Genomic DNA, 47,011 nt, shown 5'->3' on the forward strand with positions numbered 1-47,011 from the left:
CGACCGGCCGCCGCAGCGAACGCGAATGCCGAGGCGCAGGCGCCGGCCGATGCCGCCGCCGCGACGGGAGCTCATCGGGCCCACCTGCGGTTGGTGTCGTTGATCGCCAACTCGGCCTGGGTGAGCCTGACGACGAGGGGGATGCCGGGGCGCCCGCCGACCTTGACCATGAACTTTCCCAGTCCGGGCGGCTGCGCCTTGGTGGTGCCGGCCAGATCCCACGAGGGCGGGGTCGACCAGTCGACGATCATCTGCTGCTCGGCCTCGGTCATGCCCACCACTTCGGTGAGTTGGGGCATCTCGGCGGCCGGGAGCCCTCCGCAGATGACCATGCCGGACCGCTCGACGAACCCCTTGGCCTTCATGCGGTCCTCTTCCGAAGGCAGCGCCAACAGGTCCGACATGGTGTGGGTGACCATGGCCATGCCGACACCGCGCTGCCGGTTGAGGCGCGTGAGCGCGTCCACGCGGTCGACGAGGCCGCGTCCCACCCGCAGGACGCGCCACAGCTCGTCGAGGATCACGAAGTAGTGACGCTGGGGCTCCAGTCCGGCGTCGGCGAGCGCCTGGGCGACCGACACCGCACCGAACCCGTAGCTCCAGCACGCCAACAGGGCCGCGGCTTGGAGGTAGGCCTCCGAGTCGTCGATGCTGCTGACGTCGAAGCACACCGGACGGTCGTGGCGCATGGGCTCGGTGGTGGGCCGGGAGAACATGTCCCCCAGCCGGCCGTTGCCGAGCAGCCCGATCAGGGAGGCCTCCAACTCTTCGGTGATGGTGTGATACCGGTCGATGTCACCTCGGTCGAGGGCCGTCGCCCGCACTACGTCGGGCGCCTCCTGGACGACCTTGAGCAGGTCGCCGAGCACCGGGACGCCGTCGTGCTTCTGGTCCAGGACGTGCAGGGCGACGTGCAGGATGCTTTCCTCGCGGTCGGTGGGCGGGCCCCCTCGCAGCACGGTGATCAGCGACGCGACGGCGTTCAACCGCCGTCCGTGCGAGTCGGCCACGAGCGCCCGCCGGGCGTCGCCGGTCAGCCGTGCCGCCGCGGCCTTGGCCTCGCCCGGGTCGAGGATGTTGAGGAACCCGCGCCCGCGGCCCAGCGTGATGACCTGGCCGCCGAGCGATTGGATGAGGTCCACGTAGTCCGGTTTCAGGTCGCCGAAGACCAGCGGCTGGACGCCGTAGCCGGCAAGTCCCAGTGCCTGCCTGCGGACGATCGTCGACTTCCCGAGCCCCGGCCTGCCGAGCACGAACTCGCTCGGGTTGAGGATGAGTTGGGCGCGCTGGAACCAACTGATCGGATCACAGCACAGCGTCGCGTTGCCGTTCAGCGTGCGCCCGACGGGGACGCCGATGACCGGAGTCCCCGAGCCCGCGCCGAACGGCCACAGGCCGCAGACCTGGACCGTCGTGCCCCGCCATTCGGGACCGGCCTCGACATGCGCCGGCCGACCGCCGCCCCAGCCGCCGTATCCGCGCGACGGGACAGAGCCGGCCCCCCGGGCCTGCCTGCGGTCTCCGCCGGCGGCACGTGCGCTCTTCTCCCCTTTCGGGCGGCGGTTTCCGGATCCCCACATGGCTGTGCCTCCAACTGCCGGGTTTTCTTACATCGCGTCGCGGACGGCCTGCGGGACTTTCAGGTGCAGCGGCATCACGAGTCCGAGCGGGAGCGCCGCGAGGAACGCGCTCGCCTGCGCGAAGCGAACTCGCCGCAACTGGAGGCGGGATGCCGCCGCGAGGTTGTCGACCGCCGAGGCGGCGAGGTTGAGGTCCTCCGCGTCCGCGACGGTGGCGGTGACGTACAGCGAGAATCGGACAAGTCCCGCGCCGGTGGCCTCCTCCTGCGCCGCGCGGTCCGCCGCCTGGACCGCGATCGAGTCGCGGGCCTGGGCGATCTTCGCCTGCTTGGCCTTGAAGAGGGCGTCCTTGCGGTCGCGTTCCACCAGGCGCGCGGAGGCTCCCACGTCGTGCGGCCGATACACGAGCGTGACGCGTTTGCGCAGGATGTCCGGGTGGGGCATGACCAGACGGTTCAGGACACTGGAGAAGACCTCACCGCGCGGCGCCTCCGACATCGCCCACGTCATGGACCAGGCGCTGTCGTGACGGTACGCGTCCGGTGTCTCCATCGTGCCGACGGGCCCCACCTCGTCCCAGAGCACCCCGTCGTCGGGCACTCCCTCGGCGAGCCCGGCCGCGGCCGGGTCGTACGCGACCCGCATCATCACTCCGAGTTCGCGCGCCGTCATGGGCAGGGCGGGCCCGGCTCCCGTCATCTGGAGGTCGGCCGCGAGGCCGGGCAGGCGGGTGCCGAGCATCTGCGCGACCGCTGCCAGGCTCCGGCGGGCGCCGGTGTTGCGGGCGGCACCCGAGTAGGTGAGCGCCACCCGGCTCGTCAAGGTGGCGGAGCCCAGCGGGTAGTCGCGCACGATCTCGGCCAGGACCTCGCGGGCGAGCTGCGGCGCTTCGGCGTGGACGTTGCCGGACACCTCGCGTACCAGGCGCTCGCCGGTGTCGGGGGCGGCCTCGATCGTGACCGACGCGGCCACCAGGCCCGGCTCGTGGCCCAGTTGGGCGAGCCAGTCGCCCCAATACGCGACCCAGGTGTCCACTTGTTCGGCGTCGACGAGGGAGGCTCCGTCCGCGTGGCAGTCGAGGACGACGGTGTGGTGCCAGGGACCGGGCGCGGTCAGGATCGCGAACGGGCGCCCGTGCCCGTCGACGGCCTCGCTCACCTCCAAGGGCGCGGCGAGACCGGGAAGTCGACTGGTGGAGGCGGGAGTTCGCCCGAAGGGCCCGGACCGGTAGAGGTGCCGTCCCTGCATGACCCCCAACATCCACGAGCCCGTCGCGGTGAGCCACTGCAGGCCGTTGCGTCCGTGTTGGTCGCGGATGAGCAGCGGAGCCAGCATCAGCGCGACCAGCACGGTGAGGCCCAGCGCCAGCACGATCGAGACGAAGAGCGCCCCGATCACCAGCAGGGCTCCACCGAACAACAGCAGGGTGCCGGCCAGGCCGATGCCGAAGATGCCGGGCGACGTCGGCTTCCGCCAGTTGCCGTACGTGCGCACGTCAGGTCTGGTCACGCGGCACCCTCCGGGACGGGACTCTCATCACCGCTTCACCAGGCGTGCCCCGCCGGCGAGTACGCCGCCGACCATCGTCGTGGAGGCGGCCTGGCCGCCCGTCGCGGGCGCCACGACCGGGAAGATCATCTTGACCAGGGCGGGGAGCAGGAGTGACATCAGGAGCAGGATGACGGCGCCGCGGAACTGTGCCTCCGGTCCGCTGGCGGAGGCGCTGTTCGACCCGAAGAGCCGGGCGGAGGCGACGAAGACGGTCACCGACGCCGGTTTCACCAGGATGAACGCGCCGAGGTAGGTGAGGTGGTGGGACATCCACGACTTCCCGACCTCGGTGTTCGTCGCGGCGGCGGCGAGGGGCAGTGTGCCGGCGAGGATGGTCACGACGGGGATGCGCACGATCATGTAGACCCACTGCACGAGACCGCCGGCCAGCAGGCACAGGCTCAGCAGCACGAGCAGGACGAAGTTCAGGTTGTCCAGGTCGCCGGTGAACGATTCGATCGCCGCGGTGGCCGCCTCTTGGCCCGCGGCCCGGCTCAGCGGCTCCTCCGACGACGGATTGAGCCCGCGTACGAGAATCCACGTCGAATACCAACTGGACATCGCCACCAGGGCATTGATGACCAGGACGGACAACCCCGAGACCAGGACCAGGATGACGATGCTGCGAACGACGTCCTGGGCATGCTGGACCTGGCGGGTGAGGGAGATGCGAATCGAGGCGATGACGATCGAGAGCGCCACCAGACCGAGCGTGATCACGTTGGTGTGCCGCACAAGGAAGTTGACGTTCTGCTCGACGTTGATCCCGGTGTCCTTGCCGCTGTCGATCAGTGGCTCGGGCGCCAGGATCCACCAGAGGCTGACCTGTCCCACGGCCTCTCTCAACCGTGCCGCGGTCCATTGGATCGGCGCCTCCAGGAACTCCTCGTCCTTGAATTCCGTGTTGGCGACGGGCTGGCCGGGATCGTAGTCGCAGGGGGCTCCGCCGGTCGTGTCGCACTCCTGCGATCCGGGGGTCTGCTGCTCGTACTTGAAGTGGGTGATGACCGCCGCGTTCTGGCTCTCACAGTTCCGCAGCAACTGGCTGCTCGCGCCCAGGGTTCCGGTCGGGCACGGCGGATCGTCCCGGGGGTCCAGGCACACGAGCTTGTCGGATATCGCCTTGAGGAATTCGCAGGGGCGGCTGACGCTGGGATCGTTGTTGCCGTCCTGCCAGAACGAATCAGGACCATAACGCGTAGTGTTGGGCGGCTTCTTGGCCTTGATCGTCGAGGCCCAGTCCTTGCATTCACCTTTACGCAGCGTCAGGTCGTCGCAATTGCCCGACCACGCCGTCTGCGCGGCCTGGAGACGCCAGTACTCCTCGGGTGCCTGTCCCTCGCAGCAGGCCTGGCCCCAGTCGTTGTACAGCAGCTTGCCGCCGTTGTCCCGGAGTCGCACCTGGCCGTTGGTCGGCGGGTTCGTCGTCGGGCAATACCAGAACCACACCCAACCGCTGGCCATTTGCGGCACGTACACGCAGCCGTCGGTGAAATTCACGATGGCTTCCGGTGGCGGGTCCATCGGGAGCGCCGGGGCCTTCGAGGCGCCCGAGGCCGCGGCCCCGCCGAGCCCGAGCAGAAGGCCGACCGCCACGGCGACCAAGGCGGGCTTGCGCGCCGATCTCAGGTGCTTGGTGAGGCGCGTCCACCAGGTCCGCAACGCGTTCATTCCTTCCCCCAGGGCACGAAGCCGTCGAGTGACGTCGGCCTTTGCGGCAGTGCGCCGACGGTGCCGTCGGGCTGTACCTGCAGGAGCCAGTCGTCCCCGTCCCAGACAACGGTGTAGACGGCGGACTGCATACGGGCACCCCCCTCGGAGGCGAAGACAAGGGCCAGCACGGCCTGTTCGGGGCTGTAGGCGAGGAATTTGAATCCGGCCGGCTGCATGAGCCCGGTCACGTCCCGCACGAGCCCGGGCGCGGTGGTTCCCACCAGGCTTGTCATGCGGGTGACGAACTCGTCGGTCGAGGGGCCGGGTACGAGCTGGTACCGGGCGACCGACCGCCAGTCGGGGGCGAACAGGGCGCGGGACGAGATCTGCATCGCCGCGAGCAGCGCACCGGTCGGTGTGCGCGCGAAGCACCGGGACACGCTGCCCGTTCCTCCCACCGGTCCCGACAACGCGGACGACGGCATCGCGAGTCCGCGGTAGCTCTCCCAATCGATCTCTGAGGGCTCCTGCTCCGGCATGCCGGCGAAACCGCCGGTCAGGGGCGGGCAAGGGCCCGTCGGCTGGGTGGGCACCGGGGTGCCGCCGCCGGACGACGTGTTGCCCGTGCCGCCCGTGCCTGTGCCGCCCGTGCCCGGGGCGCCGCCGGGCGGGGGAACCGTCGTCGGTCCCGCCGTCTGCGCCGCGGCACCGTCGCGGCCTCCGCCGCCCGCGATGTCCACGACGACGACCACGACGCACAGAATGAGGCCGCATATCACGGCGGCGGATATCGCCGTCGTCGGACGCATCCTGGATCCGAAATCCGACGACCCGAATTCCCGCGAGCCGGACCCGCTTTCCGGCGACCGCTTCTTCGACCTCCTGAACAGCGGAACCACCCCGAAATTTCCGAATCGCACCTAACGCACGACGATGCCGATGATTCCCGAGGCCGAGACGGCGACAATACACGCGATCAGCGGGGACAGCAGCCCGGGCGCGAGAACTTCTCCACCCTCCTTGTAGGCGATCGCGACCCGCACGGCACAGAAGAGAACACCGGCGGCGGCCAGACTGAAGACCACCCACGTGATGAAGCCGAAAATCCGCGAAACTCCGGTGCTGAGCCCGGAGGGGATGGGGACTTCCTCTTTCGCCGGCACCACGTTGCTGTTCGGCGACGGATTCTGCGGAAGAATCTGTACAATCGCATCGAACGCATGGTTGACAGTCTCAAGTATCACGCGAACCCCATTTTCCGCCGCCACGCCTGCACCCATGGTGGACCACGTGCGCGGGGCTCGGCTTGGATAAATGCGACAGGTCCAAGAGATCGACGTCGACCGCCCCACCTTTGCCCTGGACTCTGCCACCGTATTACCCTCGGGAAACACAAAATCCTTGACGCGGCAAGCGCTTTCGGCCGATGGTTCATAGGAGTTCTTCGTCGGCCAAGATCGAACGGAACTGCGATGTCGCGTTTTTCCTCCGGCCCGACCGCCGTCGCCGCGCCCCCTCCCGGGAAACCGAAGGGCGTGGGCATTCCGGGCAGGCTCTCCTCCCGGCTCGGCAGCCACGGGGTGTCCCGGATACCCGGGATCGCTCCGGGCCTGCGACTGCACGAAGCGCCGGACGCGTACGGCCGGCCGTTCGCCTTCGTGTCGACCACCGCGGGCGGTCTGCACGCGGTCCTCATCGAGTACGCGGGCGAAGGTGCCCCGCAGCCGGGCGAATCCGTGGGCGCCTGGGTCGCCCGCTGGGAGAACGTCATCGCCGAGTTGCGCGCGTCCCCGGTCCTCGGCATCAGCGTGACGACCGAGCTGACAAGGCCCCGGGTGCTGCGGTTCGCACTGACCTACACCGAGGCGGGGCAACCCGCGTCCACCGGTCGCCGCAGGCGCGTGGGCGTGCCCGACATGGCGGTCCGGATCGGTTCCCAACTGCCGCGGATCTGCACGCTTTTGGAGGCGAACGCGGGCGGGCGGGCGGCTCCGCTCTCGGCCGCCTCGGTGACCTACGGCGTCCGGGCGACCTTCGACCCGTCGGTCGCCGAGCTCGTCGGCGACAGTGGTCCGCGCCCCGCGCTGCGCTGGCGCGACGTGGCGCCGACAACGGTGCGCGAAGCCTGGGACCATGTCGTCCACGATCGTGCGACATCGGTGACATGGGCCATGTCAGGGCTGCCGGGCGACGAACCGGCCGCCGCCCTCCTGGGCCCCGCACCGGAGTTGGCGAACGCCCGCCTCCAGGTCTTCTTCCGTCGGGCCACGCGCCCCACCGCACACCAGGATGGACTGGCAACCGCCTTGACGGCCACATCGACCGCGCCCGCGGACGAGGCCGTGGCGGCGCTGGACGCGCTGCCGGACCGCCTCTCCCAGCAGACGCGTTGGGGGTTGCGCCGGGTATACGGCGGACAGGCCGCGGCCTTCGCCGCGACCGCGGGACTGGGAATCGCCGTCCCGGGGCAGTTGAAGCCCCCGCAGGTGGTGGCGGCACGATGACAAGCGCCGATCGGGCAGGCGCGGCGAAGGCGGAATCACTGTGAGCGCGACAACGCGGCGCCGGGGGCCGTACCCGCACGTCGAAACCCTCATGGTGATGGGTTTCCTGCTGGTCGCCTTCCTGATGGCCTGCATCCTTTGGGTCGGCGCCTGGTTCGCCACGCGGGACTCGGGCGTCAAGCCGTCTTCACCGGTCGCCATGGTGGCGGACCTGATCAACGGGTCGTACCCGTGGCCGGGCGGCACGGCGACCGCGGTCTCGGTCGGGCTGGGCGTGTTCGTCCTGCTGTCGGCGTACGGCATGGGGCGCTCGGTGTCGCGCTATTCCCGCAAGCGCGTCAAAGTCGACCGCGCGCTCCCCTACCTCGCGTCGCTGACCGACTTGGCTCCTGCGACGAAGCAAGGCGTGGCCGAAACAGCGGCGCGGCTCGGACTCGAAGGGCTCTCCCCTCCCGGCGTGCTGATCGGACGCACCGTCAGAAGCGGTCATTCGCTGTGGGGTTCGTGGGAAGACATGCACATGGACATCTGGGGCCCACGCACCGGCAAAACTGCGTGCCGGGCGATTCCCAACATCGTGGCGGCCCCCGGCGCGGTCGTCGTCACGTCCAACAAACGCGATGTCGTGGACGCGACCCGGGGGGTGCGTGCAGCAGTCGGCGACGTCTGGATCTTCGACCCCCAGAAGCAGGCCGGGGCCGAGCCGACCTGGTACTGGGATCCGCTGGAGTACGTCGGCAACAGCATCGTCCTCGCGATCAAAATGGCCACGCGCATCTGCTCGGTCAACCGGCCCGCGCACGCACGCAGCGACGCGTATTTCGAGCCGGCCGCCGAGGACCTGATCGCCAACCTGCTGCTGGCCGCGTCGATCGACGGCCGACCGATCACCGACATCTATCGCTGGATCACGCGCCCGGACGACACCACTCCCGAGCAGATCCTGCGCGCCAACGGCCACGACATGTCCGCCGACGCGGTCGACGCGCTGATCACCGCACCCGACCGGCAACGCGCCGGCGTGTACGGAACCGCCGCGCAGATCGTCTCTTTCCTCATCGCACCGGGTATCACTGAATGGATCACACCGGGGCGCAATCCGAACCGGCCGCAGTTCCACTACAAGCAGTTCATCTCCGAGGGGAAGGACACGCTGTACCTCCTCTCCGAGGAGACGAACAGGATGGCCGCTCCGCTGGTGCTGGCGTTCACCGCGGCGCTGGCCGAGGAGGCCGAGAACCAGGGCCGCGACGGCCCCGGCGGGCGGCTGCCCGTCCCGATGCTGTTCGTCCTGGACGAGGCCGCGAACGTATGCCCGTGGAAGGCGCTCCCCGACAAGTACACGCACTTCGGTTCGCGCGGCATCGTCATGATGACGATCCTCCAGTCGTGGGCCCAAGGCGTGGCCACATGGGGCGACGTGGGCATGGCGAAGATGTGGGGTTCGGCAAACGTGCGCGTCTACGGCGGCGGCGTGCTGGACACCAAGTTTCTGGCCGACCTGTCTGCGGCTTCCGGCATCTTCGAGCCGCACACGATGAGTTATTCGCGCAAGAACACGGACTTCTGGGAACGCAACCTGAGCCGCGGGTCCCGGTCGGAACCGGTGCTGGACGTGCCGGATCTCGCCTCGCTGCCGCGCGGGCGCGCCTTCGTGCAGATCAGCGGTTCTCCTCCGGTGCTGGTCCGCACCATGCCGTGGTGGGAGGGCCCGTACGCCGACCGGATCCGGGCATCACTGGCGCAATACGAGCCGGCGCGCCCGGTGCTGTCGAAGCAGACGCACAGGAGCGCGGCATGAGCGTCCGAGCCCGAAATGCGGAGGAAACAGCGGACGCCCCCGGGGAGTTGGCGTTCTCATCACTTGACGAGTTCGTACGGGAGTACCTGTCGCAGGTGGTTCACAGGCGATTGAACCGGGCGGTGCAACTCTGGTGCCCCGAGTGGTGGCGCCACCCCGAAGCCGTGGCGCGCCTTTCGGTGTTGTGGCGGGCCTTCGAATTCCTGCGTCAGGACCCGGCGTTGGGTCTCTCCACGTGGTGGCTGCACCATGCCGATCCGCACCTGCGCGCGCTGATGCACCCGCAGTACGGGCCGTTCGTCGCATGCGACCCCCGCGACGGGCACGGCGACATGCAGCCTCGCGGGCTGCCGGCGACGCGGGCACCCGAGGAGTTCATGGCGCACCCGGCCTTCGCCCTACAGCCGGAGGACCTGGAGGCGGTCGCCGACGGCTTGTCCGCCGCCGCCCGACCGGACCCGACCGAGTACGCGGCATACGGCGCCGTGGACCTCGACGGCGAAGACGACCACGACGCCGGCGGCAAACGCAAGACGAAAGAAAAGGACCCCGGTCGCGACCAGGGGAAGTGACCCGCGCGACCGGTGGAGGGAAGCAGACGATGAAAGCCGACGGACCGCGGAACCCGTGGTTGCCCTCGGCACCGCGCGAAGCAGCGCCTGTGCGGGCGCCCGAGGCACCGAACCCCCCGAGGACGACGGCGGTCCGCCCTCAGGTCGGACTCGCGGCTGACTCCCCTGCCAAGGGCCTCGCGTTCCGCGCCGTCCCGGTGGGGGTTCCGAACCCTCCGTGGTGGTGGGTGGGCTGCCATGGCGGGGCGGCCGTGTCCACACTGGCGGAACTGGTGCCGGGCGGTCGCGACGCGAACAGAGCGTGGCCGATCCCCGCGGACGGGAACCCGAGCCGGGTCGTGCTGGTGGCGCGTACGAACGCCCAGGGGCTCGCGATGGCGCAGCTCGCCGCGCGGCAGTGGGCCGCGGGGCGGGTGCCGGGCGTGACACTCCTCGGGCTCGTCGCGGTCGCGGACGCCCCCGGGCGGCTGCCGCGGCCACTCGCGGAAACGCTGCGGCTCGTTGCCGGAGGCGTGCCCAAGGCGTGGTTCGTGCCGTGGATCGATGCCCTGAGATTCGACCATCCGCTGCCGGAGAAGCTCCCGAAAGGACTGACCAGGCTTGAGGAGGAACTGACACCACTGCGCGTGGAGTTGGGGCAGCATGCCGGTCGTTGACCGACGGTCGGGCGGGTCGGCGGGTTCGGCCGACACGCCACAGACGGTCGGGGCGATCAGTCGGGCGGGTCGGCTGGGTCGGGCGCCCGCGACTGAGGCCTGGGCCCCGGCCCGTCATCCCTCCGCCTGCAAAACGTTCGGGGGCGGTTCGTTCCGGCGTCCGTCGGCGGGAACCGCCCCGGAACTCCTCTCAGGCAGCAGCGCCGGGAACGCCGACCGGCGTTGGCGCCAATACGGGTTGACGACCCGTCAGGTCACTGCCTTGCAGCCGCTGTGCGAACACGGCCGGTGTGCTGCCGAGCAGGTCCGCGAAGTCGCGGGCGAAGTGCGAATCGTCGAAGTAGCCCAGTGCGGAGGCCAGTTCGCTCGATCTTCGCGGCGGGTCGTACTGCAACCGGTACGCGCCGCGAAGGACGCGGTAGCGGCGCAGCAGCCACTTGGGACTGACCCCCATATGGCGGTTGAATGCGCGCTGGATCGTACGCGCGGACAAATGGAAGTGGTCGACCAGCTCGACGACACGCGTCAGCCCTTCGTCGCGGATGGCGTCGACCATCGCGCCGACGCGGGCCACTTCGGGGTCCGCCGGCAGCGGCGGCGCGGTCGGCAGGCATTGTTCGAAGGCGACGGCGAAGCCGGCCAGACTGTCCCGAGCGGCCGCGGCGTGCAGGTCGGCCCCCACCCGGTGGGCGGACAGACCCCATGCGGTCTCGGAGAGCGGGAGGCACCGGTCGTTGTGGTCCGCGGCGGTCCCGCCGAGCAAGCGTGCGACCACGCCCGGACGCAGGGCCGCGGCGTATATGACCCCGGTGCCCGGGCGGGGTGAAGAGGTACGGCGGTGGCGTGTGATGCCTTGGCAGGTCAGGCTCTTGCCGTTCAGCACGACCAAGGGGTCCGGATCGAGCAGCGACACCGCGGAGGCGTGTCGTTCGAACCCGGGGTGGACGGTCCAGCGCAAGGACCAGAATCGGGCCACCACATCGGCGAACTCCCCGCTGGGAGTGAGGTGTTCGGTGGTGATCGTGATGCCGGACGTACCAATCACTCCGATGCCGGGCACCGCAGTCCATCGCACGCCGCCGGAGGCCGAGAGATGCATTTCGTCTCCGTTCGGTTGGGCATTGGGGGGAAATCGGCGTCACGCCGAGACGGCCGGCGCGGACACCTGGTGTCCTCGGCTCCGGGGCCCGCGTCGCCCGCTGCTGCGACGCGCCTGATCGATCCGGTCGGGCAGCCTTCACCGCCCCGACCGTCCGCGGCCCTGGGGAGCCGAATGACACCGCTACGACGTGGGAGTGCGAATCGGTTCCTTCTCCGACGAGCCTTTTCTGCTGGGGGCCGGCTCGTATCCGTCGAACGCACCGCGCGCTCCTGCCGCGCTGTCCACTCTGCGCGGGCAGGCGACGAAAAACCTGACCCGGGTGGCGTACATCTATCCACTTGGCGCGGTGAGCGGCCAAGGAGGCCGCCGTCTGCGAGGGCACCACCACGACGCATTATGGATAGTGACGCGTGTATTGCGCGTCCCGCTGTCCACAATGCGTCGGGCTCCGCCCCCTTCCGGGCCCCACGCGGGGCCAGACGTCACGTGCGGGTGACAGCGGATATCCAGGGCCGCGTCCGCCGCCTGCCCGAGTTGGTTAACCGCCGTGGCCTTACCGGCCCTTCGCGCGCGGTCGATAGTCGTGACCAGTCGATGCGCAGCGAGGGGAATCCGCATGACCGCTTCGGGTGTGACGGAAGGGTGCCGGTGGGCCGACGGACCGGTCGGGGAGCGGACGGCCGACGCCACGTGCGCTCCCGAACCGCTGTCCGGGCCACGGGTCGTCGCGAACCCGCGCATCGATGAAGCCGTTTCCGCGTTGCGACGAAAGGGATGAACGTGCGCGCCCACTTCAAAACGGCAGTACGAACGTCCCGTTCGCCGCTTCCGCTCACGCTCCGCCGGGAACTCGCGGACATTGTCGGCGGCAGCAACTTCCTCACGGGCGACGCGACCGCAGGCTACGTCGTCGACTGGACCGGCCGCTTCCACGGCTGGACGCCGGCGGTTGTCAGGCCCGGGACCACGGCCCAGGTCTCCGCGGTGTTGGCCGCCTGCAACGCCGCCGGGGTTCCGGTCGTACCGCAGGGCGGCAACACCGGTTTGGTGGGCGGCGGGATCCCGCTGAACGGGGAAGTCGTCCTGAGCCTGACCGGGCTCGACCGCCTGGACCCGGTCGACACCGATGCCATGCAGGTGACCGCGCAGGCAGGAGTGTCGTTGCAGCGGGTCGCCGACGCCCATCCGGGGTTCGATCTCCCGGTCAGGATCGCGAGTCGGCACAGCGCCACGGTCGGCGGCGCGATCGCCACCAACGCCGGTGGGCTGAGGGTGCTCCGGCACGGTCCGATGCGGGCGCAGATCCGTGGCCTTGAGGCCGTGCTCGCGGACGGACGAGTGCTCTCCCATATGGCCGGCCTTGTCAAGGACAACACCGGGTACGACTATCCGGGCCTGCTGGCCGGCTCGGAGGGCACCTTGGCGGTCATCACGCAGGCGCGGATCCGACTGACTCCCCGCTCGGAGAACTCCGTCGTGGCGCTCATCGGCGTCTCGGATCTGGCGGGATTGCACGGTTTGGCCGTCCGGTCCGTCCGCGAGGTGACCGGGCTGGAATCCGCCGAGTTCTTCACCACGGCGGGGCTGGACATCCTGCTGGCGCACACACCGCTTGCCCGTCCCTTCCGGGAACCCGCGAAAACCTATCTCCTCCTTGAGGCAAGCGGCCCCCATGCCATGGAGCAGCTCGGTGAACTGGCGGCGGACCGCCCCACCGCGGTCGCCGAGACCGCGTCGGATCGGGCCCGTCTTTGGCAGTACCGCGAGCGGCACCCCGAGGCCGCGGGCTTCCTCGGCACTCCGCTCAAGTTCGATGTCTCGGTGCCGTCCGGGCAGTGGGTCCACTTCGCCTCGACCGTGACGGGTGTCGTGCACTCCGTGGACCCCTACGCACAGGTCATCACATACGGCCACATCGTCGACGGCAACATCCACGTGAATGTGGTGCCGGCGGCGGACGCGGACGGTCGCCACCAGGACGTCGTCTTCAACCACGTCGCATCGCTGGGCGGCTCGATCTCCGCGGAGCACGGCATCGGGGCCCTGAAAGCGAGATGGATCTCCCTGGCACGCACCGACGCCGAGCGCTCGCTGTTCGCCGGCATCCGTGCCGCGTTCGACCCCCGGGGGATCCTGAACCCGAACGTGCTGCCGCGTTGACCGGATTGTCGAAGCCACGCGGTGGGCGGTGACTGCCCCTCTGCCCGCCCGACCCACTTCACCGGTCCTGCTCCGGGTCCGCGGAGTGGAACCGGCGTACCTGGGTGCAGCTGAGGGAAACGCCCGCACCGAACGGGTGTTCCACGTTCATATCCTTGGACGGTGACTGTCGACGGCCAAAGCCTGCTGCCGCGCAGCAGTGGGAAGTTCGTGGGGCGTGCAGCGGAACTCGACGAGCTCGCTGAGGTGTTGCGCGGGTCCCAGCGCTTGGTGACGTTGGTCGGGGCGGGCGGCATCGGCAAGACGCGGCTCGCTGTGTGCGCGGCGGAGCGGTGGCGCGCTGCCGGCGAAGCCGACGCGTTCGGGCCGGTGTTCGTTCCGCTGGCGGCGGTCGCGGATGCGCAGTTGGTCGAGTCGGCGATCTTGGACGCGGCGTCGCTCGGGCGGCGGTTGGACCCGTGGCCGCTGCGCGCGGTGATCAGTCATATAGACGACCGCGAGGGGTTACTGGTGCTCGACAACTGCGAGCATCTTGTGGAGGCGGCCGGTGCGGTGGTCGAGTCGCTCCTGGTGGGTTGCCCCGGTCTGCGCCTGCTCGTCACCAGCCGTGAACCGCTCGGCGTGACGGGGGAGATGGTCTGGCAGGTGCCTCCGCTGCCGACGTCCCTCGGAAAGGGCGACGAGGCGGGTCCCGCGTTGTCGGACGCGGCGCGGTTGTTCCTCGATCGTGCGGTCGGGCCGCAGGCGGCCGAGGACTTGTCCGACGAGATGCGGACGGCGGTGGACCGCATCGTGCGCAAACTGGACGGCATTCCCCTGGCCATGGAGCTGGCAGCGGCCCGCGCGCGGACGTTGTCGCCGACTCGGATCTGCGCCGATCTGGACCGCTGGGCGTTGACCACCGACGACGCGAACCGGCACGAGCGCCACCGCACCATGCGCAGGTGCCTCGACTGGAGCCACGCCATGCTGACCCCGGCCGAGGCGACGTTGTTCCGTCGGCTGTCGGTCTTCTCGGGCGGGTGGAGTCTGCACGCGGCGGAGCAGGTGTGCGGTGACGCGTCGCTGCCGGCGGCAGCCGTCCCCGAGCAGCTTCTCGCGTTGATCGACAAGTCACTTGTCCAGGTCTCCCATGAGGGCGACGAGGCCCGGTATCGGATGCTGTGGCCTGTCTGGCAGTACGCCGCGGAGAAGTTGGCCGACCTTCCCACCGAGCAGCGCAGCGTGGTGCACCGGCACCGCAAGTGGTGCGTCGCGCTCGCGGAGCGCGCCGATTTCGAACAGTGGCCGCTGAACAGGGCAAAGCGAGCCCGGCTCGACCGTGAGCTGTCCAACTTCCGTACCGGATTGGAGAACTCGAGCGCGGACGGGGCACTCGACGCGCTGCGCCTGACCTCGGCGCTCTGCCTCCACTGGCGTATCACGGGTCGGTACGCGGAAGGGGCGCAGGCCCTCGCACAGGCGCTGGCGGCGGCACCGCCGAAACCCCACTGGGCCACCGCCCGGGCCTTGGCCGGGCACGCGTGGATGCTTTACTGGCAGGGGGATTCGCAGCGTGCGGTACGTGACGCGGAGGCCGCCGACGCGATGGCGCGGCGCGTCGGCGACGGACGCGCGCAAGCGCAGGCGCTGAGCCTGCTGGGCGCCGCGGCAATGCTGATGGACCCGCCCAGGGCACAGCCGGTCCTGCGGCGCGCCGCGGCGCTCGCCAAGGAGGCCGGCGACCCCTGTTCCCTGGGCGACGCGAGCAGTTCGCTCAGCACGAGCTTCTTCTGGCAGGACGATTACCCTGCGGCTGTCGAATGCGCGGACGCGGCCGAAGCCGTGGCCACGGAGGTCGGCCTGCACAACGTGCTGTTCTGGAACCGCTGGATGCACGCGCACCGGGCTTGGGTGGCCGGCGATCTCCCCTCGGCACGGCGCAGCATCGCCGAAGGGCAGCGACTGCTGTGCGAATTCGATCCGATGCTGTCCCATTCGGCCTGCGAAGTGCAGGCGCTGATCGACGTCATGGCGGGTGACGCCGCACCGGCGCGGGCGTCGCTGCTGGCGGAGATGGAGCGTTCCCGGCACGTGGCCGTCCGGTGGGGCACGGGCTTCATGACCGTGGCGCTGGCGTTGGCCGAACTGGCGTTGGGCGATTTGGCGTCCGCCCGTGCGCACGCGGGACGGCTGTACGACCGCGAACACGGCGAGGCGGGCTATCTGGCGTGGCGGGCGCAGCACGTGCTGATGCTGGCCGCGCTCTCGGAGGGCGATACGGAGGCCGCCCGACGGCATGCCGGACTGATCCGGGAGGTCGCCGAGCGCCTGGGCAACCGCCGCGCGAAAACGGTGGCGCAGGCCGGAACGGCCCATGCCGCGCTGCTCGACGGGGACCTGGACGTCGCCGAGGTCTGTGCGCACGACGCCCTCGCGGCAGCCGGCCGCAACCAGTGGTGGCTCGAAGGGCTGACGGCCCTGGAACTGCTGGCCGTTGTCGCGGCCCGGCGCGGCCGTCACGACCGGGCCGTCCATCTGTTCGCGGGCGTGGCTGCGGCCCGCGAGGAACGCGGCCTGGTCCGGGTGCCCACCGATGACGCGTGGTGGTCGCGCGAGATGTCGGCGGCCTGCGACCGGGTTGCCGATCCGGAGTTGCGGTTGGCCGCGGGACGGGCGATGCCCCTTCCGGAACTGGCGGATTTCGCGGCACGCGGGCGAGGGCCCAGGGGCCGCCCCGGACACGGCCCGCGGAGCCTGACCCCCATGCAGTTGAACGTCGCCAAGCTCGCCGCCGCCGGATTGTCGAACGCGGACATCGCGCTCAGACTGTTCATCGCTCCCGGCACGGTCAAGAGTCACCTGGCGACCGTCTTCACCAAGCTCGACATCCACTCCAGGACGCAGTTGGCCGCGTTGGACCTGCCCGCGCCGCGGCCGGGCGGCAACGCGTCCGAATAGCCTCGCGCACCGGGCCGGTCGGCCGACACGACGACTCGTTGTCGCCGGGCGCGTCGGCGACATTGTCGGCGTGAGCTCAACCTGCCGCATTTTTCACTGACTTCGCGCGCGGCGGGCGGAGACAATCATCGGATGGACTCCCCCGCTGCCGGGTCTGGTGCCGCCGAACACGCGTCGCCCCCCGATGATGTGTCCGCGCTGCCGTTGTTCCAGGAGTGCTTCCGTACGCTGGCGGACTCCATCGAGCGGGTTCTCAAAGGCAAACGGTCCGCGGTCGAGTTGGCGTTGACCGCGTTGTTCGCCGAGGGCCATCTGCTGCTGGAGGACGTCCCGGGGACCGGTAAGACGACGTTGGCCCGGGCGCTCGCGGCGTCGCTCGGCGCGGACTGCCGGCGTGTGCAGTTCACGCCGGACCTGCTGCCGTCCGACATCACCGGTGTTTCGGTCTTCCGGCAGAACTCGGGGACCTTCGAGTTCCTTCCCGGGCCGGTCTTCGCGCACATCGTGGTCGCCGACGAGATCAACCGGGCGTCCCCGAAGACCCAATCCGCGCTTTTGGAGGTGATGGAGGAGCGCCGGGTCACCGTCGACGGTGTCGCGCAGCCGGTGCCGCACCCGTTCATGGTGATCGCGACGCAGAACCCGGTCGACATGGCGGGCACGTATCCGCTTCCGGAGGCCCAGCTCGACCGGTTTCTGATGCGTTTGTCGCTCGGCTATCCCGACCACGCGTCCGAGGTCACCGTTGCGGGCGGCGGGCCGGACATCGCGGTCGCCGAGCAGCTTCCGGTGATCGCGACCGCCCGGCACATCGACGAGTTCGCGCGTTTCGTGCGGACCCGGGTGCACGCCGCCGAACCGGTCGTCGACTACGCGGTGCGCATCGCCGCCGCGACCCGCACCTCGCCTCTGGTCCGTCTGGGCGCGGGCCCGCGCGGCAGTGTCGCGCTGGTGCGCGCGGCGCGCGTACGGGCCGCTGCCGCAGGGCGCACGTATGCGGTTCCGGACGACGTGAAGGCGCTCGCCCCGGCGGTGCTCACGCACCGACTGCTGCTCACCCCGGACGCGGAACTCGCGGAAACGACAGCCTCCGACATCGTCGCCTCCGTCCTCGCCGACGTCCCGGCACCGCGCCCGGTCCGCCAGACCACGCCCGCCCGCGTGTGACTCGTCGCCCTCCGACAACCGGACCTCAGGGTCCGGTTGCCATGGGCGGATGCCATCCGGACCCTGGAGTCCGTTTGCTGTCCGCACGGAGGAACGATGGGCGAGACCGCGATCCGAGCGGACGCCGCGCGCATCAGCCGCCGTCCGGACCTCCCGCCTCCGTGAGCCGCCCATCGGCGAGCCGCAGCCGACGGTTCACCCCGATCTCCGTCAGGAACCGTTCGTCGTGGCTGACCACGACGAACGCCCCTTGGTACGCGCTCAGTGCGCTCTCCAGTTGACCGACGCTGACCAGGTCGAGGTTGTTGGTCGGCTCGTCCAACAGCAGAAGCTGCGGCGCTGGTTCGGTGCACAGGACGCAGGCGAGCGTGGCGCGGAGGCGTTCGCCGCCGGACAGCACGCCGACCGGGAGGTGGACGCGCGTTCCCCGGAACAGGAATCGGGCCAGCAGGTTCATCCGCTCCGCGTCCGTCAGCGCCGGCGCGAACGCGGCCATGTTCTCCGCCACCGTGCGGTCGAGGTCCAGCAGGTCCAACCGCTGCGAGAGGTACGCGACCGGCCCGTCCGCGCGACGCAACTCCCCCGACTCGGGCGTCATTTCGCCGTGGATCAGACGCAACAGCGTGGACTTCCCCGCGCCGTTGGAACCGGTCAGCGCGATGCGCTCCGGGCCGCGGATCGTCAGGCCGACGCCTTCCGGCGCGAACAACGGCCTTTCCCCCAACCGGACTTGCAGATTCTCACCGTGGAACACCGTGCGCCCGGCAGGGACGTTGGTCCCCGGCAGGTTCAGCACGATCCGCTGCTCGTCGCGCAACGCGCGGCCCGCCTCGTCGAGCCGGGCCTGGGACTCGCCGACCCGGGCGGCGTGCGTCTGACGCGAACGGCCGGCCGATTCCTGGGCGCCGCGCTTCATGTTCCCGGCGAAGATCTTCGGCAGGCCCGCGCTCTTGAGGTTGCGGGCGGCATTCCCCGCCCGGCGCTCGGCCCTTTCCCGGGCCTGCTGCATCTCCCGTTTCTCCCGCTTGAGTTCCTGTTCGGCATTGCGCACGTTCTTCTCGGCGGTCTCCTTCTCCGCCCTGAGTGCCTCCTCGTACGCCTCGAAGTTACCGCCGTAAAAGCGCAGTTCGCCGCGTTCGAGCTCGGCGATGCGGTCCATGCGGCCGAGCAGCGCCCGGTCGTGGCTGATCACCAGCAGGCAGCCGTTCCACTCCTCCAGGACGGTGTAGAGGCGCCGGCGCGCGTCCAGGTCGAGGTTGTTCGTCGGTTCGTCGAGGAGCAGGACGTCCGGCCGTTTCAGCAACTGGGCGGTCAGGCCGAGGGAGACGATCTGGCCGCCGCTGAGGGTGTGCAGTCTGCGGCCGAAGTCGAGGTCGGTGAGACCGAGCCGGTCGAGGTGGCCGCGGGTGCGCTCCTCGATGTCCCAGTCGTCGCCGATCGTGGTGAAGTGCTCCTCGGCGACGTCTCCGGCCTCGACGGCGTCGATGGCCTCGATCACCCGGTCGATCCCGAGAATCTCCGCTACGGACAGGTCACCGGTCAGCGGAAGGCTCTGCGGGAGGTAGCCGAGCGTCCCGCGTACGGACACGTTGCCGCCGCGGGGCCGCAGCTCCCCGGCCATCAGCTTGAACAGCGTGCTCTTTCCGGCGCCGTTCGGCGCGACGAGTCCGGTACGGCCGCCGCCCACGGTGAAGGACAGGTCCTCGAAAACGGCGGTGTCGTCGGGCCAGGCGAAAGACAGGTTGGTGCAGATGATGAACGCGTCGGACATGCGAGAGACCTCGGGTGTCACGCGGGCGCGGCAAGAAGCGGCTGCTCCGCTGGAAACGTGGATCAGTGGACGACAAAACGGCCACGGCGGCGGCGCTGCCGATCACACGGCACTCGCGCCGGCCGGTGGCCGGGCACTTCCGGTATCACCCGGAGATGTCGTCGTCACCCGCCACGTTGGTCTCCTCGAAATCGATGGTCGCGAAAAAGCTCGAACCATTGTACCCGGCCGGCGGCAACGGCCGGATCGCCCTCGCCCCCGGGAGAGGACGAAGGCGAGGGCGAGGGCGATCGCACCGAACTCGTCGGACCGCCGGCATCAGACCGCCAGCAACTGCCGCACGCCTTCGTCCTGTAGTCGGCTGCCCTCGCCCTCGTAGACGACCGTTCCGGCGTCCAGCACGGTGAAACGGTCGGCGAGCCGCATCGCGAAGTCCAGATACTGCTCGACGAGGAGGACCGCGAGCCCCCGCTCCCTGTTCAGCAGTTCGATGACGTCCTCGATCTCGGTGACGATCGACGGCTGGATGCCCTCGGTCGGTTCGTCGAGGATCAGCATCCGGGGGCGCGTCACCAGGGCACGGGCGATGGCCAGTTGCTGCTGTTGGCCGCCGGACAGGAAGCCCGCGCGGCGACGCAGCAGGGGGCGCAGGCGCGGGAAGACGTCGAGCGCCTCGTCGATCGCCGAGCGGTCCTTGCCGCCGCAGGCCTCCCAGGTCACCCGGAGGTTCTCGGCGACCGTCAGTTGCCCGAACGTCTCGTGGCCCTGCGGCACGTATCCCATGCCGAGCCGCACGCGCTCGTGGGTGGGCAGTCTGGTGATGTCGCGCCCGTCCAGGGACACGCTGCCGGCACGCGGGGGCAGCACCCCCATCACGGCGTTGAGCAGCGTCGTCTTCCCGACTCCGTTGCGGCCCATGACGCACGTCAGCGACCCGGCGGCCACCGCGAGGTCGACGCCGAAGAGCACCTGCGCACGGCCGTACGCCACCTCCAGGCCCGTGACCTCCAGCATCAGGCGGCTCCTTCCGGGTTCGGACCGGCGCCCACCGCCGCCGGCTCGGCCGCCCGCGTGTCGCGCGAACGGCCGAGGTAGACCTCGCGGACCTGCGGGTCGGCCTGGACGTGGGCCATGTCGCCCTCGGTGAGCACACGGCCTTCGTGCAGGACGGTGACGGTGGAGGCGTACGTCCGTACGAACTCCATGTCGTGTTCGATCACCAGCACTGTCCGGTCTCGCGCGACGTCGGCCAGCAGTTCGCCGGTGCGCTCGCGTTCGGCACGGGACATGCCGGCCACCGGTTCGTCGAGCAGCAGCAGGCGCGGCTCCTGGGCCAGCAGCATCGCGATCTCCAGCCATTGGCGCTGGCCGTGCGACAGCACACCGGCCCGCTGTCCGGCGAGGTCGAGCAGGCCGGCCCGGTCGAGGACCGACGCGACTTTGTCGCTGCGCCCCTTGCGGCGGCGCAGCAGCGCGGGCAGGCGCATGCGGAAGCTTGCCGCGAGGTCGACGTTCTCCTCGACGGTGAGCTCTTCGAACACGACCGCGGTCTGGAACGTGCGTCCGATGCCGAGGCGTACGATCTGGTGTTCGCGGCGGCCGACGATTTCCCGGCCCGCGAAGACCACGCTGCCTCCGGTGGGTCTGGTCAGCCCGGTGACGACGTCCACGAGTGTGGTCTTGCCGGCGCCGTTCGGGCCGATGAGGAAGCGGAGTTCGCCCTCGCGGACGGTCAGGTCGATGCCGTCGATCGCGCGGAATCCGTCGAAGACGACGGAGAGTCCGCGGATCGCCAACAGGGCTTGGCCGCCGTCGGCGGTGTCGGTGTGCCCGTTGGTCGCCGACTGCGGCTCGGCGGGGGTGCTGCCGGTCACGCGACCGCCTCCTTCTCGACGTCGACGGCTTCGGCGGGTCGGGCGGGTTCGTCGTCTCCCGGGCCCCGGGTCGGCCGGGAGGAGGCTCCCGCCGGCTGCCGGCCCAGGCGCCGGGTGGCGGCGAAGTCGCGGATCTGACCGGCGAGTCCGACCACGCCCTTGGGCGCGTACGCCATCACCGCGATGAACAGGGCGCCTTGCAGGTAGAGCCATCCGTCCGCGAAGTTCTCGGAGAACGTGGTCTTGGCGTAGTTGAGCAACACCGCGCCGAGCACCGCGCCGGCGAGGACGTAGCGCCCGCCGACGGCGACCGCGAAGACCAGTTCGAGTGACGGTACGACGCCGAGCAGCGCGGGCGAGATGATGCCCACGACCGGGACGAACAAGGCGCCCGCGATGCCCGCGGAGATCGCCGACAGGGTGAACGCCACCGTTTTGACCACGGCGGGGTCGTAGCCGAGGAACCGCACCCGGTCCTCGCCGTCGCGGACCGCGACGAGGAGGCGTCCGTACCGGCTCGCCACCAGGTGCCGGAAGCCGAGGTACATCAGCCCCAGCACCGCGGCGACTGCGAAGTACAGGACGCGCCGGTCGGCGTCACTGGCCAGGTCGAGGCCGAAGAACGAGGAGAAGTTGGTGAGCCCGTTGGTGCCGCCGGTCAGACCCTGTTCGCCGACGAGCCAGATGACGAACGCGGCGGCCAGCGCCTGCGTGAGGATGGCGAAGTACGCGCCGCGCACCCGGCGGCCGAAGACCAGCAGGCCGAGGAGTGCCGCGACGGTGCCCGGCAGCACCACGACCATCAGGCCGGCGAACCACGGCTGTCGGAACGGCTCCCACAGCAACGGGAGTTCCTCGACGCCGCTCCACACCATGAAGTCGGGCAGCTCCCCGGGACCGGCCTCGGCGAGTTTCAGGTGCATGGCCATGGCGTATCCGCCCAGGCCGAAGAAGACGCCTTGGCCCAGGGTGAGCATGCCGCCCTTGCCCCACGCGAGGCCGATGCCGAGTGCGGCGATCGCGAAGCACAGGTATTTGGCAAGGAGTTCGAGGCGGAACGGGGACAGGGTCGCGGGCGCGACGGCGAGTACGAGCAGGGCGACGGCGAGGAAGCCGGCCGGGCCGCGCCACCGGCCGGACTTCAGGCGCCGCCCGAGCAGGCCGGGGGTGTTCACGTCAGCTTCCGGGAGCGAAGGACGAACAGGCCCTGGGGGCGCAGTTGGAGGAATCCGATGATCACGGCGAAGACCACCACCTTGGCGAGTGAGGCGTCGGACCAGAACTCGGCGTAGCTGTTGACGAGTCCGAGGACGAAGGCCGCGATCACCGCGCCCTGGAGGCGGCCCAGGCCACCAGCGACGACGACGAGGAACGCGTCGACGATGTAGTACGTGCCGAGCGCGGGACCGACCGGGCCGATGAGGGTCAGGGCCACGCCCGCGATCCCGGCCAGACCGGATCCGATGAAGAACGTGCGCTGGTCGACGCGGGAGGTCGCGATGCCGCTGCACGCGGCCAGGTCGCGGTTCTGCATGACGGCCTGCATGCGGCGGCCCTGTTTGGTGCGGGCCAGGTAGAACCAGATGCCCGCGACGCACACCATCGCGAGCACGAAGATGAACATGCGCGCGTGCGGGATGCGGACGCCGAACCATTCGGCACCGCCCACCAGCCAGGACGGCGCCCGCACCTGCACGTTCGGTGCGCCGAACATGTCGCGGGCGGCCTGTTGGAGGACGAGGCTCACGCCCCAGGTCAGCAGCAGCGTGTCGAGTGGTCGGCCGTAGAACCGGCGGATGAGCGCGCGTTCGAGCACCAGACCCATGAGGCCGGCGACGAGGAACGCGACCGGGAGTGCGACGAGGACGGCTTGTCGGCCGGCCCAGTCCTGGAGCATGTAGGCGGTATAGGCGCCCGCCATGATGAATTCGCCGTGCGCCATGTTGATGACGCCCATCTGCCCGAACGTGAACGTCAGGCCGAGTGCGATGAGCAGCAGCACCGCACCGATGGAAAGGCCGATCGGCAATTGGTTCGCGAAAGCGTTCACCGGCATTCCTCCTTTTCGGACTTGCCGGGACTCCGCGCCCACACGGATCCGTGTGGGCGCGGAATCTTTTCGAGGGTTCCGGCGGTCGGGTCAGGAGGAGCGGGAGCGGGGTCCGGCCACCGGGGCGTATCCGGTCACAGTCCCTCGGCCCACGGGTATTCCTTCAGATAGGGGTCCGGCTTGATCGGTCCGCCGGAATTCCAGACCTCCTTGATGAGGCCGTCGGGCTGGACGACGCCGATGCGCGCGGTCTTGTACACGTGCTGAGTCGCCCCGTCGATGGTGACCTTGCCTTCCGGTGCGTCGATGGAGACGCCGTCGCAGAATTTCTTGATCGCCTCGGGGTCGAAGCTGTTGGCCTTCTCGACGGCGGCCTTCCACAGGTACACGGAGTTGTAGCCGGCCTCCATCGGGTCGGAGGTCACCTTGTCGGCGCCGTATTTGGCTTTGTACGCCGCCACGAATTCGGTGTTACGCGCGCCCTCGGTGGTCTGGTAGTAGTTCCACGCCACCGGCTGCCCGGCCAGGTAGTCCGGTCCGATTCCGCGGACTTCCTCCTCGGCGACGCTGACCGACAGGACGGGCATGTCGGCGGCCCCCACACCGGTGCTGCGGAGCTGCTTGAAGAACGCCACGTTGCTGTCGCCGTTGAGGGTGTTGAAGACGGCGTCCGGCTTCGCCTGCGTGACCTTGTTGATGACCGTGCTGTACTCGGTGTGGCCGAGCGGCGTGTACTCCTCGCCGACCACTTCCATGCCGTTGGCCTCGGCGTACTTCTTGATGATCTTGTTGGCGGTGCGCGGGAACACGTAGTCGCTGCCGACCAGGAAGATCTTCTTCTTGCCCTGGGACTTGAGGTAGTCGAGCCCCGGCACGATCTGCTGGTTGGTGGTCGCGCCGGTGTAGAAGATGTACGGGGAGGTCTCCAAGCCCTCGTACTGGACCGGGTAGAACAGCAGTTGCTTGTTCTTCTCGAAGACCGGCAGCATCGCTTTCCGGCTCGCCGACGTCCAGCCGCCGAAGGTGACGGCGACCTTGTCGTTGGAGATGAGCTTCTGGGCTTTCTCGGCGAAAGTCGGCCAGTCCGAGGCGCCGTCCTCGACGACTGGTTCCACCGTCTTGCCGAGCACTCCGCCCTTGGCATTGATCTCGTCGATCGCGAGCAGCACGGAGTTCTTTACGGTCACCTCGGAAATCGCCATCGTGCCGCTCAGTGAGTGCAGGACGCCGACTTTGACGGTGTCGCCGCTCGTATCGGCACCGGCGTTTCCGGTGGACGTACTCTCATCGGACGCACACGCGGTGCTCACGAGTACGACGGCCAAGGAAAGCGCGGCCAACCTGGCGGCGCGTCTGCCCAGGGATATTCTTCGCACGCGTCGCGGCTCCTTCTCGGGTCGATTGACGCCCCGAGTGTCGCGACGCCCGGTTTCCCTGCTGATTCGCGTTTGTTAATCGCTCATTGCCATGCACGCACGGCAATGAGCGATTCGCCCGGACGCGGGCCGCCGACGGGCGGTCGGCTCAACTGCTTGTCAGCCGCATGACCACGCGCGCACGTTCCAACAGCGCTTGCACGCGTTCGGTCGCGACTCCGGCGGCCTCGGCCGCGGCGGTGAAGGCGTCTGCGTCGCCTCGCGCCAGCTCGGCGACCGAGCGGTCGCCGACGATGCGGGCGAGTTCGGAAAAGTGGTCGTCGGTGAGATCGGCACCGCGCGGCAGTTCGGCGGGCCAGACAGCCTGCCAGATCCGCCGCCGCTCCCCGGCATCCGGAAACGGAAAGCGGACGCAGTAGGTCAGTCGGCGGATGAACGCCTCGTCGATGTTGTGGAGCAGGTTGGTCGCCAGCACGGCGAGCCCGTCGAATTCCTCCATGCGCTGGAGCAGATAGGACACTTCGAGGTTGGGTCCCGGCCCGGCCGCGGGCGCGTGCCGCGACCGCGTCGACCGTACGTCGCAGGTCGGCCCCGGCCAGGTGCGTCCACGCAGCCGACACATCTGCAACGCGCGGGACTCCGGGGTCGGCCGATTCGGCGTCCAGCTCGACGCCCCGTGCAGCCAAGGCATGCGTGAGCGCGGTGGTGTCTCGGGCGCATGCCGGAACATGCAGCGAGACGACCTGTGCGGCGGCGGCGGACGCTCCTGCGGGGGCGAGCGAACGCGGGCCGCCGATCACGATCGCGTGCCTGAACAGCGCCCACACGGTGTCGGGCGGCGTACAAAAGGACGCGTCGACGATCACCACGGCTTCCCGGAGCACGGCCTCGGCCGCGATCCGCCGGGCGATCGCCGGTTCGGTCAGGGCCTCCGGCCGTACGGTGAGCACAGGGCGCCCGGCCTTGGCGGCACCCGACCACGCGGCGTCGAGGCAGGCGCCCGGGTGCGGGCCGAACACGTGGCTGAGCGACGCGGTTTCCCGTGCTGTGCGTTCGGCGAGCACGGCCGCGGCGGGCGATTCGGTGACGTCGCCGGGCGGCAGGGTGTCAGGGGCGACGAACGGCACGAGATCTTCGGCGAGTTCGGTGACCCGAACGTCCACCGCAGCAGAGCGGCCGACGGGCGCAGTGCGTCGGCGAACGACGGTCCTCCGACCGGGCCGTCTCCGACGGTCTCCACGAGCCCCCGGCCCACGAGCGGCCCGTGGGACGACAGCAGCATCGCGAGGGCCGGCCGGTCCCTGCCGTCCTCACAGCACAGGCGTGCCACGAGGTCGAGCGTCGGGCGCGGCCGCGCCGGGTCGCGGTGCAGCCAGCCGATCACCCGGCCGACGCGTGGCGGGCCTGACCGTGCGGCCGGTCATCCGCCGCCGGGCTTGCCGGGCGCCACAACGCGGGCACGGGAACGGCTGGGCGCCGGGATGGTCCGCCTTCCGTCGGCCTTCCGGGCATCGGGAACGCCGCTCACGTCACCGGGTGTGAGCTCCCGCGACGCGAGCGTTCCCGGGGCCGAGCCGCGTGTGGCCGCGCGTACCACGAGCGCCGCAGCCGCCTCGCGGCGTGAGACGCCCAGTTTGCGCAGCACCGCGTGGACGTGGCTTTTGACCGTCGACAGGCCGATGAACAACTGCTTGGCGATCTCGCCGTTCGTCCGCCTCGGTGCCGACGAGCGAGGCGTCGGTTTCGACGACGATTCCGAAGCCCTGCGAGCCGGCGACGGGGTTGCCGGAGAACGCCCGTGGTGTCGCTGCGGAAGGCGAGTTCGCCAGGGCACCCGCGCCGGCGGCGAGGACCATGCTCGCCCCTACGACGCACGCGGTGGCCGCGCATGTTGATGATGTGGAAGGCATTCGGCCATGGTCATCCGCGGCATCAGGAAGGAGTCACGCATGACTCGCTAAATCTGATAAATCACTCCAATGGAACCAGCCAGGTGACTCCTTGAGAGGCAACGAAAGGGCGGCCGACAGCGCTGCTCGCGTTGTCGGCCGCCCCTCACGAGACGCCGGCTCGAACCGGTCAGCGGCAGACCACGCCGGCTTTCGGGAGCGTGCCGGCGGTCAGGTACGCCTCGACCGCGCGGTTGACGCACGCGTTGTCGCCGTACGAACCGTGTCCGTCCCCGTCCCGCACGAGCACGACCGAGCCCTGGTACGCGCGTCCGAGCCCATGGGACCACTCGACCGGAGTCGCCGGGTCCCGGCTGCCGCCGATGATCAGGGCCGGCGCGGCGCCTTCGACGGTGAACGCGCCGGGGCGGTCGGCGGCGGGCGAAGCGGGCCAGTTGACGCACGCCTTGCCGCCCCAGACCAGTACCGGGCCGAACACCGGTGCGGTCTTCTTGTATTCGGCGATCTTCGCCTGGATCTGCGCATCGTCGACGGCGAGTGGGGCGTCCGCGCAGTTGACGGCCGTGAGGGCGTCCGACGAGCCGTCCCACCGACCGTCGTCACCGCGTCCGTTCATCGCATCCACCAAAGCCAGCAGCACGTTGCCGGTTCCCGTGCGCTCGGCCTCGGTGAGGCCCACGCGCAGGTATTCCCAGGCTTCCTTGTCATAGAGGGTGAACGCGATTCCCAGGGTCACGACGGTCCCGGTCACCACCCGCGCCTCGTCGGTGGGCAGAGGTTTGGCCTCGGCCTTGTTGATCAGCGTGATGACCGCGCTTCTGGCCTGATCCACCGTCCGACCCTTATAAGGGCAGTCCGCCTGCTTCACGCAGTCGCCGAGGAACGCGGTGAACGCCTTCTCGAAGCCCATCGCCTGCTGTTCGTTCGAAGCCGCCGCATCCACGGCCGGATCCACGGCCGCGTCCAGCACCAGCCGTCCCGTGCGGGCCGGGAAGAGGTCGGCGTAGACCGCGCCGAGGTATGTACCGTACGAGTAGCCCAGGTAGTTCAGCTTCTCGTCGCCGAGCACGGCGCGCAGCACGTCCATGTCACGGGCGGCGTTGCGGGTGCCGACGTGGGGCAGCAGGTCGCCGGAGTTCTTCTCGCACGCGGCAACGTACTTCCCCTGCCACTCGTCGAACTCTGCGCGTTCCTCGGCGGTGTCGGGCGAGCCGTCGATCTGCGACATGCGGTCGTTGTCCGCGTCGTTGAGGCAGGCGATCTTCTCACTTCGGCCCACTCCGCGGGGGTCGAAGCCGACCAGGTCGTACCGCTCGGCGACGGGCGCGGTCAGGAGTTCGCCCTCGGAGTCCTTGACCATGTCGTACCCCGACCCTCCGGGCCCGCCGGGGTTGACGACCAACGAACCGAGGCGCTGCGACTGGTTCTTGGCCTTCAGCCGGATCACCGCGAGCTCGATCCGCTCTCCGTCGGGCGCGGAGTAGTCCCGCGGCACCTGCACGGTCGTGCACTGGTAGGTCCGCTCGCACGCCTTCCACACCGGCTGCTGCCGGTAGTACGCGGCGAACCTGGTGTCGGACTGCAGGTCGGTGCCGGGCGCGGGTATCGCTGGTCCCGGAGTGCCCGAAGGGACGTTCTGGGGCTTGTCGTCCGCCGAGGTCGGCGTCTCGCTCGCCGCGCCGCCGTTGTCGTTCTTGTTGCTTCCTGACTCGCAGGCGGTCAGGAACACCACCGCGGCGAGCGCCGCGGCGATCCCGGACATGGCGCGAAGTCTGCGCCGTGGAAGGCTGGCTGATTGCACGTGCGCGTACACCTGGAGATCCCCACCCGTTGACACAAGGCGTCCGGGCAGGACGTTCCGCTCGCATGTGCGTGCCCCCCCGGACGGCGACAGACGTCCGGCCGCGGATGGCATATTACAATCGGGATTTTGCGTTCTAGCCTGGGGTTGCCTGGTCAGAGCCGCTTCGCGACACGGAGCCCCGCTCCGTAGAAGCCGCTTCCGTCGATGCGGCTGGTTCCCCCGAGGTCCCCGAAGGTCGGCCCGTTGGCCTCCTCTCGGCTGGAGACGAAGCGGGGGTGGCCGGCGTCGTCGGGGCCGAGGTAAATGCCGGTGTGGTCGAGGCGCTCGCCGGTGCGCGGGTCGATCTCGAAGAACACCAGGTCACCCGGGAGCAGAAGGTCCACAGGCACGGATTGGTCCGGGTGGGTGCGCCGGAGAATCGTGGTTCCGGGCCCGACGGTGGCCATGCCGTTGGCGGTGCGCGGCAGCCCCGTGCCCTTGGTGTCGGTGCGCAGCAGGGGATATCCCATGCGGTAGCCGTACACCATGCGGACGAAGCCGGAGCAGTCGAACATCGCGTGCCGGGTCGGGTCGGGCGTTTCCTTGCTCTTGTCAGGGAAAGTCCAGGTCTGGCCGAGGTAGTCGTAGAAATCGGTCTGTTCGAGGCGCAGGTCGTTGCCGCTTGACCCGTCGGGGTTGATCGGCCCGAACCCGGCGTCGCCGGCGACCTGGACCCCCGCCTTGTCCTTGCGCGCCGGCGCCCCGTCGCCGTATTCGAGAGCGACGGCGATGACGTCGGGACTGGTGTCGGCGAGTGCGGCGGCGAACCACGTGCGGAACCACGGCTCGTTCTGCGCCTCCGCCTTCCACGGCTGGGGCATGAGGCGCACCCACGCGTCGGTGGCGACGGTCGCGGTCGTCGTGCGTGGTTCGGTGAACTTGCGCACCGGGCCGCGCAGTACGGCCGTACGGGCGCCGTCGGTGAAGGTCGCGACGGTATCGCCGCGCGCGTCGCGGGCCAACGTGCGGTCGGGGTCTTGGACACGGTCGTAGACATAGCCCGTACCGTCCCCGGGAGCGACAGCGGCGATGGCCGGGGGACGCTCGTTGGCTGCGGGCTCGTTCTTGGCCTGCTCGTCGGCGTACTCGCGCAGTTCCCGGTGCAGGGAACCCGCGACGACGGCGAGGACCGTCACCAAGACCAGTGCGGTCAGTTGCCCCCGCTTGCGGTTGCGGGTCGAGCGTCGGCGGTTGCTGCTCATGGCTCCTCTACTGCTCGAAAAACGAATACGGCGGCTACAGCGACGGGATGGCGCCCAGCAGCACCCCGGCCGCGAGCACGACGTATCCGACAAGGGTGACGGTGGCGGTGGCGAGCATGGTCGCGGCCGGGGGCTGGCGCACCAACTGGTAGGCGATCAGACCCGGGACGATGAACCCGAGGGTCTGGTGCGCGAACAGCATCGGGTAGCGGTCCTGGAGGAAGAGGAACAGTGTGCTCTGCAACAGGACACCGAGCAGCACGACCGCCGCGAACAGCCTTTTGCCGTACAGGATCACGACCTTCTGCATCACGCGGACGCCCAGGTACGTCACGACTGTCACCCCGAGGACGAGACCCGCGCGCTGAAGGTCCTCGACCAGGGTCAGGGCGAGCCACCCGGGGGTGATCATGCCGCCCGGCGAGAGGTTCGTGGTGAGGTAGCAGACCAGGGAGAACAACAGCCCGAGGGCGATGCCGATCGCCGCCGCCTCCGGGGTCAGCACGGCCGGGTTCACGCGTGTCCTCCGAAGTGGTGCGCCGCCGGGGTGCCGGCCGGGGTCCGGTCCGCGGCCTCGGCGGGGGTGGCGATGTCGCGGTCGAGCTCGTGCAGCTTCTCGATGAGCAACTCGCCTTGGCCGTGGATGTTGCCGATGGCGACCAATGAGTCGTCGGCGCCGGTGTGTTCGAGGATCGACGCGAGGAGGTCCTCGGGCTCTCGGGCTCCGCCGAGATCGACGACACGGTCGCGCCACTCGCGTGGCAGGGCGTCGTACGCGCTGCGCACGGGATGCCCGATGAGGAACACGCGTTCGGGTGCGATGTCGGGGACGATCGCCCCCATCTGGCCGTTCCGCTCGACGCGGTCGGGGCGGCAGTTGATCACCACGTGCAGGGGCTCCGCGATCGCGTGCTGGCCGAGCAGTTGGCGGACGTTCATGAGGGTCGACTCGGGGTCGTTGGCGGCGAAGACGTTGGCGAACCGCAGTCGGCGGCCGTCGGGCGTCAGCAGCCGGTCGACGGACAGGACCCCGGGGTCGGGCGGGGCCTCCCACATGCCGCGCAGGGCGTCGGCGCGGGAGACGCCGAGGAGTTCGGCGACGGCGAGGGCGATGGCGACGTTCTCCTTGAAGGTGATCCACGAGAAGCCGCGCATCTCCTCGTCGGTGACGGACTCCGGGTCCACCGCGATGAGTCGGCAGTCGCGGGCGTCGGCCTCCTCCTGGAGGATGTGCAGGCGGTCGCGTTCGGCGGTGACGCAGATGCCGTGGTGCGGCATCGAACGGGACAGGGAACGCGCGACGTCGTCGAGGGTGGGGCCCATCTCCGCGAGGTGGTCCTCGCGTACGTTGCACAGCACGCCGATCGTGGACTTGATCAGTTTGGTCTGGTTGGTCTCCTGAAGTGCCGGCATGACCGCCATGCACTCGATGACCAAGGCGTCCGGCCGGTACGCGGCGGCACGGCGGACGATGCCGATCTGCTCGACGATGTTGGCGATGCCGAACTTGCGGTAGACCGGCTCCTCGGTGGCGTCCGGGTGGATGAACCGGGCGGCGGTGCCGGTCGTCTTCGCGACGGTGACCAGGTTGCCGCCGCGCAGCGCTCCGGCGCACAGGCGGGTGATCGAGCTCTTGCCGCGGATGCCGTTCACGAGGACCCGGCTGGGTATCTGGTCGAGGCAGCGGTCGTGGCGGCGTTGCTCGATGATTCCGGCGGTGAGCATCGCGAGGGAGCAGACGAGGAACACACAGTAGAGGAACTGCACTTCAGTGCTCCCGCCGGTCGGTCGTCGTGGAATCGGGGTGGCCGAGCCGGCCGAGTACGGCGGTGTCGTCGGGCGCGCGCTGGTACCCGGTCGAGGTGCCGTCGCGCTGGGACGGCAGGGCGAAGTCGCCGTATCCGCTATCGGGTTCGTCTTCGGGTGTGTCGGCGTCCCGAGGTGCCTCGCCGTCCGCTTCAACGGACAAGTCCGTCCCGTGCCCCGGGACGTGGTCCGTCTTCCGGGTCTGCGCGGCGCCGCCGCCGGGTCGTTCGGCGATGCGCTGCCGTATGAGTTCGAAACCCCGGGCGCTCTCCCCGACTTCGTCGAGGTAGCGGGGGTAGATCACGGCCGTGGTGTCGCCGTCGGCCAACGCCTCGGCCCGCAGGGTGAGTTCGCGCAACGCCCGGACGAGCACAAGGTGGATCCAGCCGAGGAACAGGACTGCCAGGGTGGCGCCGACGATGCCGATGATCAGCGATTGCCGCCCGAGGCGGAACGGCCACAGGTCCAGGTCGGAGGCCTCAAGCTCGGTCACGACCGCCCAGCGCAGCGCGGCGGTGGCGCCGCGGTCGAGGTTGGACGCCGCCACGATCCGCATCGAGCGCCCCTCGCCGTCCCGACGCCCCAGGTCCGCGTCCTCCGCTGCGACGGATTTCGCGGCGTTTTCGAGGGTCTTGTCGGGAAGCGAGTCGTAGGCGATGAAGCCGCGGTTGGCCGCGAGCAGGCGGGCGCGGTCGTCGACGAGCCAAGTGCGGCCCTTGCCCTCGCGGGTGAGCAGCGAGACGACGAAGAAGGGGTCGTACTCGGCGATGAGGGTCCACCGCCGGTCGCCGGGGAGGGGTACGGCCGCGGCGATGACGGGTATTCGTCCCGAGTCGGCGCCCAGGTAGACGCCGGGCGCCGGGGGTGGATCGGCGTTCGCGAGCGCGTCCTCGCCCGCGCGGGCGACCGTCTTGCGGTCCGCGTCGCGGACGTACACGGCCCGGTAACGCGTGTGGTCCCTGAGCAGTTGGGAGAGCACCGCGTCGATTTCGTCGGAGGTGCTCTCGCCGGAGAGCGTGGCCACCGACAGCAGGTCGGCGAGGCCCTCGTTGAGGGCGCGGCTGACGGCGTCCGCGGTCGACTCGGTACGGGCCTTCTGCGCCTGCACGGTGTGGGTGGGCACGCGTACGTCGCCGCCGACGTTGCCGGCCACCCCGACGGCGGCCGACCAGCCGATCAGCAGGACCGAGCAGAAGCTCACCACCAGGCGGATGCCGGGGCGGCGGCGCTGCCGGGCGGGGACCGGGTCGTCTCCGTTGCCGACGACCCGGACACGCAGTTCCTCCAGCGCGCGGCCGAGGCGCGCGGTTTCGCGGGAGCCCCCGATGAGTGCGGGGCGTACGACCTCGCCGCGGGCGATGCGCCGCGCGTCCCGGTGCAGTTCGCGCAGCGGGCGCAGCAGCGCGCGGTGCAGCGCGAGCAGGATCACGCCGAGGACGCCGAGCAGGGATACCGCGGCGGCGAGGCCGAAGAGCACGCTGCTGTCGGCTGATTCGTCGATCCGCAACCGAGAGACGGTTACCACCGCGAGATCCGGCGTGCCGTTGTCGGCCCGGTCGGATCGGAGCGCGGTGTGCACCACGGTCGTTCGGCGTTCTCCGTGTTCGGCGGCGTAGGTGACCCCGAGCACGCCGGTGCCTGCGTGCCGGGCGCGGGCGACGCCTTTCTCCGCGTCGGGTTCCACCTCGCCGTCGGCGGAGGCCACGACGTTGCCCGAGCGGTCGACGAGCGCGATGTCGCGGATGCGGTCCCCGAGGAATTCCCGCCAGTGCGGGGCGCTGCTGGCGACCAGCAGCAGGTCGGGGCCGTCCCGCCCGGTCAGCCAGGCCGTCGCCAGGACGCGGGTGTCGCCGGTGGCCAGCATGAGGATCTGCGGAGTCAGGTCGTCCGTCGCACGTCCGGACAATGCCGACAGAGGAATCGTTTCCCCTCGCGCCGCGAGGATCTTCCCGTCCCCGGGGGACAACACGGCCAGTCCGCGCCACTTCTGATAAGTGCTCAGCAGCTCCAGGACGGCGACCGGGTCGGCGCTCCCGTTCTCGCTCACCAGGCGTGCGCTGCGGGCCAGGTCCGTCGCGCTTTCGCGGACCGCGCCGCGAACGCTGCGCGCGACATCCGCTGTCGCCGCCCGCTGTACGTCGAGTTCGGTGCTCGCGACCTTGTCGACCGGATCGCGGCCGAGCCACAGCGCGGAGATCGCGGCCAGCACGAGCCCGCAGACCGCGAGGAGCAGGACGGGCGCCTTCATGCCTGCCAGGACCCCGCGCGTCGGCGACATGCGCCTTCGGCTGCGCGGGCGCACGCCTGCGCGGGTGTTGGAGGGTTGTGCCACGTCCGGCCTTCCTGGGTGACCATCGGCCACACCGGGCGTACGGGCACCGCATGTTTGCCGGGCTCGACGCAAACTCCGTACGTACGCGGGGCCGTTGGGGCACTACACGCCACAACGGAGCAGGGGGCTGCCGTTCCCCCTGAAGGCCGCGCGCAGGTTATCGCACCTTATGATTCGGGTGATCAACCCGCCCCCGGTTTCCGTCCAGTACACGTTGCGCAGAACCGGCGAGAAAGGCCGCGCTTTGAGGCTTTCCCTGCGACAGGGCGGTGTGGCATCCCTCCTGGTCATGACGGCCGCGGTGGCCGTGCTGCTCGCCGTCGGCCTCCGCGATCCGGCCGGCCGGGCCGACCCGCCACCGGCTGACGCGTCGCGGCGCTCACCGGACGCCACCGCGGATCTCGCACAACTGGCCCGCACGTTCGTCGGCTCGCTGGCGAAGGACCACGACTACGTCCCCCCGGCGCCGGCGCAGCGCACGGCGTTCAGCGCCGCCGTGGGGCGTGTGTTCGACGGCTCCGTGCCGACGGAAGACCTCGCGACGCTCGGTTACGCCGCGACGCGGCGCGTGGACGGCGCCACCGGCCGCGAGTTCGTCGAGGTGGCCGAGCCGGTGCCGACCGGGCGCGGGTGGGGTGTCGTCTACGTCGACACCTCCGCGCCGATCCACCGCGTCGTCCAGGTGCCGCATCCCCTCGCCGACCTCGACACCGAGCTCGTCGCCGTGGACCTCTTCCGCCGCCTGCCGGGGGCCGTGCTGCTGATCGCCGGCACCCACCGCAAGGCCGGCACCGATGGCGCGGGCGACGCCGCACACCGCACCGACCACATGTTCGACGCCCTCGCGGGCGAACTCACCCGCCGCCGCGTACCCGCCGTCCAGATCCACGGCTTCCACGACGACACGGTCCCCGACACCGACGTCGTCGTCGCCACCGGCAGAACGACCCCCGACGCCACCGCCCACCGCACCGCCGATGCCCTGGAAGCCGCCGACCTGCGCACCTGCCGCGTCTGGTCGAGCGACAACCCGGCGTGCTCCCGCCTCGCCGCCCTGACGAACGTCCAAGGCCACACCGCCGCCGAAGCCGGCCTCCCGTTCCTCCACATCGAACTGAGCCGCACCACCCGCGACACCGCCGACTCCCGCCACAGGACAGCCGCGGCACTGGCCGAGGCACTGTCCCCGCCGGACACCCCAGCGGACAAATGGTGGCCTCGGTCGTGAACGAAGAGCCGCCACCCAGGCCCGGCGTCGGCACAACTCGCCCAAGGTCGGCGGCACACGGTCCCGCCTCGCGGCAGTGTGCCCTCCCCGCGACGGACGCCGCGTCAGAACCGACGACTCGGCCCACGCAGGCTAGTCACCCCCGCAACCGCCGCAGCCTCCCCCGCAACTGCTGCCACCGTCGTAACCGGCACCCCCACCACCGGAACCACCGCCCGAGCCACCACCGCCGCTCAACGCCACAATGGCGACGACGATGATTGCCAACACCACCAAGACCTCCACCGAGCACCCCCTCGCCAAGTCCCGCACTCCACTGGAACGGCCCCCGACGAACCACGTCAAGAGCCATGCCGTCGACGGGACATCACACCCACGAAACTGAGGGGCTTCCCGCACCGCACGGCGGGCTTGTCGCCTTCCGCAAGGTGCGGATGGCGGTTGTCGGTCACCACCGTGAACGGTGGAGGGTGCCGAACAGCATCACGGCGGCGATCCCGGTGAAGAAGACGCCGAAGATGATCGTGCCGATGGGAGCGGACTCGCTGTTCAGGCCGTAGGCCAAGGCGTCCGTCGCTATCCGCACGGGCACGATGCCGGTGAACATCCAGGCGATGGTGCGGAAGCAGAGCATGAAAAAGCCGTCCCACCAACCGAACAACACTGCCCACAACAGAACACCGATGCCGAAGTAGGCCAGTCGGAACCAAAAGGCGAGCGACTCGGCGGACTCCGGCAGGAACCACTCCTCGCGACCCATCACCTCCACACCGACGACTTCGTCCCGCCACAGCCGCAGCGTGGCCGGTTCGCCCTCCTGGGCCTTCCTGTAGAAGCCCGCAGACACGTCGCGGCCCTGCCGGGAACCGTCCGCCCGCTGCCACGTGACCTCGAAGTGCGTGGTCGTGGTCGTGTGGCCGTCCGAGTCGGTCGACGTCGTCGTGTACGTACGTCGGCCGACTATCGAGCCGGCCTCGCTGCCGAAACAGTCGCCGCCTCGCTCGCACTTGACGGTCGCGCGGAACTCCCTTGTCTTCTGGTACGGATCGGCCGCACCGACAAGCGCGACCATCAGCACGCCCAGCCCGAGCACGAAGACAACCCACCGCCCCACAGCCCGACCGGGCAGCGACACCGACGGTGACCATCCCCTGAACCAGCGAAAGCGCATGGCCGTCCCCCGTGGTGTCCGTCGCCTCCCCTGCATGATGCCCGCCGCAACCCGCCCAAGCCTCACTCTCCGCCCGTGCGTCGACGATGTCCCCTGGCCGAAAGGCGGAACCGCCTGCGTACTCCACCTGTTGTGGCCGATCGCCGGGACCGCCGCCTACGCTCCGCCGGGCCCTACTCGCCGTGCTGAACGTCGTGCTGAACGTTCTGCTGAACGTCATCGGTCGGTGAGTGCTCCCGCCCTTCTCATCCCCTGAGCGCCCGGTCCGTGACATCCCTCGGGGCGGGCGCACGGCAACTCCCGCCGCAGCTATGCAGATGCGCTCAGGCGGTCGAGGCAATCTCGGTGGTCCTGGTTCAGGTGGACGCGTTCCGCGGCGAGGTTCTCCTCCAGATGGTCGATCCTCGCGGTGCCCGGAATCGGGAGGATGACCGGCGAGCGGCCAAGGAGCCAGGCCAGCGCGACCTGTGTGGGGGTGGCGCCGAACTCGGCCGCGACCGCGGCGACCTCGGCGCTCGCCCCGGCCTGGCCCCAGGCGACAGTACGCCAGGGCAGAAACGCGATGCCCGCCGCCTCGCAGGCCACGAGGACGGGCTCATGTTCGCGGTCGAGCACGCTGTAGCGGTTCTGCACGCTCGCGATGTCGACGATGGCCCGCGCTTGGGCGAGTTCGTCGACGGTGACCTCGGACAGCCCGATCCGGCCGATCTTGCCCTCCGTACGCAAGTCGCGGAGCGTACCCACCTGGTCGGCGAGCGGCGTCTCAGGATCGACGCGGTGCAGTTGCAGCAGCTCGATCCGCTCGACCCGCAGTCGCCGCAGCGCCTGCTCGACCTGATCGCGCAGCACCGCCGGCCGCCCGTCGAGCTTCCATTCACCCGCCGGGCCCGTCCGCGCGACGCCGACTTTGGTCGTGACCAGCAGATCCTTCGGGTACGGAAACAGCGCCTCGGCCAACAGCTCCTCGTTCGCGCCGCCGCCGTACAGGTACGCGGTGTCGATCAGAGTGACGCCCAGTTCCACGGCCCGCCGAGCCACCGCGAGCGACCCCTCGCGCGCCGGCCCCGGCTCCGTCGGCAGCCGCATGGCCCCGAACCCGAGCCTGCGCACTTCCAGATCCCCGCCGACACGAAACACAGTCGATGTCACGACCTACCGCCCCTTCGATCAACCGGCAACGCTAGCAGCGCAGTTGTCCCCAGGGTCGGCTTACGCTCCGGACGCTGACGAGCGGTGAGACCGGCAATCGCCTTGGTCGCTGAGTTCGCCGCGTCGGCCGGCTCAGCGTGGCTCCGGTCCGATCACCCGCGTTCGCGGGGCAGGAAGGGACTCGGCGGGCCGTGCCAAGAGATGGACAGGGCGTCGCGGGCACGCGTGGTGGCGACGAAGAGCAGGGAGCGAGCCTTGCGGCGTTCGCGGCGGTAGCGGGCGGGGTCGTCGGTGCGGTAGCGCTCGATGGCCGCGCGCGGGACGATGCCGTCACTCGCGGTGACGATGGCGAGGAGCTGGTATTCCAGGCCGTGGCGACCGGGTTGGCGAACACCAGGTCGGCGAACTCCGCGCGGTTGCCGCCGAAGTGCTCGTACGCCGTCTTCGCCGCGTCTTGTCCGATGCCCGCGTACGGCGGCCATACAGGATCGGCGCACCGGCTTCGCCCTTCGAAGAGTTCCAGGTCGTACCAGGTGAGCTGGAACACGGTGTGGCCGTCGGCGCGCAGCCGGGTGCGTGCCGCCGCGTCGCGGGCCGGCGCGTCGTGGTCGGCGCCGGCGTGGAACCGACGGCCGTCGAGGTAGACCTTGACGCTCGGCGCGGGGCCGTCGGCGCGCGTGAGCGTGAAGTCGGTGCGCGTGTGGTGCATGCGCTCCTGCGCGGTCAGCCGCCAGTGGACGACTTCGCGGTCGGTGCGGATGCGCAGGTGCCCGCTCGCCCGGCCCGTCTCGTCGAGGACCGCGTCGTCGCTGACGTCGGCCCACCTGCGCAGCAGGGCGAGGAACCGCGCCTCCAGGTCGGATTCGATCTGCGCGTCCAGCCCGACCGCCCGCGTGCTGGGCACGTCGGTTGTGGCCCACCCGTCCACCGTCTCGGAGTCCGCGTCCTTGAACAGCAACTCCTCGACCAGCGACAGCGCTTCCGTGCGGGAGACCTGCTCGGCGTGCGCTTCCGGCCTGTAGCGCAGCAGGCACCGGTGGCAGGCGTTGCGGCCCTCGCCGGCGCACGGGCAGTGGAGGAGGTGGTCGCGGGCCGCGAGGAGGGTGGCGAGGAAGGCGTCCGGGTCGGTGAGCCGGTGCAGATAGCCGGTGCCCCCGGGGAGAGTGTCGAACAGGACGAGGAACGACCGGCGTTCGTCGGTCAGCTTTGACGCCGAACCGACCCGCACGTTTCTCACGCAGGCAGTGGTCCAGGATCGGCAGAAGGAACGATTCGGTCTTTCCCGACCCGGTACCGGTCGTGACCAAGGTGCCCTGCGGAGTACGGCCGCCCAGCGACGACAACCGCTCGAACGCGAGCGCCTGGTGTGCGTACGGCGAGAACCCCGGCGGCACCCACTCCAGCAACTCCCGCCACCCGTCGTCCGCCCGCGCGAACGGCGTGCGGATCCGCAGGAACGGCCCACGGAACATGCCCTGTTCGTCGTCCCCGAGGAACGCTTCGAGCGCGCTGCGCACGCCTTCGTCGGTAAGCGCGTATGTCGTCGACAGGTATTGCAGCAGGCTCGCCTTCAGCGCGCGTGCTTCGAGCGTGGGCCTCACGGCGCGGTCACCGCCGTCCCGCTACGAAGCGAAACGCGGCGGTCGACCACATCCCCAGCGCCCCGTCGGACGCGGGCACTCCGGCGCCGCCACCCCCACCCGAAAGTGCTCCCCCGACCGCGCACCGTCCTCGCCCCCTCCACCAAGACCACCGGGAGAGCCTAGCCGTCCGGTTGGATCTCGCCAGGGGGACCGCCTCGTTGGCCTCACCGGTCACCCCGACCTCGCGCCTCTCTACCGCTCGGCAGCCCGGAACGCGGCGCCGGCGAACGACGCCAACGCGGTGTGCAACCAGGCCGCACGCTCGTGGGCCTCGTCCTCGCTCCAGGAGAGCAGGAGATACTCCGCTTCGTGCGGGTCCTTCGTCCCGGGACGCCTCAGCGGGCCCGGCACACTCACGGCGGAATCGGCGGCGAGCGTGACCGCCAGCCTGAGCGACAAGCCATCGCGCTTGTAGGACACGTGTGACACGTCCCGCCACGGCACCGACAACGTACTGTCACCGAGCCGCATCATGATCCCTTGGCGCCCGAGGTCAAGGGAACCGCGCACGAGCAGAGGCAGGGCTCCGATCAACCTCGGCACGAACCCGAAGGCGGAGAAAAAGCAACCGACGAACAGACCCGCCACCGGCTCCCCCAACACCGCGAAGAGCACCCAGAACGCGGTGATGAAGAACAACGACCACAAAGCGGGGCGCCGCAGCCGGCGCCGGAAGACGGCTCCCCCGCCGTCCTCCACGGCGAATTCGTGCCCGGTCGGCGCGGGCGCGACGGAGGGCGGATTCGGCGGAGGCGCGGGCGCGGTTCCGCGTACGGACACGGCCGCGGCCGTCGGCTCGGACGGAAGCGCGCGCGTCGGCGGCGGGGGTGGGACCCCTTGCGTCTCCGATGTCGTCGCGGCTGCGGCGACCCGTCGCGTCTCGGCATCCGGCCCCGGATCGGCGCGCGGGTGTGCCTGTTGGCTGATGTCGACCGGAGGCGCCGCGGGCTGTCCGATGCCAAGTGCCGCAGGCGGAACGTCCGCACCCCCGGCCGCCTGGACCGCCTCGCCACCCTGCGCGAAAACCGTCGCGAGGGACACCGCAGTCGGACGGTCCGCAGGTTGCTTGGCGAGGCACTGCCGAACCAGTGGCAGCAAGTCCTCGGGTACGCCCGTCAGTTGTGGTTCCTGGCTCACCACGCGGAACAGCAGCGCGTGCACCGAGCCGCCGCCGAACGGACGGTGTCCGGTGGCCGCGAACACCAGAACGGCACCGAGCGAGAAAATGTCCGTCGGCGGCCCGACCTTGTCCCCGAGCGCTTGTTCCGGCGACATGAAGCCGGGCGTCCCCACCACGGCCCCTGTGGCCGTCAACGGTGTGCCGTCTCCCTCTTCGAGAGCCTTCGAGATGCCGAAGTCGATGACGCGCGGCCCGTCTTCGACCAGGATGATGTTCGACGGCTTCAGGTCGCGGTGGACCAGCCCGACGCGATGGAACGGCACAAGGGCTTCGGCAAGCCCCGCGCCGAGCCTCCACAGGGACGGCCCGTGCATGGGGCCGTGCGCGGTGATGTGGTCTTCCAGCGGCACGCCGGGGACGTACTGGCTGGCCACCCAGGGCGTTTCGGCATCGGGATCGGCGTCGACCACGGGTGCCGTCCAGAAGCCACCGGCCTTCTCCGCCAGAGCCACTTCACGCCGGAACCGCTCCCGATAGCCGGGGCGCCGGGCGATGTCGGGATGGATGAGCTTGACGGCCACCTGCCGCCCCGCCCCCGACACCCCCAGGAACACCTGGCCCATCCCGCCGGCACCGAGTCGCGCGATCAACCGGAACGGCCCGACAACCTCGGGATCACCGGGTTCCAACCTCTCCGCCACGCATCCCCCGCAAGCCGCCGACGCACCCGGCCACACAGCCTAGGCCAACGGGATCACGCCGTGGGTCGGTGTGCCCACAGGCCTCATCGGGTGCTCGGCTCTTCGTGGACGCGCTCGACGCCGTCACTCGTTTGCGTCAACCGCAGGCCGGACCGGACTACACCCACAGTCGCGAACTGCCAGGCGCAGAAAACTCCATGGCCTCACACCAGACCTTCGGAAGGACACGAAGCACCTTCGCGAACGGCCCACGTGCACTAGCCTCACGCTTTCCGGCGCATCATCAAAGGGGGCCTTGCGCGTGGGCAAGGAGTTGTTCAGTGAGACGACGGATCCGATCTCGCACCTCGTAAGAAACATCAAACGCGGCGAGATCGCGCTTCCCGAGCTGCAACGCCCGTTCGTGTGGTCGGCAGCGCAAGTCCGTGATCTGTTCGACTCGTTGCTCAAGGGCTTCCCGATCGGATCGCTGCTGTTCTGGGAGACCGGCGCCGATGCCGCCGCACGGCAGATCGGGACCGAGAGCAAGGAACGCTCCCCTCGGTTCCTCGTGGTCGACGGGCAACAGCGGCTCACGGCCTTGTACGCGGTACTGACCGGCGAGCATGTCGTGCGCAAAGACTTCTCCAGGGGGCCGATCCGTATCGCGTTCCGCCCCAAGGACGAGACCTTCGCCGTTGCGGACGCGGCCACCGACAACGACCCGGAGTGCCTGCCGGACATCAGCGCGCTCTGGAACGAGAGCGAACCCCGTGAGGTCGAGCGCAAGTTCCTCACCCGCCTGGTCACGAAGCGACCGCTCGACCAGTCCGAGAGCAGCCATCTCGGGGTCGCCTTGAGCAGAGTCCAGGCGCTCAGCGGCTATCTGTTCCGCATCGTCGAGCTGAATGAGGCCGTCGACGCGGAGCAGGTCGCGGAGATCTTCGTACGGATCAACAACAACGGAGTCCAGCTCAAGCAGGCCGACTTCATCCTGACTCTGATGTCGGTGCACTGGCAGCAGGGCCGCCGCGACCTGGAGGCGTTCTGCGACGCGGCCCGGCAGCCGTCGCTCACCGGGGCCTCCCCGTTCAATTGGCATATCGAGCCCGAACCGGACCAACTGCTGCGGGTGACCACCGCGGTGGCGCTGCGTCGCGCGGTGCTCAAGCAGGTGTACGCGGTGCTGCGCGGTCGCGATGCGGAGACGGGTGAACTGTCCCCGGCGCTGCGACAGGAGCGGTTCGAGCGCCTGGAAGCCACCCAGAAACAGGTTCTCGACCTCACGAACTGGCACGAGTTCCTGCAATGCCTCGAACGCGCGGGCTTCCGCGGCGGGGCGATGATCTCTTCCGAGAACGCCGTGGTGTTCAGCTACGTCATGTGGCTCCTCGGTCGCGTGGAATACGGCGTTCCGGTGGACCGCCTTCGGGAAGTGATCGCCCGGTGGTTCTTCATGGCGCAGCTGACAGGACGCTACTCCGGATCCTTCGAGACGCAGGTCGAACAGGATTTCCACCGACTTCAGGGCGTCACCGCCGGGGACCCCGCCGGCTACGTGGCGGCGCTGAACCGCATCGTGGACGACACCCTGACACCCGATTTCTGGCGGATCGCACTGCCGAACCGCCTGGACGCGTCGAGCGCCAGGCCTCCCGCCTGGCTGGCGTACACGGCCGCGCTCAACATCCTCGACGCGGACACGTTGCTGTCGACGGGCAAGATCCGCAGCCGCCTCGATCCGGCGATCCTGCTGCGCAAGGGCGTCGAACGGCACCATCTCTTTCCGCGCAACCACCTGAAGAAGCAGGGCATTCGCGAGGTCCAGCGGATCAACCAGGTCGCCAATATGGCCTTGGTCGAGTGGAACGTGAACCTGAAGATTTCGGATTCGGCTCCGTCGGAATATTGGCCCAAGCAGCTCGCCGCGAATCCCCTGGACGAGGATCGCATCGCCCGGCAGCGCTATTGGCACGCGCTTCCGGAAGACTGGGAGAACATGCCGTACGACGACTTCCTGTCGGCACGGCGGAAGCTCATCGCGGAGGTCGTCCGCGACGCGTTCGAGAAGCTCGGCGACAGCGGCTACGCGCCGGAGTACCCGGCACCGACACGGGCCGTGCCCGCCCAACGGGCCTCCGAAAGCACCTGGGTCACGATCGCCGACCTGCTGACGAGCGGGCTGCTCAAGGCCGGGACACGGCTCACCCCCAAACCGTCGTCCCACCGGGCCGAGGCGCACGTGAACGCCGACGGCAACATCGTCCTCGACGGCGTGGAATACGAGACGCCCACACCGGCCGCGCAGGCGGTCATCGGCGGAGGCCACCGTGGCGGATGGGGTTTCTGGATCGCCCATCTACCGGACGAGGGCCCGGTATTGCTCGACGAACTGCGGGCACGCTACCGGGCTTCGAATCAATAAAAGCCGACGTTGAGCCAAGGGCATGTTCCTTTGCAGATGTCGACGCCCTTGCCTCAGGGCCGGGCCGACAGTGCGAGCAGCTCTGGCACGGTGATGGCAAGACGACCGAAACCCGGTGCGCCTTCGAAGCGAACTTCACAGGTGCGCGAACGCCCCTGCTCCACCCGTCCCGCGTACCCCACCCCCACGCGGCGTCACCGGTAACTCTCGAACGCCCCGCACCCCTTCGCGACCAGAGCCGGGTCGACCGGAACCACCGGCCCAACCACCGGGACCACCGGCAACGTGATGCCGCCCTCCGACGTGGGCGGTGCGAATTCGATGCGCACGGTTCGGGGCCAGGCGCGGTTGGAGGGCTCGATGTACAACGCGCCGCTGATCGGGATCACACGAACTACTTTTCCGTCCTTGACGAAGACGTAGCCGGGTTGCCCGCCGTCCGACGCCGCCGGAATCTGGGCTTCCTTCCCGAATCGGGATACCAGCCAGGATTCGTCGGCGTCGAGATACACCTCGTCCCACGCGAAGCCCGCCACATCGGCGAGCAACAGCGAACCGTCTTCGCAAAGTTCGTCGTACGCGCGGTGATGGAAGCGATTATCCCGATTGGATTCGCGCTCGCTGCGGACGAGTTCCCGGAAACCATCGGAAAAGACGTAGAGCGCTCCGAACAGCACGATAGGGGTAAGGACAAGCCCCAGCACAATGCCCTGTAGCACAGGGCCGAACCTGCTGCGAAAGCTCTCCCGCTCGCCGGTGCTCACGGGAGATCGTACGAGGGTGTCTTGCCCTCCCTGTCCGCACGGATGGTCCCGTCCGCTGCGACTTGGTCGCTGTAGTAGAGGTTGCCGTCCTGCCCCACCACCACCGTTCGGCCGCTTCTGACCGCGAATTCGATCGCGTTTGCGACCTCGTCGAGCGGCTTGCCCGCCATCTCGGCGGCAACGGTCCGGCCGACTTCATTGTTGTGGAGGTCCATCGATTCGCTTTTCTGATCGGCGGCTGACTTGTCGACAACCATCTCGTGTGCAGTTGTGTACTTCTCTGTCCACTCCTGGCCGAAATTTCTGGCCAACAGGGCGTTCCAGTACGAGTGCCAGAACGCGTCGGCGTAGCCGTCGAGTTCACCCTGGCCGGGGAAGCGCTTTCGGCATTCCTCCCAGGCCTGGTTGGAGATGAGCATGTACTTCGCGCGCTCTTCGCTGCTCAGATCCAAGATCATCGCCTGCTCGTTCCCGGGGCGGTATCCGTTGAGCTGCGGAACGCGGTCCTCGACGAAGTTCGCTTCGAACGGGGCCTTCTGGACGCAGTCGTCAGATACCTGATAGCGGTGCTGGATCTCCGACAACGGGACGCGCATGGCATCGACGAAGTCGACGTTGGCTCGCATCGCCCTGAGCCGAGCTTTCACGACGGTGTCCTGGAACTCCGCGACCAACCCGGCGCGGGTGTGCAGCTCGGCCTCGGTACCGGCGCCGGCCGGCAGCTTGTCGAGCACTGTCGGCTCGAATGCGGCACGCTCGACTTCCGTCCAGGGCACCCCGAACGCATCAGCGATCTCCAGGCACCGCAACACGATGTTCTGCGCCTCTCGCAATCCTTCCGCGTAGGCGTAGACAGTGGTGACGAAGTGCCCGACCTGCGTGTCGAGTTGACCGAGCCGAGCTCCGGAGGCCGCCAACGACTCGCGGAACCCTTGCGCTGCCTGTCCCTGCCAGCCGGTGGTGGAGGAACCCACCTCAGTGAGCAGTTGAGCACTGCGCGCGGCTCCGAGCGCCGCGATCAACACCTGATCGGCGACGGTTTGGAGGCCGACAGGATCTCCTGGGATGACGTCCTGAGGAGCGGCCATGAGCGCCTCATCCCAGCACGTCGCGGATGGTTTGCATCGACGCTCTATTTGTCACTTCCGCCTGGGTGTAACCGGTGACGTTCGCGGACACCGAGACGGCCAGGCGGTCCAGGTCACGGGCGACCAACCCGTGCTCGTCGGCGAGACGCGACAGTTGGCGCTCCAGGGAGGACTGGGCAGTGGCGGTGTTCGTCTTGGCTCGGCCCACCGCCGCGATGCCGGAGCCCGCGTTCCGGGCGACTGCGGCGGCTTCGGTCACTTTGGTGTGTGCCGTCGCCAGTTCGGCGGGGCTCACCTCGAATCCTTGGGACATTCCCGCTTGTTCCCCCGTCTCTTCCCGTGGATGTTGCGTCGAGCGGAGCTGGCGACGTACGCGTCAACGCGACCCCCGATAGGCAGCATAGCGAGCCAAGAAAGGACGAATTAGTACTCCAGCCGCACTTCGTGATGGCCTCGGGAACCGGTGCGGCCACCGCGTGATCTTGGCGAGGTGTGTGGACTCGATCTGATCAGGCGGTGGCCGCGGGCCACAGATTAGTGGACGTTGATCGCTGGAGTGTGCGGTTCGACGAGGTGATGGCACGGGTGGCGGGTCGGTTCTTCCGGGTTGAACCGCGTTCGACGGCACGGGAGTTCGTGTCCGGGCTGCTGTCGTCGGTGGAGCGGAAGAACTGCTGGTGGCTGGCCGAGCAGGCCGGGCACCACCGGCCGGACGCGATGCAGCGGCTGCTGCGCTCGGCCCGGTGGGACGAGGACGGCGTCCGCGACGACATACGCGACCTGGCCGTCGAACACCTCGGCGACCCCGGCGGGGTGCTCGTCGTCGACGAGACCGGCTTCCTGAAGAAGGGCATGCACTCGGCGGGCGTGCAGCGGCAGTACTCCGGGACCGGCGGACGGATCGAGAACTGCCAGGTCGGGGTGTTCCTCGCCTACGCCTCCAGACACGGTCGCGCGCTGATCGACCGGCGCCTCTACCTGCCCGAACACGGCTGGTGCGACGATCCCGGCCGCCGTGAGGCGGCCGGGATCCCGCCCGAGGCGGTGTTCGCGACCAAGCCGCGCCTCGCCGCGGACATGCTCGCCGCCGCCCTCGACGCGGGCGTCCCCGCGCGGTGGGTGACCGGCGACGAGGTCTACGGCCAAGACCCCCGCCTGCGCGGCGAGTTGGAGGACCGCGGTGTCGGCTACGTCCTCGCCGTCGCCTGCTCGACCCGGGTGCGGATCAACGGCGGGCGCACCCCGGTCAGGGCGGACAAGGCCGCCGCCGCGCTGCCGGCCTCCGCATGGCACACCCACAGCGCCGGCGACGGCGCGAAGGGTCCGCGCCGCTACCGCTGGGCGTGGATCGCCCTGGACGGCGACGGACACCGCCGCCAACTCCTCATCCGAAGCAACCGCACCACCGGCGAAATGGCGTTCTACCGCTGCTTCACCCCCGAACCCGTCCCGCTGCCCGCGCTGGTGCGGGTCGCCGGGATCCGCTGGTCCATCGAGGAGCTGTTCCAGGCCGCGAAAGGCTGCGTCGGCCTGGACCACTACCAAGTCCGCAACCACCGCTCCTGGAACCGCCACATCACCCTCACGATGCTCGCCCTGGCCATCCTCGCCGTCGCCGCGGCCGAACAACCCGACGACCCCGGCAGCGGCCGGATCAGGCTGACCGTCAACGAAATCCGCCGCCTGGTCGGCGCCCTACTCCTCACACCGGCAACGACCGCAACACTCGTCCTGGCCTGGTCCGACTGGCGCAGACAACACCAAGCCCGAGCCCGAAAAGCCCACTACCAGGCACGACTCAGTACGTGATCACGAAGTGCGGCTGGAGTATTAAGGAGCCGGCCCCGACAAACTGACGCATACTCAGCCCACGCGAAGGCGGGGGGGGGGGGG

The 47,011-nt window shown here is 69.6% G+C and carries 35 protein-coding genes and 3 pseudogenes; 10 read left to right on the forward strand and 28 right to left on the reverse strand.

What is annotated here, in order from left to right:
* Positions 1 to 71: 71 nt before the first annotated feature.
* The 5 genes from ACRX5W_RS16775 to ACRX5W_RS16795 all read right to left on the reverse strand — a co-directional run bounded on the left by ACRX5W_RS16775 (position 72) and on the right by ACRX5W_RS16795 (position 6,064).
* Positions 72 to 1,580, reverse strand: a complete 1,509-nt coding sequence (locus ACRX5W_RS16775; protein WP_436788959.1) for an ATP/GTP-binding protein — start codon at positions 1,578 to 1,580, stop codon at positions 72 to 74.
* Positions 1,581 to 1,607: 27 nt separating this feature from the next.
* The gene (locus tag ACRX5W_RS16780; RefSeq protein WP_436788960.1) at positions 1,608 to 3,089 is read right to left on the reverse strand and encodes an SCO6880 family protein; all 1,482 of its coding nucleotides are present in this window, start codon (positions 3,087 to 3,089) and stop codon (positions 1,608 to 1,610) included.
* 27 nt (positions 3,090 to 3,116) lie between these two features.
* Complete coding sequence (locus ACRX5W_RS16785; protein ID WP_436788961.1) at positions 3,117 to 4,802, reverse strand: hypothetical protein; 1,686 nt, start codon at positions 4,800 to 4,802, stop codon at positions 3,117 to 3,119.
* Positions 4,799 to 5,593, reverse strand: coding sequence for a hypothetical protein (locus ACRX5W_RS16790; RefSeq protein WP_436788962.1), 795 nt, complete (start codon positions 5,591 to 5,593; stop codon positions 4,799 to 4,801). Before ACRX5W_RS16790 ends, ACRX5W_RS16785 begins: the two co-directional genes overlap by 4 nt.
* A gap of 111 nt (positions 5,594 to 5,704) precedes the next feature.
* Positions 5,705 to 6,064: a hypothetical protein gene (locus tag ACRX5W_RS16795; RefSeq protein ID WP_436788963.1), complete on the reverse strand. Its 360-nt coding sequence runs from the start codon at positions 6,062 to 6,064 to the stop codon at positions 5,705 to 5,707.
* Between the two features lie 192 nt (positions 6,065 to 6,256).
* Between ACRX5W_RS16795 and ACRX5W_RS16800 the strand changes: the two genes are divergently transcribed.
* The 4 genes from ACRX5W_RS16800 to ACRX5W_RS16815 are packed head-to-tail and all read left to right on the forward strand — an operon-like array spanning position 6,257 to position 10,317.
* A complete protein-coding gene (locus tag ACRX5W_RS16800) occupies positions 6,257 to 7,288 on the forward strand; it encodes an SCO6880 family protein (RefSeq protein ID WP_436788964.1) in 1,032 nt (343 codons plus the stop codon).
* A gap of 40 nt (positions 7,289 to 7,328) precedes the next feature.
* Positions 7,329 to 9,089, forward strand: coding sequence for a type IV secretory system conjugative DNA transfer family protein (locus tag ACRX5W_RS16805; RefSeq protein WP_436788965.1), 1,761 nt, complete (start codon positions 7,329 to 7,331; stop codon positions 9,087 to 9,089).
* Positions 9,086 to 9,661, forward strand: a complete 576-nt coding sequence (locus ACRX5W_RS16810; protein ID WP_436788966.1) for a DUF4913 domain-containing protein — start codon at positions 9,086 to 9,088, stop codon at positions 9,659 to 9,661. Before ACRX5W_RS16805 ends, ACRX5W_RS16810 begins: the two co-directional genes overlap by 4 nt.
* A gap of 29 nt (positions 9,662 to 9,690) precedes the next feature.
* Positions 9,691 to 10,317, forward strand: a complete 627-nt coding sequence (locus ACRX5W_RS16815; RefSeq protein WP_436788967.1) for a DUF6668 family protein — start codon at positions 9,691 to 9,693, stop codon at positions 10,315 to 10,317.
* Positions 10,318 to 10,507: 190 nt separating this feature from the next.
* Here ACRX5W_RS16815 and ACRX5W_RS16820 read toward each other — a convergent pair whose 3' ends face one another.
* Positions 10,508 to 11,416: a helix-turn-helix domain-containing protein gene (locus ACRX5W_RS16820; RefSeq protein WP_436788968.1), complete on the reverse strand. Its 909-nt coding sequence runs from the start codon at positions 11,414 to 11,416 to the stop codon at positions 10,508 to 10,510.
* Between the two features lie 783 nt (positions 11,417 to 12,199).
* On the opposite strand from ACRX5W_RS16820, the gene ACRX5W_RS16825 reads away from it, so the two are divergent.
* From ACRX5W_RS16825 to ACRX5W_RS16835, 3 genes are all read left to right on the forward strand, one after another.
* Entirely contained in the window at positions 12,200 to 13,579 is a 1,380-nt protein-coding gene (locus tag ACRX5W_RS16825; RefSeq protein WP_436788969.1) for an FAD-binding oxidoreductase, read from the forward strand.
* 162 nt (positions 13,580 to 13,741) lie between these two features.
* Entirely contained in the window at positions 13,742 to 16,519 is a 2,778-nt protein-coding gene (locus ACRX5W_RS16830) for a helix-turn-helix transcriptional regulator (RefSeq protein ID WP_436788970.1), read from the forward strand.
* A gap of 132 nt (positions 16,520 to 16,651) precedes the next feature.
* Positions 16,652 to 17,686 carry an AAA family ATPase gene (locus tag ACRX5W_RS16835; protein WP_436788971.1) on the forward strand — a complete coding sequence of 345 codons (1,035 nt, stop codon included), beginning with the start codon at positions 16,652 to 16,654 and terminating at the stop codon, positions 17,684 to 17,686.
* A 133-nt stretch (positions 17,687 to 17,819) separates the two neighbouring features.
* Here the strand turns inward: ACRX5W_RS16835 and abc-f are convergent, their stop codons facing one another.
* The 14 genes and pseudogenes from abc-f to ACRX5W_RS16905 form a co-directional block, all read right to left on the reverse strand.
* The gene (abc-f, locus tag ACRX5W_RS16840; protein ID WP_436788972.1) at positions 17,820 to 19,457 is read right to left on the reverse strand and encodes a ribosomal protection-like ABC-F family protein; all 1,638 of its coding nucleotides are present in this window, start codon (positions 19,455 to 19,457) and stop codon (positions 17,820 to 17,822) included.
* A gap of 318 nt (positions 19,458 to 19,775) precedes the next feature.
* Positions 19,776 to 20,471: an urea ABC transporter ATP-binding subunit UrtE gene (gene urtE, locus ACRX5W_RS16845; RefSeq protein ID WP_436788973.1), complete on the reverse strand. Its 696-nt coding sequence runs from the start codon at positions 20,469 to 20,471 to the stop codon at positions 19,776 to 19,778.
* A complete protein-coding gene (gene urtD / locus ACRX5W_RS16850) occupies positions 20,471 to 21,256 on the reverse strand; it encodes an urea ABC transporter ATP-binding protein UrtD (RefSeq protein WP_436789163.1) in 786 nt (261 codons plus the stop codon). Before urtD ends, urtE begins: the two co-directional genes overlap by 1 nt.
* A gap of 71 nt (positions 21,257 to 21,327) precedes the next feature.
* Positions 21,328 to 22,506, reverse strand: a complete 1,179-nt coding sequence (gene urtC / locus ACRX5W_RS16855; protein ID WP_436788975.1) for an urea ABC transporter permease subunit UrtC — start codon at positions 22,504 to 22,506, stop codon at positions 21,328 to 21,330.
* Positions 22,503 to 23,381 (reverse strand): urea ABC transporter permease subunit UrtB, encoded by an 879-nt coding sequence (gene urtB, locus ACRX5W_RS16860; RefSeq protein WP_436788976.1) that lies wholly within the window; start codon positions 23,379 to 23,381, stop codon positions 22,503 to 22,505. The genes urtC and urtB overlap by 4 nt, the downstream gene beginning before the upstream one ends.
* Positions 23,382 to 23,515: 134 nt before the next feature.
* Positions 23,516 to 24,706, reverse strand: coding sequence for an urea ABC transporter substrate-binding protein (urtA, locus tag ACRX5W_RS16865; protein ID WP_436789164.1), 1,191 nt, complete (start codon positions 24,704 to 24,706; stop codon positions 23,516 to 23,518).
* A 199-nt stretch (positions 24,707 to 24,905) separates the two neighbouring features.
* On the reverse strand, positions 24,906 to 25,448 hold the full coding sequence (locus ACRX5W_RS16870) for a hypothetical protein (RefSeq protein WP_436788977.1): 543 nt from the start codon (positions 25,446 to 25,448) through the stop codon (positions 24,906 to 24,908).
* 231 nt (positions 25,449 to 25,679) lie between these two features.
* Positions 25,680 to 26,144, reverse strand: a pseudogene (locus ACRX5W_RS16875) (hypothetical protein); the annotation flags it as partial.
* Positions 26,145 to 26,177: 33 nt separating this feature from the next.
* The gene (locus ACRX5W_RS16880; RefSeq protein ID WP_436788978.1) at positions 26,178 to 26,591 is read right to left on the reverse strand and encodes a response regulator transcription factor; all 414 of its coding nucleotides are present in this window, start codon (positions 26,589 to 26,591) and stop codon (positions 26,178 to 26,180) included.
* Between the two features lie 245 nt (positions 26,592 to 26,836).
* On the reverse strand, positions 26,837 to 28,429 hold the full coding sequence (locus ACRX5W_RS16885; RefSeq protein WP_436788979.1) for an alpha/beta hydrolase: 1,593 nt from the start codon (positions 28,427 to 28,429) through the stop codon (positions 26,837 to 26,839).
* 194 nt (positions 28,430 to 28,623) lie between these two features.
* Complete coding sequence (locus ACRX5W_RS16890; RefSeq protein ID WP_436788980.1) at positions 28,624 to 29,712, reverse strand: C40 family peptidase; 1,089 nt, start codon at positions 29,710 to 29,712, stop codon at positions 28,624 to 28,626.
* Between the two features lie 34 nt (positions 29,713 to 29,746).
* Positions 29,747 to 30,229, reverse strand: coding sequence for a poly-gamma-glutamate biosynthesis protein PgsC/CapC (locus tag ACRX5W_RS16895; RefSeq protein WP_436788981.1), 483 nt, complete (start codon positions 30,227 to 30,229; stop codon positions 29,747 to 29,749).
* A complete protein-coding gene (gene pgsB / locus ACRX5W_RS16900; protein ID WP_436788982.1) occupies positions 30,226 to 31,479 on the reverse strand; it encodes a poly-gamma-glutamate synthase PgsB in 1,254 nt (417 codons plus the stop codon). The genes ACRX5W_RS16895 and pgsB overlap by 4 nt, the downstream gene beginning before the upstream one ends.
* Before the next feature lies 1 nt (position 31,480).
* On the reverse strand, positions 31,481 to 33,850 hold the full coding sequence (locus tag ACRX5W_RS16905; protein ID WP_436788983.1) for a HAMP domain-containing protein: 2,370 nt from the start codon (positions 33,848 to 33,850) through the stop codon (positions 31,481 to 31,483).
* A gap of 271 nt (positions 33,851 to 34,121) precedes the next feature.
* Between ACRX5W_RS16905 and ACRX5W_RS16910 the strand changes: the two genes are divergently transcribed.
* Positions 34,122 to 35,078, forward strand: coding sequence for a hypothetical protein (locus ACRX5W_RS16910; RefSeq protein ID WP_436788984.1), 957 nt, complete (start codon positions 34,122 to 34,124; stop codon positions 35,076 to 35,078).
* Between the two features lie 448 nt (positions 35,079 to 35,526).
* Here the strand turns inward: ACRX5W_RS16910 and ACRX5W_RS16915 are convergent, their stop codons facing one another.
* The 5 genes and pseudogenes from ACRX5W_RS16915 to ACRX5W_RS16935 form a co-directional block, all read right to left on the reverse strand.
* Complete coding sequence (locus ACRX5W_RS16915) at positions 35,527 to 36,192, reverse strand: hypothetical protein (protein ID WP_436788985.1); 666 nt, start codon at positions 36,190 to 36,192, stop codon at positions 35,527 to 35,529.
* Between the two features lie 366 nt (positions 36,193 to 36,558).
* On the reverse strand, positions 36,559 to 37,398 hold the full coding sequence (locus ACRX5W_RS16920) for an aldo/keto reductase (RefSeq protein ID WP_436788986.1): 840 nt from the start codon (positions 37,396 to 37,398) through the stop codon (positions 36,559 to 36,561).
* Positions 37,399 to 37,550: 152 nt separating this feature from the next.
* A pseudogene (locus ACRX5W_RS16925) lies at positions 37,551 to 37,769 on the reverse strand (3'-5' exonuclease); the annotation flags it as partial.
* Positions 37,770 to 38,485: 716 nt separating this feature from the next.
* Positions 38,486 to 38,863 (reverse strand): annotated as a pseudogene (locus ACRX5W_RS16930) (hypothetical protein); the annotation flags it as partial.
* Positions 38,864 to 39,233: 370 nt separating this feature from the next.
* Positions 39,234 to 40,862, reverse strand: a complete 1,629-nt coding sequence (locus ACRX5W_RS16935) for a serine/threonine-protein kinase (protein WP_436788987.1) — start codon at positions 40,860 to 40,862, stop codon at positions 39,234 to 39,236.
* A 301-nt stretch (positions 40,863 to 41,163) separates the two neighbouring features.
* Here ACRX5W_RS16935 and ACRX5W_RS16940 point away from each other — a divergent pair, with 301 nt between their 5' ends.
* Positions 41,164 to 43,266, forward strand: coding sequence for a GmrSD restriction endonuclease domain-containing protein (locus tag ACRX5W_RS16940; RefSeq protein ID WP_436788988.1), 2,103 nt, complete (start codon positions 41,164 to 41,166; stop codon positions 43,264 to 43,266).
* 194 nt (positions 43,267 to 43,460) lie between these two features.
* Here ACRX5W_RS16940 and ACRX5W_RS16945 read toward each other — a convergent pair whose 3' ends face one another.
* Genes ACRX5W_RS16945 through ACRX5W_RS16955 form a run of 3 tightly spaced genes read right to left on the reverse strand, consistent with a single transcriptional unit; the run spans position 43,461 to position 45,431 of the window.
* Positions 43,461 to 44,030, reverse strand: a complete 570-nt coding sequence (locus tag ACRX5W_RS16945) for a hypothetical protein (RefSeq protein WP_436788989.1) — start codon at positions 44,028 to 44,030, stop codon at positions 43,461 to 43,463.
* Positions 44,027 to 45,118, reverse strand: coding sequence for a DUF6973 domain-containing protein (locus tag ACRX5W_RS16950; protein WP_436788990.1), 1,092 nt, complete (start codon positions 45,116 to 45,118; stop codon positions 44,027 to 44,029). Before ACRX5W_RS16950 ends, ACRX5W_RS16945 begins: the two co-directional genes overlap by 4 nt.
* Before the next feature lie 7 nt (positions 45,119 to 45,125).
* On the reverse strand, positions 45,126 to 45,431 hold the full coding sequence (locus ACRX5W_RS16955) for a hypothetical protein (RefSeq protein WP_436788991.1): 306 nt from the start codon (positions 45,429 to 45,431) through the stop codon (positions 45,126 to 45,128).
* A 224-nt stretch (positions 45,432 to 45,655) separates the two neighbouring features.
* Between ACRX5W_RS16955 and ACRX5W_RS16960 the strand changes: the two genes are divergently transcribed.
* Positions 45,656 to 46,927, forward strand: a complete 1,272-nt coding sequence (locus ACRX5W_RS16960) for an IS701 family transposase (RefSeq protein WP_436788992.1) — start codon at positions 45,656 to 45,658, stop codon at positions 46,925 to 46,927.
* The last annotated feature ends 84 nt before the right edge of the window (positions 46,928 to 47,011 follow it).

The organism is Yinghuangia sp. YIM S10712, assembly GCF_051388935.1.
In the GTDB taxonomy this organism is placed as follows: Bacteria; Actinomycetota; Actinomycetes; order Streptomycetales; family Streptomycetaceae; genus Yinghuangia.

Coding starts and splice junctions, on each gene's coding strand:
- ACRX5W_RS16775 (WP_436788959.1), bottom strand. CDS start 1,580: ATGTGGGGATCCGGAAACCGCCGCCCGAAAGGGGAGAAGAGCGCACGT.
- ACRX5W_RS16785 (WP_436788961.1), bottom strand. CDS start 4,802: ATGAACGCGTTGCGGACCTGGTGGACGCGCCTCACCAAGCACCTGAGA.
- ACRX5W_RS16790 (WP_436788962.1), bottom strand. CDS start 5,593: ATGCGTCCGACGACGGCGATATCCGCCGCCGTGATATGCGGCCTCATT.
- ACRX5W_RS16795 (WP_436788963.1), bottom strand. CDS start 6,064: ATGGGTGCAGGCGTGGCGGCGGAAAATGGGGTTCGCGTGATACTTGAG.
- ACRX5W_RS16800 (WP_436788964.1), top strand. CDS start 6,257: ATGTCGCGTTTTTCCTCCGGCCCGACCGCCGTCGCCGCGCCCCCTCCC.
- ACRX5W_RS16810 (WP_436788966.1), top strand. CDS start 9,086: ATGAGCGTCCGAGCCCGAAATGCGGAGGAAACAGCGGACGCCCCCGGG.
- ACRX5W_RS16815 (WP_436788967.1), top strand. CDS start 9,691: ATGAAAGCCGACGGACCGCGGAACCCGTGGTTGCCCTCGGCACCGCGC.
- ACRX5W_RS16820 (WP_436788968.1), bottom strand. CDS start 11,416: ATGCATCTCTCGGCCTCCGGCGGCGTGCGATGGACTGCGGTGCCCGGC.
- ACRX5W_RS16835 (WP_436788971.1), top strand. CDS start 16,652: ATGGACTCCCCCGCTGCCGGGTCTGGTGCCGCCGAACACGCGTCGCCC.
- abc-f (WP_436788972.1), bottom strand. CDS start 19,457: ATGTCCGACGCGTTCATCATCTGCACCAACCTGTCTTTCGCCTGGCCC.
- urtE (WP_436788973.1), bottom strand. CDS start 20,471: ATGCTGGAGGTCACGGGCCTGGAGGTGGCGTACGGCCGTGCGCAGGTG.
- ACRX5W_RS16870 (WP_436788977.1), bottom strand. CDS start 25,448: ATGCCTTGGCTGCACGGGGCGTCGAGCTGGACGCCGAATCGGCCGACC.
- ACRX5W_RS16885 (WP_436788979.1), bottom strand. CDS start 28,429: ATGTCCGGGATCGCCGCGGCGCTCGCCGCGGTGGTGTTCCTGACCGCC.
- ACRX5W_RS16890 (WP_436788980.1), bottom strand. CDS start 29,712: ATGAGCAGCAACCGCCGACGCTCGACCCGCAACCGCAAGCGGGGGCAA.
- ACRX5W_RS16950 (WP_436788990.1), bottom strand. CDS start 45,118: ATGGCCGCTCCTCAGGACGTCATCCCAGGAGATCCTGTCGGCCTCCAA.
- ACRX5W_RS16955 (WP_436788991.1), bottom strand. CDS start 45,431: ATGTCCCAAGGATTCGAGGTGAGCCCCGCCGAACTGGCGACGGCACAC.